This is a genomic window from Acidimicrobiales bacterium (assembly GCA_035536915.1).
Taxonomy (GTDB): domain Bacteria; phylum Actinomycetota; class Acidimicrobiia; order Acidimicrobiales; family JAHWLA01; genus JAHWLA01.
Genome location: DATLNE010000041.1, coordinates 1 through 56,950 on the forward strand (window position 1 = coordinate 1; position 56,950 = coordinate 56,950).

The 56,950-nt window shown below is 69.5% G+C and carries 56 protein-coding genes; 20 read left to right on the forward strand and 36 right to left on the reverse strand.

The features are described from left to right. Positions 1-28 precede the first annotated feature (28 nt). From VM938_11400 to VM938_11425, 6 genes are read right to left on the reverse strand one after another with little or no spacing between them, the layout of a single operon-like run. Positions 29-910, reverse strand: coding sequence for a DUF58 domain-containing protein (locus tag VM938_11400; protein ID HVF75644.1), 882 nt, complete (start codon positions 908-910; stop codon positions 29-31). Further along, entirely contained in the window at positions 907-1,926 is a 1,020-nt protein-coding gene (locus tag VM938_11405; protein HVF75645.1) for an AAA family ATPase, read from the reverse strand. Before VM938_11405 ends, VM938_11400 begins: the two co-directional genes overlap by 4 nt. Before the next feature lies 1 nt (position 1,927). Next, entirely contained in the window at positions 1,928-2,428 is a 501-nt protein-coding gene (locus VM938_11410; protein HVF75646.1) for a hypothetical protein, read from the reverse strand. Between the two features lie 34 nt (positions 2,429-2,462). Then, complete coding sequence (locus VM938_11415; protein HVF75647.1) at positions 2,463-3,623, reverse strand: trypsin-like peptidase domain-containing protein; 1,161 nt, start codon at positions 3,621-3,623, stop codon at positions 2,463-2,465. Positions 3,624-3,668: 45 nt separating this feature from the next. After that, positions 3,669-5,060 (reverse strand): ATP-binding protein, encoded by a 1,392-nt coding sequence (locus VM938_11420; GenBank protein ID HVF75648.1) that lies wholly within the window; start codon positions 5,058-5,060, stop codon positions 3,669-3,671. Then, entirely contained in the window at positions 5,060-5,737 is a 678-nt protein-coding gene (locus VM938_11425) for a response regulator transcription factor (GenBank protein HVF75649.1), read from the reverse strand. Before VM938_11425 ends, VM938_11420 begins: the two co-directional genes overlap by 1 nt. Positions 5,738-5,814: 77 nt before the next feature. On the opposite strand from VM938_11425, the gene VM938_11430 reads away from it, so the two are divergent. The 4 genes from VM938_11430 to VM938_11445 are packed head-to-tail and all read left to right on the forward strand — an operon-like array spanning position 5,815 to position 7,801. Next, positions 5,815-6,234, forward strand: coding sequence for an organic hydroperoxide resistance protein (locus VM938_11430; protein HVF75650.1), 420 nt, complete (start codon positions 5,815-5,817; stop codon positions 6,232-6,234). A 10-nt stretch (positions 6,235-6,244) separates the two neighbouring features. Then, a complete protein-coding gene (locus VM938_11435) occupies positions 6,245-6,697 on the forward strand; it encodes a hypothetical protein (protein HVF75651.1) in 453 nt (150 codons plus the stop codon). Positions 6,698-6,725: 28 nt separating this feature from the next. Then, positions 6,726-7,286, forward strand: coding sequence for a helix-turn-helix domain-containing protein (locus VM938_11440; protein HVF75652.1), 561 nt, complete (start codon positions 6,726-6,728; stop codon positions 7,284-7,286). Further along, positions 7,286-7,801 (forward strand): DUF6036 family nucleotidyltransferase, encoded by a 516-nt coding sequence (locus VM938_11445; GenBank protein ID HVF75653.1) that lies wholly within the window; start codon positions 7,286-7,288, stop codon positions 7,799-7,801. The genes VM938_11440 and VM938_11445 overlap by 1 nt, the downstream gene beginning before the upstream one ends. 4 nt (positions 7,802-7,805) lie before the next feature. On the opposite strand, the gene VM938_11450 is transcribed toward VM938_11445, so the two are convergent. Continuing rightward, the gene (locus VM938_11450) at positions 7,806-8,075 is read right to left on the reverse strand and encodes a hypothetical protein (GenBank protein HVF75654.1); all 270 of its coding nucleotides are present in this window, start codon (positions 8,073-8,075) and stop codon (positions 7,806-7,808) included. A 133-nt stretch (positions 8,076-8,208) separates the two neighbouring features. Between VM938_11450 and VM938_11455 the strand changes: the two genes are divergently transcribed. After that, positions 8,209-8,445, forward strand: coding sequence for a hypothetical protein (locus VM938_11455; protein HVF75655.1), 237 nt, complete (start codon positions 8,209-8,211; stop codon positions 8,443-8,445). Between the two features lie 749 nt (positions 8,446-9,194). Here the strand turns inward: VM938_11455 and VM938_11460 are convergent. The 5 genes from VM938_11460 to VM938_11480 all read right to left on the reverse strand — a co-directional run bounded on the left by VM938_11460 (position 9,195) and on the right by VM938_11480 (position 17,789). After that, positions 9,195-10,202 carry a hypothetical protein gene (locus VM938_11460; GenBank protein HVF75656.1) on the reverse strand — a complete coding sequence of 336 codons (1,008 nt, stop codon included), beginning with the start codon at positions 10,200-10,202 and terminating at the stop codon, positions 9,195-9,197. Further along, the gene (locus tag VM938_11465) at positions 10,199-13,126 is read right to left on the reverse strand and encodes an MFS transporter (protein HVF75657.1); all 2,928 of its coding nucleotides are present in this window, start codon (positions 13,124-13,126) and stop codon (positions 10,199-10,201) included. Before VM938_11465 ends, VM938_11460 begins: the two co-directional genes overlap by 4 nt. After that, positions 13,123-15,486, reverse strand: coding sequence for an ABC transporter permease (locus VM938_11470; GenBank protein HVF75658.1), 2,364 nt, complete (start codon positions 15,484-15,486; stop codon positions 13,123-13,125). Before VM938_11470 ends, VM938_11465 begins: the two co-directional genes overlap by 4 nt. Next, a complete protein-coding gene (locus VM938_11475) occupies positions 15,483-17,195 on the reverse strand; it encodes a hypothetical protein (GenBank protein HVF75659.1) in 1,713 nt (570 codons plus the stop codon). The genes VM938_11470 and VM938_11475 overlap by 4 nt, the downstream gene beginning before the upstream one ends. A gap of 90 nt (positions 17,196-17,285) precedes the next feature. Beyond that, the gene (locus VM938_11480; GenBank protein HVF75660.1) at positions 17,286-17,789 is read right to left on the reverse strand and encodes a GNAT family N-acetyltransferase; all 504 of its coding nucleotides are present in this window, start codon (positions 17,787-17,789) and stop codon (positions 17,286-17,288) included. A 134-nt stretch (positions 17,790-17,923) separates the two neighbouring features. Between VM938_11480 and VM938_11485 the strand changes: the two genes are divergently transcribed. Beyond that, positions 17,924-18,817 carry a patatin-like phospholipase family protein gene (locus VM938_11485; protein ID HVF75661.1) on the forward strand — a complete coding sequence of 298 codons (894 nt, stop codon included), beginning with the start codon at positions 17,924-17,926 and terminating at the stop codon, positions 18,815-18,817. A gap of 116 nt (positions 18,818-18,933) precedes the next feature. Here VM938_11485 and rsfS read toward each other — a convergent pair whose 3' ends face one another. The 5 genes from rsfS to VM938_11510 all read right to left on the reverse strand — a co-directional run bounded on the left by rsfS (position 18,934) and on the right by VM938_11510 (position 24,103). Next, positions 18,934-19,311, reverse strand: coding sequence for a ribosome silencing factor (gene rsfS, locus VM938_11490; protein HVF75662.1), 378 nt, complete (start codon positions 19,309-19,311; stop codon positions 18,934-18,936). Between the two features lie 5 nt (positions 19,312-19,316). Continuing rightward, positions 19,317-20,522 carry a LytR C-terminal domain-containing protein gene (locus VM938_11495; GenBank protein HVF75663.1) on the reverse strand — a complete coding sequence of 402 codons (1,206 nt, stop codon included), beginning with the start codon at positions 20,520-20,522 and terminating at the stop codon, positions 19,317-19,319. Positions 20,523-20,526: 4 nt separating this feature from the next. Continuing rightward, a complete protein-coding gene (gene nadD / locus VM938_11500) occupies positions 20,527-21,078 on the reverse strand; it encodes a nicotinate-nucleotide adenylyltransferase (GenBank protein ID HVF75664.1) in 552 nt (183 codons plus the stop codon). A 2-nt stretch (positions 21,079-21,080) separates the two neighbouring features. Beyond that, the gene (locus VM938_11505) at positions 21,081-22,013 is read right to left on the reverse strand and encodes a TIGR03621 family F420-dependent LLM class oxidoreductase (GenBank protein HVF75665.1); all 933 of its coding nucleotides are present in this window, start codon (positions 22,011-22,013) and stop codon (positions 21,081-21,083) included. Positions 22,014-22,087: 74 nt separating this feature from the next. Continuing rightward, the gene (locus VM938_11510; GenBank protein HVF75666.1) at positions 22,088-24,103 is read right to left on the reverse strand and encodes an SPFH domain-containing protein; all 2,016 of its coding nucleotides are present in this window, start codon (positions 24,101-24,103) and stop codon (positions 22,088-22,090) included. Between the two features lie 101 nt (positions 24,104-24,204). Here VM938_11510 and VM938_11515 point away from each other — a divergent pair, with 101 nt between their 5' ends. Together VM938_11515 and VM938_11520 are read left to right on the forward strand one after the other, a co-directional pair. Further along, on the forward strand, positions 24,205-24,678 hold the full coding sequence (locus tag VM938_11515; protein ID HVF75667.1) for a hypothetical protein: 474 nt from the start codon (positions 24,205-24,207) through the stop codon (positions 24,676-24,678). 42 nt (positions 24,679-24,720) lie between these two features. Further along, entirely contained in the window at positions 24,721-26,061 is a 1,341-nt protein-coding gene (locus VM938_11520) for a 3-deoxy-7-phosphoheptulonate synthase class II (GenBank protein HVF75668.1), read from the forward strand. A 33-nt stretch (positions 26,062-26,094) separates the two neighbouring features. On the opposite strand, the gene VM938_11525 is transcribed toward VM938_11520, so the two are convergent. Further along, the gene (locus tag VM938_11525) at positions 26,095-27,903 is read right to left on the reverse strand and encodes a hypothetical protein (protein HVF75669.1); all 1,809 of its coding nucleotides are present in this window, start codon (positions 27,901-27,903) and stop codon (positions 26,095-26,097) included. 233 nt (positions 27,904-28,136) lie between these two features. Between VM938_11525 and VM938_11530 the strand changes: the two genes are divergently transcribed. Genes VM938_11530 through VM938_11555 form a run of 6 tightly spaced genes read left to right on the forward strand, consistent with a single transcriptional unit; the run spans position 28,137 to position 34,002 of the window. Then, a complete protein-coding gene (locus tag VM938_11530) occupies positions 28,137-28,913 on the forward strand; it encodes a sulfite exporter TauE/SafE family protein (protein HVF75670.1) in 777 nt (258 codons plus the stop codon). Positions 28,914-28,923: 10 nt separating this feature from the next. Then, a complete protein-coding gene (locus VM938_11535; protein ID HVF75671.1) occupies positions 28,924-30,696 on the forward strand; it encodes a nitrite/sulfite reductase in 1,773 nt (590 codons plus the stop codon). Beyond that, on the forward strand, positions 30,684-31,376 hold the full coding sequence (locus tag VM938_11540; GenBank protein ID HVF75672.1) for a phosphoadenylyl-sulfate reductase: 693 nt from the start codon (positions 30,684-30,686) through the stop codon (positions 31,374-31,376). Before VM938_11535 ends, VM938_11540 begins: the two co-directional genes overlap by 13 nt. Beyond that, positions 31,373-32,299, forward strand: a complete 927-nt coding sequence (gene cysD, locus VM938_11545; GenBank protein HVF75673.1) for a sulfate adenylyltransferase subunit CysD — start codon at positions 31,373-31,375, stop codon at positions 32,297-32,299. The genes VM938_11540 and cysD overlap by 4 nt, the downstream gene beginning before the upstream one ends. 5 nt (positions 32,300-32,304) lie before the next feature. Then, positions 32,305-33,549, forward strand: a complete 1,245-nt coding sequence (gene cysN / locus VM938_11550) for a sulfate adenylyltransferase subunit CysN (protein ID HVF75674.1) — start codon at positions 32,305-32,307, stop codon at positions 33,547-33,549. 15 nt (positions 33,550-33,564) lie between these two features. Further along, the gene (locus VM938_11555) at positions 33,565-34,002 is read left to right on the forward strand and encodes a hypothetical protein (protein ID HVF75675.1); all 438 of its coding nucleotides are present in this window, start codon (positions 33,565-33,567) and stop codon (positions 34,000-34,002) included. Here the strand turns inward: VM938_11555 and VM938_11560 are convergent. From VM938_11560 to VM938_11570, 3 genes are read right to left on the reverse strand one after another with little or no spacing between them, the layout of a single operon-like run. After that, positions 33,992-34,429 carry an SRPBCC family protein gene (locus tag VM938_11560; GenBank protein HVF75676.1) on the reverse strand — a complete coding sequence of 146 codons (438 nt, stop codon included), beginning with the start codon at positions 34,427-34,429 and terminating at the stop codon, positions 33,992-33,994. The two genes, VM938_11555 and VM938_11560, sit on opposite strands and share 11 nt — an antisense overlap. Continuing rightward, on the reverse strand, positions 34,429-35,199 hold the full coding sequence (locus VM938_11565; GenBank protein HVF75677.1) for a thioesterase family protein: 771 nt from the start codon (positions 35,197-35,199) through the stop codon (positions 34,429-34,431). The genes VM938_11560 and VM938_11565 overlap by 1 nt, the downstream gene beginning before the upstream one ends. A 28-nt stretch (positions 35,200-35,227) precedes the next feature. Beyond that, complete coding sequence (locus tag VM938_11570; protein ID HVF75678.1) at positions 35,228-35,866, reverse strand: histidine phosphatase family protein; 639 nt, start codon at positions 35,864-35,866, stop codon at positions 35,228-35,230. An 88-nt stretch (positions 35,867-35,954) separates the two neighbouring features. Here VM938_11570 and VM938_11575 point away from each other — a divergent pair, with 88 nt between their 5' ends. Then, a complete protein-coding gene (locus VM938_11575) occupies positions 35,955-36,410 on the forward strand; it encodes a DUF4383 domain-containing protein (protein ID HVF75679.1) in 456 nt (151 codons plus the stop codon). 46 nt (positions 36,411-36,456) lie between these two features. Here VM938_11575 and VM938_11580 read toward each other — a convergent pair whose 3' ends face one another. From VM938_11580 to VM938_11600, 5 genes are all read right to left on the reverse strand, one after another. Further along, entirely contained in the window at positions 36,457-37,887 is a 1,431-nt protein-coding gene (locus VM938_11580; protein HVF75680.1) for a VWA domain-containing protein, read from the reverse strand. A gap of 3 nt (positions 37,888-37,890) precedes the next feature. Then, complete coding sequence (locus VM938_11585) at positions 37,891-38,760, reverse strand: MoxR family ATPase (GenBank protein HVF75681.1); 870 nt, start codon at positions 38,758-38,760, stop codon at positions 37,891-37,893. 50 nt (positions 38,761-38,810) lie between these two features. Then, positions 38,811-40,025, reverse strand: coding sequence for a Fic family protein (locus tag VM938_11590; GenBank protein HVF75682.1), 1,215 nt, complete (start codon positions 40,023-40,025; stop codon positions 38,811-38,813). Positions 40,026-40,167: 142 nt separating this feature from the next. Further along, entirely contained in the window at positions 40,168-42,453 is a 2,286-nt protein-coding gene (locus tag VM938_11595; GenBank protein HVF75683.1) for an AMP-binding protein, read from the reverse strand. Positions 42,454-42,486: 33 nt separating this feature from the next. Further along, positions 42,487-43,734, reverse strand: coding sequence for a glutamate-5-semialdehyde dehydrogenase (locus tag VM938_11600; protein HVF75684.1), 1,248 nt, complete (start codon positions 43,732-43,734; stop codon positions 42,487-42,489). A 28-nt stretch (positions 43,735-43,762) separates the two neighbouring features. On the opposite strand from VM938_11600, the gene VM938_11605 reads away from it, so the two are divergent. Continuing rightward, positions 43,763-44,365 carry a GNAT family N-acetyltransferase gene (locus VM938_11605; protein HVF75685.1) on the forward strand — a complete coding sequence of 201 codons (603 nt, stop codon included), beginning with the start codon at positions 43,763-43,765 and terminating at the stop codon, positions 44,363-44,365. On the opposite strand, the gene VM938_11610 is transcribed toward VM938_11605, so the two are convergent. Continuing rightward, on the reverse strand, positions 44,350-45,117 hold the full coding sequence (locus VM938_11610; protein HVF75686.1) for a slipin family protein: 768 nt from the start codon (positions 45,115-45,117) through the stop codon (positions 44,350-44,352). The two genes, VM938_11605 and VM938_11610, sit on opposite strands and share 16 nt — an antisense overlap. Continuing rightward, positions 45,114-46,385 (reverse strand): NfeD family protein, encoded by a 1,272-nt coding sequence (locus VM938_11615; GenBank protein ID HVF75687.1) that lies wholly within the window; start codon positions 46,383-46,385, stop codon positions 45,114-45,116. Before VM938_11615 ends, VM938_11610 begins: the two co-directional genes overlap by 4 nt. Before the next feature lie 68 nt (positions 46,386-46,453). On the opposite strand from VM938_11615, the gene VM938_11620 reads away from it, so the two are divergent. Beyond that, complete coding sequence (locus VM938_11620; protein HVF75688.1) at positions 46,454-47,125, forward strand: PspA/IM30 family protein; 672 nt, start codon at positions 46,454-46,456, stop codon at positions 47,123-47,125. A 12-nt stretch (positions 47,126-47,137) separates the two neighbouring features. On the opposite strand, the gene VM938_11625 is transcribed toward VM938_11620, so the two are convergent. Continuing rightward, a complete protein-coding gene (locus VM938_11625; protein HVF75689.1) occupies positions 47,138-47,938 on the reverse strand; it encodes a DUF222 domain-containing protein in 801 nt (266 codons plus the stop codon). Between the two features lie 66 nt (positions 47,939-48,004). On the opposite strand from VM938_11625, the gene VM938_11630 reads away from it, so the two are divergent. Beyond that, positions 48,005-48,301 carry a hypothetical protein gene (locus VM938_11630; protein HVF75690.1) on the forward strand — a complete coding sequence of 99 codons (297 nt, stop codon included), beginning with the start codon at positions 48,005-48,007 and terminating at the stop codon, positions 48,299-48,301. Positions 48,302-48,361: 60 nt separating this feature from the next. Here the strand turns inward: VM938_11630 and proB are convergent, their stop codons facing one another. The 4 genes from proB to rplU form a co-directional block, all read right to left on the reverse strand. Next, positions 48,362-49,453 (reverse strand): glutamate 5-kinase, encoded by a 1,092-nt coding sequence (proB, locus tag VM938_11635; protein HVF75691.1) that lies wholly within the window; start codon positions 49,451-49,453, stop codon positions 48,362-48,364. A 124-nt stretch (positions 49,454-49,577) separates the two neighbouring features. Further along, complete coding sequence (gene obgE, locus VM938_11640; protein HVF75692.1) at positions 49,578-50,804, reverse strand: GTPase ObgE; 1,227 nt, start codon at positions 50,802-50,804, stop codon at positions 49,578-49,580. Between the two features lie 133 nt (positions 50,805-50,937). Then, on the reverse strand, positions 50,938-51,195 hold the full coding sequence (rpmA, locus tag VM938_11645) for a 50S ribosomal protein L27 (protein HVF75693.1): 258 nt from the start codon (positions 51,193-51,195) through the stop codon (positions 50,938-50,940). Positions 51,196-51,201: 6 nt separating this feature from the next. Further along, positions 51,202-51,510, reverse strand: a complete 309-nt coding sequence (gene rplU / locus VM938_11650; GenBank protein ID HVF75694.1) for a 50S ribosomal protein L21 — start codon at positions 51,508-51,510, stop codon at positions 51,202-51,204. 138 nt (positions 51,511-51,648) lie between these two features. On the opposite strand from rplU, the gene VM938_11655 reads away from it, so the two are divergent. Both VM938_11655 and VM938_11660 read left to right on the forward strand, forming a co-directional pair. Next, positions 51,649-51,903 (forward strand): type II toxin-antitoxin system prevent-host-death family antitoxin, encoded by a 255-nt coding sequence (locus VM938_11655; protein HVF75695.1) that lies wholly within the window; start codon positions 51,649-51,651, stop codon positions 51,901-51,903. Then, positions 51,900-52,319, forward strand: a complete 420-nt coding sequence (locus VM938_11660) for a type II toxin-antitoxin system VapC family toxin (GenBank protein ID HVF75696.1) — start codon at positions 51,900-51,902, stop codon at positions 52,317-52,319. The genes VM938_11655 and VM938_11660 overlap by 4 nt, the downstream gene beginning before the upstream one ends. A 7-nt stretch (positions 52,320-52,326) precedes the next feature. Here the strand turns inward: VM938_11660 and VM938_11665 are convergent, their stop codons facing one another. From VM938_11665 to VM938_11675, 3 genes are read right to left on the reverse strand one after another with little or no spacing between them, the layout of a single operon-like run. Then, positions 52,327-54,174, reverse strand: a complete 1,848-nt coding sequence (locus VM938_11665) for an Rne/Rng family ribonuclease (GenBank protein ID HVF75697.1) — start codon at positions 54,172-54,174, stop codon at positions 52,327-52,329. 15 nt (positions 54,175-54,189) lie between these two features. Beyond that, complete coding sequence (locus tag VM938_11670; protein ID HVF75698.1) at positions 54,190-54,912, reverse strand: TIGR03936 family radical SAM-associated protein; 723 nt, start codon at positions 54,910-54,912, stop codon at positions 54,190-54,192. 2 nt (positions 54,913-54,914) lie between these two features. After that, on the reverse strand, positions 54,915-56,855 hold the full coding sequence (locus VM938_11675) for a TIGR03960 family B12-binding radical SAM protein (GenBank protein ID HVF75699.1): 1,941 nt from the start codon (positions 56,853-56,855) through the stop codon (positions 54,915-54,917). Positions 56,856-56,950 lie beyond the last annotated feature (95 nt).

The following is a 56,950-nucleotide window of genomic DNA, read 5'->3' on the forward strand; positions in this document are numbered from 1 at the left end:
ACCCACGGCCCAGAACGAGGGGAGGCGGTCATCGGCGGCGGCGCCTTCGGTCGGCGACGAAGCGCACCACGTCGAGCAGCCAGTCGCGGTCGGTGGCGAGCACGAGGTGCGACGCGCCCGCCGCCCGCACGGCCCGGCCGCGCTGGGCCAACTGGTCGGCCGCGGCGGCGGCGAAGCGTTCGCGGGTGCGGCGGTTGGCCGTCTGCACCTCCACCCGTCGCCCGGTCTCCGGGTCGACGAGCATGAGCACGCCGACCTCGGGCAACTCAGCCTCGCGGGGGTCGCGCACCTCGGCCACCACCACGGCGTGGCGGGCCGACAGCGCCCGCAGCTCGCGCTCCCACGGGCTGCTGTCGAGCAGGTCGGTGACCACGACGACCAGCCCGCGTCGGCGGGCGGTGAGGCGCAACCGACGCAGCGCGTCGGCCAACGAGGCTTCCCCTTCGGCGGCCCGTTCGCGTCGCTCCAGCCGGTGCAACGTGGCGATCACCGCGGCCCGGCCACCACGGGGCGGCACGATGGAGAAGCCCGCGGGGCCGAAGAGCACAGCACCTAACCGGTTGCCTGCACGAGCGGTGAGGAAGCCGAAGGCGGCCGCGGCGGCCAAAGCCACGTCGCGTTTCTCGCATGAAGCGGTGCCGAAGTCGAGGCTGGCCGAGCAGTCCATCACCAACCACGTCTCCAACTCGCGGTCGGCGATGGGATTGCGCACGTGCGGCGAGCCCGCCCGGGCCGTGAGGTTCCAGTCCATGCGGCGCACGTCGTCGCCCGGTTCGTAGAGGCGGCCGTCACCGGGCTCGCTGCCGCCGCCGGGCACCAGCCCTTGGTAGTCACCCTGCAGGAGCCCGTCGAGCTTGCGCGTCACCAACAGCTCCAAGTGGCGCAGGCGCGACTCGGCCGAGGCGATCACGACGCCTCGGCCTCCTCTACCTGCGGCCTGCCGTCCTGCCCGGGCGAGATGCGGGGGGCGATCACGGTGCGCACCACTCGTTCCACCACGTGTTCGGCGTCGACGCCGTCGGCCAGCGCCTCGTACGACAGCAGCACCCGGTGGCGCAGGATGTCGCGGCTGACGTCGTAGACGTCCTGGGGCAACAGGTAGTCGCGGCGGCGCAGCAGTGCCAAAGCTCGGCCCGCGGCAACGAGCCCGAGGGTGGCGCGGGGGCTGGCGCCGTGGGCAATCAGTGGGGCGATGTCGTCGAGCTTGTGCTTGGCGGGCTCCCGCGTGGCGAGCACCAGGCGCACGGCGTAGTCGAGCACGGCGTCGTGCACGAACACCTGCGAGGCGACGGCCTGCAGCTCGCGCAGCTGGTCGGCGTCGAGCACGGCGACCGGTGTGGGCGGGTCGACGCTCATGCGCCGCACGATCTCGGTCTCCTCGCGGGCGTTGGGGTACTCCACGAGCACCTTCATGAGGAAGCGGTCGCGTTGGGCCTCAGGCAGCGGGTAGACGCCCTCGCTCTCGATGGGGTTTTGGGTGGCGAGCACGAGGAAGGGATCGGGCACGTTGTGGGTGATGCCGCCGATCGACACATGCCGTTCGGCCATCACCTCCAACAGGGCCGACTGCACCTTGGCGGGCGCCCGGTTGATCTCGTCGGCCAGCACCACGTTGGCGAACACCGGGCCGAGCTCGACGTCGAACGCTTCCTGCGACGGCCGGTAGATGCGGGTGCCCACAAGGTCGGCGGGCACCAGGTCGGGGGTGAACTGGAGGCGGGCGAACGACCCGCCCACCACCCGGGCCATGGTCTCGGCGGCCAAGGTCTTGGCCAGCCCGGGCGCACCCTCCAACAAGCAGTGCCCCCGGGCCAGCAGGCAGACGAAGAGCCGCTCGATCATGCGGTCCTGGCCCACGACGATGCGCTTGACCTCGAACAGCGCCTGCTCCAGGACCTCGCCCGGCGGGCGGCTCTCCGTCTTCACGTCAGTTGGTTCCTCTCTTTTCACGCGGCGGCGCCCAGCGCCCTCGCAACTCCTTGGCCTGCGTGCCGTCGTGGACGTCGACGGCGCGGGCCTTGCCGTCGGCCACGATGGCCTTTACGTGTACTCGGTCCCCCACCTTCACGTCGGCGATGCCGTTGTTGCCTGCGTTCACCATGGTGCCGTCGTCGACGGCATACGTGCGGCTGAAGCCGTCCTCGCTCTTGACGATGATCGAGGTGGCACTCACCTCGGTGGCTTCACCGACCTGGGTGGCAAGCGTCTGGTAGCCGCCCGCCGGTGCCTTGGTGGTGAACTCGCCGTGCAGTGCCCCCATGCCCATCCCCTTGTGCCCACCTCGGCCTTGCTTCATAGCGGCGGCGGGCGGGTCGTCGGCCGGCGCCTGTTCGGTCTGGGCGCCCGCCACGCCGAGCCCGGCCAGGGTAAGCCCGACAGCGGCTCCGGTGGCCACCAGGCCTGCCTTCCAGTTACGGGGGGTCTGCATTGCTTTCTCCTTTGTTCAGCGGGTGCGGTTTTGTTCAGCGGGGTGCGGTGGTGAGGGTGACGGTGACCGTGCGTTCGGCGCCGTCGCGCACGACGACGACGGGAACCTGTTCGCCTGGGCGATGGGAGCGGACGGCAGAGCCCAAGGCAGCGGCGCCGTCGACGGCCTTGTCGCCGACCTTGACGATGAGGTCGCCCTGCTGGAGCCCGGCTTGGGCGGCGGGCGAACCGGGCTCGACGCTGACCACCACGGCGCCCCGGCTGCCGTCGGTGGGGTCGCCGCTGCTGATGCCCATGTAGCCGCGTTCGGCGGCGGGCTGGTTGCCCCGCAGCCGTTCGACCACGGGCATGGCCTGGTCGACGGCGATGGCGAAGCCGATGTTCTCGGCGGCCGTGCCGCCGCCGCCGCTGGCCACTGCGGTGTTAATGCCGATGACCTGTCCGAGGGCGTTGACCAGCGGCCCGCCCGAGTTGCCCGAGCTGATCGAGGCGTCGGTCTGGATGAGGCCGGTCATGCTGCCGTTTTCGGTCTCGAGCGTACGGTCGAGGGCGGAGACGATGCCCCGGGTGACGGTGGGGCCGCCGCGCAGGGCGAGGGCGTTGCCGATGGCGACCACGTCGTCGCCCACTCGCACGTCGGCCGAACGGCCGAGCTCCGCCACCGGCAGCCCTCCTGCGCCTGGGATACGCAGGAGGGCCAGGTCGGCGGCGGCGTCGAGGCCCACCACTTCGGCGTCGCGGGCTTGGGACTCGCCGGCGAGGGTGACCCGCACCGTGCTCGCGGTACCGACCACGTGGGCGTTGGTGAGGATCTCGCCCTCGGCGGTGAGCACGACGCCGGTGCCCGCACCGGTGCGACGACCGCCCATCGACGAGGTCGACACGCTGACCACCGCGGGGCCTGCCTTGGCCACCACCCCGGCCACGTCGAGGGCGGTGCCACCCAGTTGCAGCGGGCGAGACGCTGTCGTCGGCCCGACGGCCGCCGCAAGGGCGCCGCCGTCGTCGTCGAAGGCCCGGGTCACCGCCGCCCCGGTCACGCCGGACAGTAGGGCGACGGCGACAAGGGCGGCAGCCACGCGACTGCGGGGGGAACGAGCCGCCGGAGGCGGGGGGACCTCCCGCGGCTCGTGGGTGGGGGGAACCTCGTCGGCCGCGGTGGGCGGCCTGTCGAGCAGGGCGAGCGGCGTCTCCATGCCCCTCAGGATGCGACACCAACCTGGGAATCGGCTGTGGATCGCCTACGGAGTTGTTGGGTGTCCGTTCCGGCCGAGCGGCAGGTCCACCACGAAGCGGCTGCCCTGGCCGGCCTCGGACTCCACCCGCACCGAGCCAGAGTGGGCCTCCACCACGGCAGCCACGATGGCCAGCCCCAGTCCGGTGCCGCCCGCGGCGCGAGAGCGCGACGCGTCTGCGCGGTAGAACCGCTCGAACACCCGGTCCGCCACCTCGGGCGCCATGCCCGGGCCTTGGTCGGCCACTTGGAGGCGGGCCACGCCGTCGCGGGCGGCGAGCGAGACGGCCACCGGCGTGCCCGGCGGCGTGTGCACACGGGCGTTGGCCAAGAGGTTGCCGACCACCTGGCGCAGGCGCTGTTCGTCGCCTTCGACCACCACGGGGGCGATGTCGAAGGTGACGGGGCGGTCGGGTTCGACGGCCTGCGCGTCGCGCACGCTGTCGGCCACCACGGCGTCGAGTTGCACCGGTGCGCGCTCCAACGGTCGGCGCTGGTCGATGCGGGCCAGCAGCAGCAGGTCTTCGACCAAGGCGCCCATGCGCTTGGCCTCGTCCTCCATTCGGCGCATGGCGTCGGCCAACTCGTCCTTCGACTGCAAGCCGCCCGCCCGCCACAACTCGGTGTAGCCCTGGATCGACGTGAGCGGCGTGCGCAGTTCGTGCGAGGCGTCGGCGGCGAAACGACGCACGCGTGCCTCCGATTCCTCCCGCTCCTGGAAGGCCTCCTCGATGCGGCCGAGCATGGCGTTGAGGGCCGCGCCCAGGCGGCCCGCCTCGGTGCGTTCGTCGACGTGATCGATCCGTCGCGACAGTTCGCCTTCGGCGATCTCGTCGGCCGTCTTGGCCATCGACACCAGGGGGTCGATGCCGAGGCGGAGCATCCACCACGCCACCGTGGCCAAGGCCGCGAGCACGGCCAGGGTGCCCACTGCCTGCACCCACCGCACCTGGGCCAGGGTGGCCTCCAATTCGCTGAGGCTCAGGCCCACCACCGCGGTGCGGCCGTCGGGCCCGGCTACGCCGACTAAGCGCCACTTGCCGTCGCCCGACGCGGCGGGGACGGTGAAGGGCCGGCGTGCTTGGCCGGCGCCGGTGACGTTGGCCGCCAGTTGCGACAGGTCGATCACCGGCGGCGGGCGTTCGTCGGCCTGGAGGACGGAGGCCACTGTGAAGATGCCGCCGCCTTCGATGACGGCGATGTAGTACTCGGTGAGCGCCTCGTTAGGGCGGCCGAGCAACCCGCGGCGCCCCTGCACGGTCTCGCTGGCGGCGATGAGCTGCTTGTCGAGGCGGTCGTGGAGGAACGACGAGAACGTGCTGGAGATCGCCACGTTGGTGGCCACCAGCACGAGGGCGATGGCAGCCACGCCGATGATCACCCGGCGGCGGAGCGACATCAGGAGACCCGCAAGGAGTAGCCGACGCCGCGGACCGTGTGGATCAACGGCGGGCCCAGGCGGTCGACCTTCTTGCGCAGGTAGCTGATGTAGGTCTCGACCACCGTGGCGTGGCCGTCGAAGTCGTACTGCCACACGTGGTCGAGGATCTGGTTGCGCGACAGCACGCGGCCTGCGTTCACCAACAGGAAGCGGAGCAGCTTGTACTCGGTCGGAGACAGGTCGACGACGTGGCCCGCGCGGCGCACCACGTGGGCGTCGTCGTCCATCTCCAGGTCGGCAAGGGCGAGCTTGGCGCTGCCCGCGCTGACGCCTTGGCGGCGCAACAGCACGTGGATGCGGGCCACCACCTCTTCCAGGCTGAACGGCTTGGTGACGTAGTCGTCTCCGCCCAGAGTGAGGCCCCGCACCTTGTCGTCGACCGCGTCGCGGGCGGTGAGGAAGAGGACGGGAACCTGGACGCCGTCGAGGCGGAGGCGGCGGAGGATCTCGAAGCCGTCGAGGTCGGGCAGCATGACGTCGAGGAGGAGGACGTCGGGGGCGAACTGGGCCACCTCTTTGAGGGCGCCGCGCCCGTCTGAGGCCACCCGCACCTCGAAGCCGAAGTGGCGCAGTGCGGTGTCGAGGAGGAAGGTGATGTTGTCTTCGTCGTCGACCACGAGGACGCGGGCGGCCATCGCTGTCGATTCTGGCACCGGTTCCTGTGAACTTCCTGGGAACGCGGTGGGAGGTACCCGTGGGCTAAGACAGGGGGATGGACATCCTCTACACCGCCGACGCCACGGCATGGGGCGGCCGCGACGGGCGCGTGGCGTCCTCCGACGGCGTGCTCGACGTACAACTGGCAGTGCCCAAGGCGCTGGGCGGGCCGGGCGGCGAGGCCACCAACCCCGAGCAGTTGTTCGCCGCCGGGTATGCCGCCTGCTTCCACAGCGCGCTGAAGCTGGTGGCGTCGAAGGCGGGCATCGACGTGAGCGAGTCGGCCATCACCGCACGGGTGGGGATCGGCGCCACCGAGGGCGGGGCGTTCGGGCTGCAGGTCCACCTCGACGCCGAGTTGCCCGACGTGGAACGTGAGACCGCCGAGAAGCTGGTGGCCCGGGCGCACGAGGTGTGCCCATACTCCAACGCCACCCGCAACAACGTCGAGGTTGTGCTGAGCGTCGTGGGGTAGCACGAGGCCGATGGCCGCCGTCCCCGACCCGGATCACCAGCGTCCCGAGGGGGTCGACGACGTGGTGGTCGAGGCGGCAGGCAAGGTGTCGGAGGCCTTCGAGTGGCTGGAACGGGCACGAGGGCGGCTCTACGACTTCCATCACCTGATCGGCCGGGCCGACTTCGTCATGGAGGACGCCGCCGAACTGCTCGAACGGTGCGGTGCATGCGAGCTCGCCACCCTCTTGCGAGAAGAGGTGATCGGCCGCAACGTGCTCGACGGGCGGTGGACGTTCCAGGTGGTCGAGGAGTTCGACGCCGTCTACTTCCAAGCGGCCGCCGACGCCGAGCGCCGGGTGCGCGACGAACTCCTGGGCGGACGACGGCACGTGTTCGAGGCGGAGCTGAAGGAAAAGCGCCGCACGCCGAAGCGGCCAGGCCACGAGAGCCTGCCGCCGTCCCGCCACCTCGACGACGGGTAGATCGGTGTAAGCGTATACGCTTACACCGATGCGGACCGATGCGCTTGTCGTCTCGCTGCGGCGCGACAGTCGGCTCTCCGTGCGCGCGCTGGCCGCCGCTGCGGGCGTGGCCGCCAGCACCGTCCACCGGATCGAACGAGGCGACCTGCACCCCACGGTGGAGCTGCTGGAGCGGATCACCAAAGCGGCCGGCATGCGCCTTCGCCTCGACACCGAGGTCGATTACGCAGCCAGCCTTGTCGGGCTGGCTCGATGCCTGGGTGACGGCGAGCCCATCCGCATGGCTGCCGAGCTCGCGCACCGCTACCGGGCCGCCGACAGCATCACCCGAGCGCGCATGATCACCGCGGAGCCTGCACCCACGGGTGACGAGCGGTGGGACGCCTTCCTGGGTGGGCTGGCCGAATGGTTGGCCGTGACCACCGACGAGGCTGCGCCGGGCTGGGTGCACGACGACAGCCGCTTCCTGGCTCGCGGGTGGTGGGTGACGCCGATGAGGTCGATGCGGGCGTGGGAGTACGCGGGGACGCCTGCGGCGTTCAAGATTCGCGGCGTCTTCCTCCACCGCGACTCGTTGAGGAACGTGTAGTGCTCAGTCGGGAGCGGATACTCCGGCTGTTCGCCGAGCTCGACCAAGAGCTTCGACGCATCGACGTGCGCGGCGACGTGTTCGTCGTCGGGGGCGCGGCCATGACCGTGGCCTACGACGCCCGCCCCGCCACCCGTGACGTCGATGCCATCTGGCACCCGTCGACCGAGGTTCGGGAGGCAGCGGCCGCTATTGCGGGGCGCCATGACGACCTCGAACCGGACTGGCTCAACGATGCCGTGAAGGGCTTCCTGCCCGGGCCCGACCCTGCGCCGCGGGTGGTCTACGACGGGGACTTCTTGAGCGTGTCGGCCGCGTCGCCCGAGTACCTCCTGGCCACCAAGCTCTTGGCCAGCCGGGTGAGTCGTGACGAGGCCGACATCGTGCTGCTCTACGACGTGTGCGGCCTGACATCGGTCGACGAAGGGCTCGAGGTCGTCGAGCGCTACTACCCCGGGCGCCCGATCGAAGCCAAGGTGCGCTTCTTCCTCGAAGAACTCATCGGCGACGAGTGACGCCTTACAACTTGGGCGCGGGGCCGAGGCGGGGGCGGGCGAAGCGGCCGATGCCTCGCGGCAGGTCGCCGGTGACGGTTGGCGCGGGGACCGACGGCGCCACCGGCGCGCGCCGGAACGGGCCGAGCAGTTGCGGCACGTGGCCGGGCGCCTGGAGCAGCCCGAGGTACATGAGGATCAGCCCGACCAGCACCATCGCCGAGACCACCTGCGGCGTGCGCTCGGTCGAGGCCCGTCGGCCCCCGGGCGGCAGTGTCGACGGCGGTGCCCACATCGAAGCTTTCGAAGTCCTCGAGCCCGGTGGGCGGCTCGTACGACCTCCATCACCTGATCGGCCGGGCCGACTTCGTCATGGAGGACGCCGCCGAACTGCTCGAACGATCGGTGCATGCGAGCTCGCCACCCTCTTGCGAGAAGAGGTGATCGGCCGCAACGTGCTCGACGGCCGGTGGACGTTCCAGGTGGTCGAGGAGTTCGACGCCGTCTACTTCCAAGCCGCCGCCGACGCCGAGCGCCGGGTGCGCGACGAACTCCTGGGCGGACGACGGCACGGGTTCGAGGCGGAGCTGAAACAGAAGCGCCGTACCCCGAGGCGGCCAGGCCACGAAAGCCTGCCGCCGTCCCGCCACCTCGACGACGGGTAGGACTCGCCGCTACCGCATGGCTCGTGGTGGTGGTCAAGGCGGCCCACCGCGACACTTCCAGGTCTCATGCCGCTGGGGCTGTCCCCCCATGCGGAGTTGCGTGTCGCGGTTCAATGGCCTCACGGACGGTCACGGCGACAGCAAGGGTTCCCGGAAGGTAAGCCAAGCTGTCGGCACCTAGCGCCCCCATCACAGTGAAGGTTCCTGTCAGCGCCAAGGCAGCAACCAACAGGACACGCTCCCGACGCCGTAGATAACGCTGCAGACAGAGGGCCATTGCTTCGGGCGGCAGCACCAGGAGCGCCGCCACCAGAGGACCATGCTTCGTCGTCAGCGACACTCGATGCGGCGCTGGCGTCACCTGTGAGCTTCGTCCGTTCTCGATCTTGGCTGTCGCTATGGCAAGGCGGGGCGACGAGTGCACTGACTGCGTAGGAAACGATGCGAGATAGGCCGATGCTCCCAGGGTCAAGAGAACGCTCGCGATGACGAATCGACGCAACTCCACGCGCTCAGGGTAGTCCGTAGTCCGCCCGGCACACTTGGCTAGCTTCGGTGATCTATAACGTCCGCCTTGACGACGACCGAGAGAGCGTCGACTGCTTCTCTGGTATGCGTATAGAGGTTCTCTGATATGCGTATAGAGGCCTTTGCTCGGGTTCGATTGGGAGGCGCCAAAGCACCCGCTAACAATGCCTACTGCTGGTACGGATAGAGCTTGCGTACCGCAATAGCTTCGTGGGGCAACGTCAGAGCTTGGGCGCAGGTCCGAGCCGGGGACGGGCGAAGCGGCCGATGCCTCGCGGCAGGTCGCCGGTGACGGTGGGCGCGGGGACCGACGGCGCCACCGGGGCGCGCCGAAATGGGCCGAGCAGTTGCGGCACGTGACCGGGCGCCTGGAGCAGCCCGAGGTACATGAGGATGAGCCCTACCAGCACCATGGCGGAGACCACCTGCGGCGTGCGCTCGGTCGAGGCCCGTCGGCCCCCGGGCGGCAGTGTCGACGCGGGCACTGCGGCCGACGGCCCGCTGGCCGGCCCGCTGGGTGCCACCGTCGCCTGGGTCGTCGGCAACGGCACCCCGTCCACCAGCAACGGCGGTGAGAACGTCTCGGTCGGCACCCCGAAGGCGGTGCCCGCATCGAAGCCCTCGAAGTCCTCGAACCCGGCGGGCGGCTCGTCGCCGTCGGACTGGCCCGGATACGTCGTCACGGTGATGGCGTCGGCGCCCGGCTTTTCGAACGCCACCTGGAACACCTTGCCCGCCGTGGGTTGGAGCACGATGTTCAGCATTCCGTTGCGCACCAGTCCGCCTACGGGAAAGCGGACCTTGCCCGCGATCACCGAGCCGTAGGCCAACGCGCCGACCTCGCACGCGGGTGCCCGGTTCAGCGGCCCGCCCTCCTCGGGCGCCCACACCCGATTGGCGATGCACGCTTCCACGGCGATGTCGCCCTGCGCCTTGGGCTGGCCGGTCGTCTCGTCGGTGTCGATTGCCAGCACCAATTCGCCCACCGCTTGGTTGTCGTCGACCGGCAACCGCAGCGCGGACTTGCCGGCCGGCGCTGTGGGCTCGCCCGCCACGTAGAGCCCGCCCGGGTCGACGGGGCTGGGCGGCGAGGCGGGCAGGCCCAACGCTTCGCCCGACGCCGCCCACCACCACGCCGTCGCCTCCGGCGCATCGGCACCCACCGGCAGCGGGCCGACGACCATGACGAACCCCGCCACCAACGCCACGACGCCCAGCAGCCGCCTCACGTGGCCACCCGCCGCCGGCGGCGTCCGCCGTGCCCGTTGCCGTTGCCGTTGACCGTGCCCGACCGGTTGACGGCAGCCACGTCGCCGCCCAGGTACGACTCCACCACCCGCGGGTTGCTGATGACCTCGGCGGGCGTGCCCTCGGCGATCACCGCGCCCAGCTCCAGGGCCAGCATGCGGTCGGAGATCTCGGTGATGAGGGGCATGTCGTGCTCGATGACGAGCATGGCGCACCCGGTCTCGGCCCGGATGCGGCGCAGCAACGGTGCCAGCGCCTCGGTCTCCCGCTGGGCGATGCCCGACGACGGCTCGTCGAGGATCAGCACCGAGGGGTCGTGGGCGATCGCCATGGCCAGGTCGACGATGCGGCGGCTGCCGGTCGACAGTTCCCCCACGAACTTGTCGCGGAAGGCGCCGAGGTTCATCAGTTCGACCAGGTCCTCGACGGTCCACGCGATGTCGTCCTCTTGGGCCTTGGCCTCCGGCAAGCCCAGCGCCGAGGCGATGTGGTCACGCACCTCGAGGTGGCGCTCCAGCCCCATGGCCAGGTTCTCGGCCACGGTGAGGCTGGGGAAGATGCGGGCGTCCTGGAACGAGCGCCCCAGGCCGGCCCGGGCCCTTCGGTCGGGCGACCATGAACTGACCTCGACGCCTTCGAAATAGATGCGGCCGCCGTCGGGAGCCGTGAAGCCCGACACCAGGTCGAACACCGACGTCTTGCCCGCGCCGTTGGGGCCGATGAGGCCGAGGATCTCCCCGCGCCACAAGTCGAAGGTCACGTCGTCGACGGCACGGATGCCGCCGAAGCGCTTGGAGATGCCGTTCACGGCCAGGATGGGCTCGTCGGCGCGGTCGATGTCGCCCTCGGTCGGCGCCGCACGGCGCGCCACCCGGCCGCCCGCCCCTTCGAGGAACACCGAGCGCAGGATGTCGCCCCGCTCGAGCAGTTCTTCGGTCGGCCCCGAGAAACGCACCTCGCCTTTCTCCAGGAAGTACGCCCGCTGGGCCAGCGTCAACGCCACGTTCACCGACTGCTCCACCACGATCACCGTGGCGCCCTGCTGGTTGATGTGGCGCACCATGTCGAGTAGCTGTTCGACGATGGTGGGCGCCAAGCCCAACGACAGCTCGTCGATCATCAGCAGCTTGGGCCGGGCGATGAACGACATGCCCAACGCCAGCATCTGCTGCTCCCCGCCCGACAAGTTGCCGGCGAGCTGGTCCCACCGCTCGCGCAGGCGCGGGAACCGTTCGAGCACCTCGTCGGTCGCCTGCCGCACCCGCTCCTGCTCGTCGGCGAACAACCACGCCGCCACCCGGAAGTGCTCGGCCACGCTCAGCGTGGGGAACACGCCGCGGCCGCCCGGCATCTGGACGATGCCGAGCTTGGTCGACTGCACGGCGTCGGCGTGGGTGATGTCGCGCCCCGCGAAGAAGACGGCCCCGCCGATGGGGTCGACGACGCCGCTGATGGCTTTCAGCAAGGTTGACTTGCCCGCGCCGTTGGTGCCCAGCAGGGCCACGATCTCGCCCTCACGGATCTCCAGGTCGACGCCGAAGAGCACTTGGACGGAGTCGTAGGCGACATCGACGCCCCGGCACGTGAGCAGCGCCTGCTGGCCGCTCTCCGCCAACTCCTCGCGCAGCCGCACCGCCGTGGCCAAGGTGGCGGCTGCTTGCGCGGCGTCGCGGGCGACGAAGCGGTAGGCGGAGTAGGCCAGCGCGCCACCCAGCACCAGCAGGGCCGACAAGACGCTGACGGCGACCCGGTAGCCCGCGTCGGAGTCGCCGATGGAGGCGATCAGCGGCGACAGCAAGCCGCCGAGGCCGAGGTAGAGGATGGCCCAGGCAAAGCCCTGCGAGCGCACCCGCGGCGGCGACACCAGGCCGACCAGCGGGAAGTAGTTGGGCTGGTACGCCCCGATGCCGATGCCCGCCACGAAGTTGAAGAACAACGACAGGCCCGACCAAGGCGAGACCGCCATGGCCAGCAACCCGCCGCCGATGAGCATGTACGACAGGCCGTTGTAGCGGGCCAGCTTGGGCAGGTCGCCCGCGGTCAACGCCCGGCCTGCCAACCGCTGTCCGTACAACAGGCCGACGACGGTGCCGAGGCCGGAGGCGAACACCACCATGCCCCGTCCCTGGGCCTCGAAGCCGTACTCCTGCTCGAAGAACAGCACCACGAGCTGCGTGAGGGTCAGCGCCCCGATGCCGAGTAGGAAGATGCCCGCCCACAACCGGCGCAGGGTGCGCACGGCGAACAGTTGGCGGCGGGCTTCACCGAACGGGACGGGCTCCAGCAGCGCGGCCTCGGCCGCCACGCCCGCGTCGACGCTCTCGCCCCGTAAGGGTTCGCGCAGCTTCACCAACATGGCGACGAGCACGAACGTGGGCACCGCCAGGACGACGAACACGAAGCGCCAGTCCCACATCGAACCCAGCGCGCCGATGACGACGGCCGAGCCGAGCCCGATGGGGTTGGCCATGCGGTGGAAGGCGAAGACCTGCGGGTGGGTCGACGGGGCGTAGTAGTCGGAGAGCAGGCTGGCGTGCACCGGCTCGTTGATGATGCGCCCGACGGCGGCACCCATGCGGGCCACGATGAGCACGCCGATCACCGGGGCCAAGCCGGTGAGGATGGCCATGGTGCCCCACAGGAAGGCGGCGATGGCCGACAGGCGCACGCGCTTCACCCGGTCGGCGGTGAACCCGATGGGCAGGGCGGCCAACAGCGCCGTCACCGCGGCCAGCGAACCGACGGCGACGATGCCTTCGTCGGACAGGTTGAAGGCGTCGCGGATTTCCGGGGTCAGCACGCCGAAGGCGACCCGGTCGAACTCGTCGACCAGGTTGAGCCCGAAGAGGACGAGCAGCGGCAGCGCCGAGCCGCCGCCGGTAATGCGGTCGAGGCGCTCCTTCACCGGCGCACCTCCTCGATCACCAAGTCGTCCTCGGCGGCCACCGCCCGCACCCGATGCCGAGACCGACGAGCCCGGAGGCGAGCCGCTTCAGGGCGGAAGTGCTCGTGCGTCGCCACCCGTTCGACGGGCACGTGCTCCTCGCACGCCGGGCAGATGATCACCGAGTCGGGCAGTTCCAACAGTGCACGGCCCGCGCCCACTTCTTCGCCGACCTCGGTGAGCAAGTCGGGATCGGTGCCCGACACCGGCCGGCCCTGTTCTTCCAGCGAGTCGGCCACCAGGCTGGGCACGTGGATGCCGCGACGAGCCGCCACCCAGCGCAGGAAGCTGTCGCGCGCCCGGTAGCCAAGTTCGGCCAGGCCCCCGGGGAAGAACAGCAACAGGACCATCAAGCCGACGCCGGTCGTCAGCAGGTCGAAGAACTCGATGGTGCGGAAGAACGGGAAGCGCTGGAACACGATCAAGTAGGCCGCCCCAGCGACCGCGCCACCGACCGAGGTGAGCCCGCCCACCACGGTCATGGCGAAGACCTTGATGGAGTCGACGGGCGGATAGGCGTTCACGTCCAACGCCCCCTGCTGGTACACGAACAACGCGCCCGCCACCGCGGCCATGAAGCCGGAGATGGCGAAGGCGGCCAGACGGGTGCGTGACAGGTTCACGCCGTACGACTGCGCGGCACGGGGGTTGGCCCGCACGGCGATCATCACCCGCCCCGAGCGACTCGACCTGATCTGCCGGGCCATCACGATCATCAGCACCAGGAAGACAAGGCACACGTAGTAGAAGACCAAGTCGTTGCCGGTGTCGATGCGGCCGTAGATCTTGGGGCGGTAGACAATGCCGCCCTCCGGCGGGAGCATCCAGCCGAAGAAACGCCGGTCGAGCAGGAAGGCCTGCGTGGTCCCGGCAAACGCCAAGGTGGTGACGGCCAAGAACAAGCCCTGCACGCGCAGCGCAGGCAGGCCCACCAGCACAGCGACGACGGCGCCCACCATGCCCGCCACGATGATGGTGACGAAGAAGTCGGCCTGGTGGTTGGCCGCCAGGCCCCCTGCCACCCCGGCGCCGACGCCGACGAAGGCGAATTGGCCGAGGCTGATCTGCCCTGCCCATCCCGTCAGTACCACCAGCGACACGCCGACCATCGCGTAGATCAACAACAGCGAGGCGTCGTTGCGATAGAGGCGTCCCACCAGGAACGGCAGGCCCACTGCGAGTCCGGCGGCCAGCGCCAGAACGAGCGTCCGCGCGCCCAGTACCTCGCGCACGTTGCGCAACTCCGAGGGGATGGGACGGAACTCTTTCACCGTGCGCCACGTCGTCACGCCCGTGTCGTGCGCCCGCCCCGCGCTCTGCCGCTGCAGCAACAGGGCCACGAGGATGATCGGCAGCATCATCGCCTGGCTCAGCACCGAGTTGCGGGTGCTGTAGTACATGGCGAAGTCCATGCCGCCGATGGCCATGCCCGCCACGAAGGCCACGGGCAGGCTCTGCATGCGGGCGACCATGGCGGCGGCCAGTGCATAGAGCAGCACGCTCGGCCCGATGATGGTGCCGAACGACAGCCCGACGAGCGGCGCCCGCAGGAAGATGCCGACTGCCGACAGCAGCGCCGCGAGCATCCACACCAGCGTCGACACTCGACGCACAGGGACGCCCAGCAACGACGCTCGCTCGGCGTTTTCCGCCGACGCTCGCACGGCGATGCCGATGCGGGTGAGGCGGAAGAACAACCCGAGGGCCACCACGATCACGCCGACGACGAGCAAGGCCACGACGTGGTCGCCCTTGAGCACGGTCCCGCCGAAGGTGAACCGCCAACTGCTGAACGGGGTCGGGAAGTCGGCGGGCGGCAGCGCGTCACCGGTGATCCACCCGGGGATGTTGAACTCCACGTAGGCGAGCAGTTGCCCGATGCCGATGGTGACGACAGCGAGGATCAGGCGGGGCGCTTGCGTGAAGCGGCGCACGACGAGGAAGTCGACCAACCCGCCGAGCACCAGCGACCCCACCACCACGAGCAAGAGCGCGGCCCAATACGGCCACCCCTTGGTGGTGACCAGGACGACGCCGAGGGTGGCAGGTGCGGCACCGAGTCCGGCCTGGGCGAAGTTCACCACCTGGTTGGCCCGGTACACCAGGATCAGGCCCATGGCGATGAGGCCGTAGAGAGCACCGATCACGACGCCGTACGCCACGATGCCGGTCGGCATGCGGCCGGGCAGGGCCAGGTTCAACAGGTTCGGGTAGACGACGATGGCGGCGAGCCAGATGAAGACCCACGCCGCGGCCGCGCTCGCCCCGCCGCCGCGCAGGAAGCGCGTGGTCGCCGCGCCCGCGTCGCGGACGGCTGTCACTCGGGTGCCCGAGGCTCGCCCGCCCCCCAGCTACCGAGCTCCCAGCGACGGCCCCCCTCGACGGCGATGTACGCACCGGTCCCGCCGTCGATCTTCGACTTGGCTGCCGGGTCCCAGTAGGTGTGCCGAGAGTCCTGGATGGCCGTGTAATCGCCTGGGCCGAACTTCACCATGACCGACGCCGGGTCGCGCGTGCGCTCCCACCCGCCGCTCGACGGCAGGCTGAGCATGCCCCGCTCCACGTTCGTCGGGGTCAGGTTCGGCCCCGCCATCTGGATCTGGCTCGACACCAGCGACATGTAGGCGTACAGGAGGTTGGCGCCGGAGTAGAGGCCGGTGACGCCCACGTCGGCGGCGGCTCGGGCGGCATCGCTGTCGTTGAACGGGATGGGGTCGGCCAAGTGTCCTGGCCCGAAGGCATTGCGCCACTGCGACGTCTCGTACAGCCGCCCCAGCACGTCGTAGTCGATGAGCCCGGACCCGGCGAGCAGGTGCTCGGGGTACCAGCCTTGAGCCGTCGCTGCGTTGGTGAAGAACCGGGGGCCGATGGGGTCGGACAGGAAGACGACGGTCGTCGCCCCGTCGTCCTTCAGCTTCTGCATGGCTGTGGCCGCCGTCTCCTGTGCCTTGGTGATGTCGGAGGGCGTGGTAACGGGCTCGACGGCATCGCCTGGGCGACCGCACATGCCTCCTGTCACCAGGTTCACCAGGTCGACGGCGTTCTTCTGGGTGTACTCGTACCTTTGGGTTACGACGCCGAGCACCCGCCGCTTGGCCCGGATGTCGGGGGTGCCCGCCAAGGTGGCGTTCTTGCCAGACATCTTCTTGCACCAGTAGCTGGCCAGGTGCTGCACGGTGCGGGTGCCGTCGACGAACACGTCCCAGTGGTAGGGCCGGTTCCGTGTGACGAAGTCGTTGTGGAAGTGCCAGCCCCCGATGTTGACGACGCCCAGCGCCGTCCACTGCTCGAAGACTTCGCCCTGCACCGTCGAGTTCGTCCAGAACACGGCGAACGGTGTGTGCTCCTGGTTGAGGCGCTTTGCCTCATCCCGGAAGCAGGCGACATCTGGAGGCGTGATCTCGCACTTCCCCTGGACGAAGATCCAGTTGATCTTGCGGCCGTAGAACTCGTAGTGCTTGTCGAAGAACTTGGCGAAGGCCTCGCGGGCCTTCTTCTCTTCTTCGGGGGACGACGCCAGGCCCTGGGTGCGCAGGATGGCGTCGACCTGCTCGTTCGACTTGGGCCGGTAGTGGATGACCTTGACGGCCTCGGCGGACACGCCGCGGTAGGTGGCGCCGCCGTTGTCGCCTGTCCACCGGGGGACGCAGGGCGGCGATGTGCGGGTCACGTCCTGCTGGCGCACGCCGTCCTTGGCGCACTTGCTCTTGTCGGTGGAGAGCTTGCCGGTGGCAGTGCCGGAGCGCGTGCCCCCTCCCGTCGCGCCTGACCCGGTGCCGCCCGTGGCGCTCGTACCGCCTGGCCCGCCGCCCGCAGCACCGCCGCCCGCGGCGACATCGTCAGCCGTGCCTGCGATGCCGTCGGCGCCGAGGCCTGCCTCCGGGTCGAAGGCGCCGGGGCCGGCCGTCAGTTCGTCGCCACGGGAGCCGGGGCCGCCCGTCGACGGCACGAGCGCCACCAACAGGACTTGGACCCCCGCCAGGATCAGGAATGGCGCATACCGCCGCGCCAGGGAGCCGGGAACCGCCAACGTACTGCCCCTTCCCATAAAGGTTCAGTGACAGTGCAAATAATATGACGTCGGTCACATCTATACCTGTCGCGAGGGGCGGTTCAATCCTCAGGCAGGCGTCAGCGGCGTCTCCAACTCCCACTCGCCGTGGTCCAGGCGGGTCGAGGTCTCGGGTGCGAGGCGGCGGGCGATGGCCATCATGCGGCGGTTCTCGCCCATCACGGTGGCGGTGAGGGCCTTGACGCCGTGGCGCTTGGCGTCGCCGGCCAAAGTGTTGAGCAGCACCTTGCCCAGGCCGCGACCCTGCCAGGCGTCCTCCACCACAATCGCCACCTCGGCCCGGTCGGGGGCGTCGCGGAAGCGGTCGTAGCGGGCCACGCCGACGATCTCGCCGTCGACCTCGGCGGCCAGGGCCTGGCGCTTGTCGTGGTCGACGTCGGCCAGGTAGTGCAGCACCCGGGGCGAGGGCTCGCTCACCGACTGCAGGAAGCGGAGCCGCACGGTCTCGGGCGAGAGGCGGAAGAACAGGCGCCGGAGGCCGTCCACGTCGGAAGCGTCGAGCTCACGGAGGACGACCGCCGTGCCGTCGGGGAGGGTGCGGTTCTTTTGCACGACCGGTTCAACCCCGGCGCGCCCCCGAACCTGCCGTGTCGTTGGTCACTGGCCCGAGCGGCCGGCGTCCGGGCTGCGGACTAGTCCCGTGGCTACGGGCAAATGACGCGTTCGCGCCATTCTTCCTACCTCCCGTGGCGCCGAAGATGATGGAGGAGGGCCGAAAGGAGGCCGAGGTGTCGATCCTGCACATGCGGCGAGCGAGGCGGCACAAGCCGCGCACGGTGTTCGTCTTGGGGGGCGGCGGGAACCTGGGCGCCATCCAGGTCGGCATGCTCCAAGCCGTCTTCGAACGAGGCATCCTGCCCGACGCCCTGGTGGGCTGCTCGGTGGGGGCCATCAACGCCGCCGCCGTGGCTGCCGACCCCACCGTCGAGGGCGTGCGCCGCATGTCGGAGGTCTGGGCCTCGCTCAACGACGACGCCATCTGCCCGGCCGGGCGCCTGTCGTCGATCCGCCTGCTGGCCACACGTAGCCGGTCGCTCCAACCCAACGACGGCCTGCGCCGCCTGCTGGAGACGTGGCTGCCGTTCCGCACCTTCGAAGAAGCCGAACTCCCCTTCCACGTAGTGGCCGCCTCGCTGGAGACCGGCGACGCCCGGTGGTTCTCGTCAGGACCTGTCATCGAGCCGATCCTCGCCTCGGCCGCCCTGCCCGGCGTGTTCCCGCCGGTGCCGATCGCCGACGAGCTGTTCATCGACGGCGGCGTCATCGACAACGTGCCGATCTCCCGAGCCGTCGAGCTGGGCGCCGAGCGCATCGTCGTGCTCCACGTCGGCAACTTCGAACGCAAGCGGCCTGCCCCTAAGCGGCCCATCGACGTGTTGGTGCAGTCGTTCTCCATCGCCCGCAGCCACCGCTTCCTCAGGGAGATAGCGACACCGCCCGAAGGCGTGGAGCTCATCGTGGTGCCGAGCATCGACCCGGGGCAGCTGCGCTACGACGACTTCCGCCACTCCCGCCGCCTCATCGCCGGCGGCCACGCCGCCGCGGCAGCCCACCTCGACCGGGTGGCGGCCACGGCTTAGGAGCCGAGCCGATAGGCGAGGCGACCAATGAGCACAGTGCCTGTCTCGGCGGCCTCAGGCCGCCGAGAAGCCCTACGGCGCGTGGCGGGTGACCTGTCCGCGCAACTCCTCAGGCGCTACGCGGCGCCCGTCGTCTCCCACTCGACGCGGGGGGCGTCGGACCACAGGCGCTCGAGGTCGTAGTAGCGGCGCACCTCGTCGAGGAACACGTGGACGACGAAGTCGCCGTAGTCCATGAGCACCCAACGGGCGTCGTCGAGGCCTTCCACCCGCAGCGGTTTGTGGCCGCCCGCCTCGTCGACCTTGCGCTCGACCTCCTCGGCGATGGTGCGCACCTGCCGGGCGTTGGCGCCGCTGGTGATGACGAAGGCGTCGGTGATGGCGAGCACCGCCCCCACTTCGAGGACGACCGTGTCCTCGCCCTTCTTGTCGGATGCGGCCTTGGCCGCAGTCACCAACAGTTCTCGAATGTCGTCCCGGCTGGTTGCTGCCACGTCGCCTACTTGAAGTCCTTTCCGACGATGATCGTCACGTCCACCACATCCAGCGGATTGCGGCTGAACACAAGCTTGCCCACGCCCAGCGCGTCGCGAACCCGTTGCGCATCCGCCTGCTTGGCCCGGTCGTAGAAGACCACCTGGGTCTCGGTGTAGTCGAACCGGGCGGCGTTGCCGGTCAGCTTGACCTCCACGGCCGTGCCCAACTTGTCGGCCACCCGCTGCGCCAACTGCACGGCGCCGGTGCCGTTGAGGATCTGCACGATCGGACGGCCGCCCGTCGCCGCCTGGCCGCCCGGGAACAACGCGCTTCGCAGCTGGGCGAGTTCGGCCCGGTCGACTTGGTAGAGCTGGCCGTCAGCACCCGTGCCCAGGGGGTCGACGGGCAGGCTGCGGGTGCGGACGGGGCCCGCGGCCAGGTCGCGCAGCAGCTTGGCCAGCGCCGGGGGCTGCTCGGGCACGGCTTTGGGGTCCTTGAGCTTGGCCAGCCAGGCGTCCCAGAAGGCTTGGTGGCGAGCCAGGCGACTGAGGTCGGTGGACCGGCCCCGCTCGGCCAGGAGGCGGGGGACGTCGGCGGCGGCCACATCGTTGGGCCCCGACTCGAACAGCACCTTGACCGTGCCCCGGGCGTCGACCTGTTCGACCCGCTCGGGGATGTCGACCTTGATCGGCGCCGCCGGGGTGACGAGGGCGGTGATCGCCGCATCGTCGAGCACGTGGACCTCGCCGATGGTGGCGCCCAGCAGGTTCTGCACCGTGGCCTGGAGGCGGGCGGGGCCGCCCAGGCTCAGCACTTGGCCCAGAGGCTGGAGGTCGAGGGAGGCCACTTCGGCCATGGCGCCCGGCGGGAGCAGGACGATGGTGCCGCCCTTGCCGCCGGCATCGGGGGCGACGACGAACAACGAGATCGCCTGGCCCGCGGCGTCGCGCTGGGCCAAGAGGACGGCGGGGGGCGGCGGCGCGGCCGCGGCCGCTCCGGGCTTGGTGTCGTCGCCCTTGTCGGAGGTGGCGTCGGAGACGAAGAGGCCGACGGCGGCCAGCACCACGAGGACGGCGACGGCCACCGCGGCGGTGAAGCGCAGGCTGCGCGTGCGGCGCTGCTTGCGGCGGCGCAGGTCCCGACGCGACCGGCCGGTACGGCGGGTCTCGGGCAGCGGGATGGTGGCGACGTCGTCGTGCAGGTCGGGCGGGGCCACCGGGCTGTTCATCCGACTAGTCAGCGTACAGACCGCGCTCCCTGATCACGCGGAGCGCGGCGGGCGGCACGAGCACGTCGACGGGGCGCCCTTCGGCCATGCGGGCCCGCAGCTCGGTGCTGGTGACGTCGAGGCGGGGCACGTCGAGGGTGCGCAGGCCCGGCGGGTTGGCGACACCCGGGCGGGGCACCACAACAAGTTCGGCCAACGTGGGCACCTCGTCGGCCCGCACCCAGGTGTGCAGGTTGGCCGCCGCCTCGGCGCCGAGCACGAGGAACACGTCATTGCCCGCCAGGGCCTCCAGCGTCTCCACCGTGTAGGAGGGGCCCCCGCGGTCGATCTCCATGCGGCTGGCCTCGACGCCGTCGATGTCGGCCGCCGCTGCAGCGACCATGGCGAACCGGTCCTCCGCCGGCGTGATGGCGCGGGTGTCCGCCTTCTGCCACGGGATGTTGGCCACCATCAGCAGCACGCGGTCGAGCGCCAACTCGTGGCGGGCGGCCACCGCCACGGCAAGGTGGCCGATGTGGACGGGGTCGAACGTCCCGCCGACGACGCCGACTCTCATCCTCAGGTGCCGGCGAGGCGAGCCACGACCTCGCCGAAGGCTTCCATCTCGGCCTCGTGCACCACGACGTAGCTGAGGCCGTACTCCTCGCGCCGGCGCTGCAACGTCTCGCAGATTGTGTCGACGCTGCCCACGAGGGCGAGGGGGATCTCCAACGCTGCTTCGGGCTCGATGCCGAACAGCGGGGCGATGTTGGCGGCGGCCTCGTTGGGGTCGACGCCGATCTGGACGAGGAAGGTGAGCACTTGCAGTTCGATGTCGTCGATGCGGTCGCCCGCCGCCTCGCGCACCCAGCCGATGCGCTCCCGATAGCGGTCGGCCAGCGCCGAGGCCGCCGTCTCCGGGCCGACGTAGCCCGACTTGAGGTTGGGGTTGACGCCCACGATGTCGGCCTCGCGAGCAGCGATCGACAGCACCTTCTTGCCGCCGCCGCCGATGACGATCTTGGGGTGCGGCTGCGAATACGGTCGGGGCAGCCCCTGGGCGTTGGTGATCGTGTAGTGCTCGCCCGAGAACGAGAATGTGGGCTGCGACCACAGCCCCTTCATGACGGCCAGCCCTTCGACCATGCGGTCGATGCGGGTGCCCGGCGAGTCGTAGGGCATGCCCGACTCGTCGTAGTCGGTCTTCATCCACCCGGCGCCGAGTCCCGCCTCCAGGCGGCCTTCGCAGAAGAGGTCGAGGGTGGCCAGCTCCTTGGCCAGCACCAGCGGGTGGCGATAGTCGTTGTCGAGCACCAGCGCCCCCACGTTGAGCCGCTCGGTCGCTTCGGCTGCCGCCGTCAGCGCCACCAGCGGCCCGAACTGCTCGCCGAAGTGGTCGGGGATGTAGAGGGTCGAATAACCCAACGCCTCGACCTGCCGGGCCCGTTCCCGCCACGACTTGCCGTCAGGAGCGAACGCCGTCTGCACCGCGAAGCGAAAGGGCTTGGTCATGCCCGGAACTCTACGGCGGACGACACGAGTACGGGCTGCCCGGAATCCGGGCAGCCCGTACTCGAACTACGACGTCAGGCCGCTTCGACCTCCACCTCCACCTCCGGCTCCACCTCCGGCGCCGGCTCCAACGCCGGAACGGGCACTGGCTCCCCGCCCGAAGGCTGGAGGTAGCGCATCAGCGTCGCCGCCAGGCCGTCGAGGCTGGAGCCGCCGCCCGTCACCAGCACCTCGGGCATGATGTCGACGCCGCCCTCGGCCACCGCGTTGGCCACCGCCACCAAGGCCGTGGCACCGCCGCCGATGGCGTCGCGCTGGGCCTCGAAGCCCGCAGCCCGCGCCAAGCCCAACGCCTCGGTCGCCGCTGCTTCGGCCACGCCGATGGCCCGGGTGCGGTCAGCCTCGGCCTCACCGGTCAGCCGCACGTAGGCGGCCTCGCCTTCGGCTTCGGCCCGCCGTGCCTCGGCCTGGTTGCGCTGGATGTCGACCGACACCTGGGCGACGGCCAGGTCGGCCTGCATATCGGCCGTGCCTCGGGCCCGCTCCACTTCGATGCGAGCGGTCTCGGCCCGCTGCTGCTCCTGGTACGTGGCCCGCTCCTGGTTGGCGATCTCCCGGCGGGTCAGTACCTCGACCAAGGCGGCGGGGAAGATCACGTCCTGGATGTAGACGCCCCGCGTCTCCACCTCGTAGGTCGAGAGGTACTCGCGCACCGCCTCGTAGGCAGCCCGCTGTACCTCCTCGCGGGTCTCGATGAACCGCACCGCTTCGAGGTTCTGCAGCGTGTTGCGGAAGTGGTTGCCCACCGCGCTCTGCAGCACCTCGTTGACCAGGTTGACCATGGTGCCGACCATCGAGATCACCTTGGGCGCCCGCGTGTCGCTCACGTGGATCTGCACTTGCAGGTCGATGGTGAACACGAAGCCCTCGCGGCTCTTGCCGATGATCGGCTCGAGGCGGGCGTCGAGGTTGTGGGCCATCGACGTGGCGTTGGCCCAGTTCAAGGTGAGGATGAACGTCGGCACGATCTCGGCCGCGTAGATGCGCGGGTTGATGGCGTACTTGCCGGTGCGCAGCGGCTCCTGCCAGATGCCGCGGTGGCCGGGTCGCACGATCGACCCGAACTTGAACTCCACCCCCGACGTGTCGAGCGTGGGCAGCCCGACGAAGCCCTTGATGACCGCCACCTCGCCCTGGTTCACGACGAGCATGGGAACGAGTTGCACCTGCACCAGGAACGGGTTGAGCAGGTAGGCGCCGTAGAGCAACGGGTCGTGCTGCAAACCGATGCGCCCGCCGTTGTCGAGGAACGCCTGGAAGTCCTGGTAGTTGTTGTGGAGGTCGTTCTTCGAGCCCAGCAGCGTGTCGATGAGCTCGGCGTCGGTGGTCTCCGGCGACTGCTCCATGGCAGCCACATCGGCGAAGCCGCCCAGCCTGCTGGCGATGTCGCCCGAGTCGAGCGGACCGCCTTCCAGGGTGGTCACCAGCCCCACCACGTCGACGTCGCCCTGCGGCGCGATCACCACTACCCGCAGCTGCTCAGGGCGTAGCCCGAAGGAGTGCGGGGCGAGCCCGTCGTCGGCCAGGAAGGCAAGCTCCGGCGCCACCGGCAGGCCGAACACCTCGCGGGCGGTGATGACGATGAACCCGACCGGGTGGATGGGAACGGTGGTGCCCGGCGGCAGGACGGGGCGCTGCACGCCCTTCTGGCCGCCCGCCCGCAAGAACGTCTCCAGGTCGGAGAAGTTGCCCGCCCGCGGGAAGTAGTGCGCGCTCTTGGCGCCGATGGGCAACGGCGCGCCGACCTGGGCGATGACGACGCCGATCTCCCCCGCAGGCACCTGCACCCACGGGAACTTCGACACCGAGAACACCGGCCAGAACTTGAAGCGCAACCCCGGCATGAGCAGCTCGGCCTGGTAACCCGCCTCGCCGCCGAAGGCGATGGGGTCGTCGCCCTCAAGCTTCTTGAAGCCGAGCTTCTTGTTGACCAGGCCCACCTCGGCGGCGCCGATGAAGTGGACCGACTTGAGCAGGAGGACGACCGCGAGCAACGCCACCGGCGCTCCCGCGATCAGCGTGGTGTTCATCTCTTCCTTTCGACCCGAGCGACACGCCGGGTCTCGTCGGTATAAGCGTATCAAGACGTCTCGATGAGCGGAAGAGGTTTTCTGGCGATATCCTGGCGGCTGTGCCTCCCCCTCCCCTGGTCCCTGCCGACGACGGCTGGTTCGAGTGGACCGCCGCCCCGGCCAGCGCAGGACGGGTGCTCGTGCGCGTCGACCGCGCCGACGACGGACGCCACCAGATCACCGCTATCCGCATCGAGGGCGCGGTCTCGGCCGACCTGCTGCGGTCGATCCCGGTGGGGCGCATCGAGGCCGCGGCCAACGCCGTCCTCCACCCCGGCCCGGCCGCACCGCCCCGCCGCCGGGCCTCGGCTCGCATCGCCGACGCACTGCGGGCCAACGCCGTGCAGGGGTACCCCGACACCTTCTACGACGCCGTAGCTGCGGCCTACCGCATGCTCGTGGGCACCAGCTCCCGGCCCATCGGCGACCTGGCCGAAGCCAACGACGTGCCCGTCACCACCGCGCAGCGATGGGTGAAGGAGGCGCGCCGTCGGGGCAAGCTCCCGCCGGGCCGCAGCGGCAAAGCAGGCTGAAGGCCTTTGCGCAACACCACAGGAGCCGCGACGCTGGTGGACATGTCGCAGTGGACGCCGAGCAGCTGGCGCGACCTTCCCGCCGACCAGCAGCCCGACTGGCCCGACGAGGCCGCGCTCGACCGCGCCCTCAAGCAGTTGGCGTCGCTGCCCCCGCTCGTCTTCGCAGGCGAGGCCCGCCAGCTCACCGACGCCTTGGCCGACGTGGCTGCGGGCAAGGCGTTCCTGCTGCAGGCGGGCGACTGCGCCGAGTCGTTCGCCGACTTCACCGCCGACGCCATCCGCGACAAGTTGAAGGTCGTCCTCCAGATGGCCGTCGTCCTCACCTACGGCTCGGGCGTGCCCACGGTGAAGGTCGGACGGATCGCCGGGCAGTTCGCCAAGCCCCGCTCCTCCCCCACGGAAATGGTGGGCGGCCTGGAACTGCCGTCGTTCCGAGGCCACATGGTCAACGACGACGCCCCCACCGTGGCCGCCCGCACCCCCGACCCCGAGCGGCTGGTGGCGGCGTACCACCAGGCGGCGTCCACCCTGAACCTGCTGCGGGCCTTCACCAAGGGCGGCTTTGCCGACCTGAGCCAGGTCCACGTCTGGAACCAGCAGTTCGTGGCCACCTCCAACGAGGGCCGGCGTTACGAAGCCATCGCCGGCGAGATCGACCGAGCCATGCGGTTCATGCGGGCCTGCGGCATCGACCTGGCCCGCGAGGCCAACCTCCACCAGGTCGACTTCTTCACCAGCCACGAGGCCCTCCTGCTCGGCTACGAGGAAGCGCTGACCCGCAAGGACTCGCTGACCGGCGATTGGTACGACTGCTCCGCCCACATGCTCTGGATCGGCGAGCGCACCCGACGCCTCGACGGCGCCCACGTGGAGTTCTTGGCCGGGGTGCGCAACCCCCTCGGCTGCAAGGTCGGCCCCACGGCGACGGCCGACGAGGTGCTGGCCCTGTGCGAGCGGCTCAACCCGGAGCGGGTGCCGGGCCGGCTCACCCTCATCTCCCGCATGGGCGTCGACAAGGTGGCCGCCGCCCTGCCGCCGCTGCTGGCTGCCGTGCGGGAGGCGGGCCACCCTGTGGTGTGGGCGTGCGACCCCATGCACGGCAACACCTATACGAGCCCGGGCGGGCGCAAGACCCGGCACTTCGACGCGGTGATCGACGAGGTGCGCCGGTTCTTCATCGCCTGCCACGACGAGGGCGTGTGGCCCGGCGGCCTCCACATCGAGCTCACCGGCGACGACGTCACCGAGTGCCTGGGCGGCGCCGAGGAGATCCTCGAGGACCACCTGGAGTCGCGCTACACCACCACCTGCGACCCCCGGCTCAACGCCCGCCAGTCGCTCGACCTGGCCTACCTCGTCGCGGAACGCCTCCGCGCCTGACCTCTGGAGTACATAGCCGGCGAAAATCGCCGGCTATGTACTCGGGACCGAGCGGCGGCGGCGGGTTGTGGCGAGGCGGACGCCGACGGCCGACAGCAGCAGCACGGCGCCCAGTTCCATCGGCGTGTCCTCACCGGTGGCGGCCAGCGATCCGACCGACCGTTCTTGCTCGGCGCCTGCCACCCGCGTGCGGGCATTGGCGTTGGCGTTGTCGTTCGGGCCACCGGCCCGGCCCGTCGGCATCCAGTTGGGCTCGGCCGTGAACGACACCACGTCGATGCCCCGCCCGATGTCGGACGACATCAGGAAGTAGGTCCGCGTGCCGTCGTCGTTGTCGGCGATCTTGAACGGCTCGATCGTCCACGTCTGCGCACCGGGGAGGGTCAGCGCACCCACCTCGGTGAACGACCAGCGGCCCTCGGCGTCGATCTCGTAGTCGATGACCTTGAACCCCTGGCTGTACCAGGCGGCGATGATCCGCTGCTCGTCGGGGATGTGCTCGATGACGTGGATGTTGCAGAACGTCGGCGCGGGCAGCAGGTTCTTCGAAATGAAGACGGCCTTCTTGCCGTCATTGGTCTGGGCGTACGTGGGGTTGGCGGGGTCCGAGATGTCGAACACGTGCATGCCGCCGTTGCCCACCGGGTTGGCCACCGTCGGCGCACACGTCGACCCCGGCGGCACCACGCCGCCGCCGCGCTCGTCGGTGACCAGCAGCCACTTGCCGTCGGGCGTGGGGTCGGCCTCGTGCGAGATCGACACGCCTTCGTTCGACGGCACCGCGGTGTTGCCGTTGGTGGCGTCACGCCCGGGGTGGTTGACGTGGCCCACGTGCGAGAACCCGGTGGCCGCGGGCTTGCCCGCCGCCGCCCACTGCGCGGCAGTGACGCGGCAGTCGCTGACCTTGGCCGCCGTGTTGGTGCCGTCGACGACCGTGCACGACAGCGGCGTGCCCCGCACGTCGCCGTTGCCCGCCGTCAGCCCGCTGACATCGATGATCGCCGTGCCGTTGATGCCGGCGCAGTACAGGCGTCCGGGTCGGGCCGTGATGTCGTGACAGCCGTGGGGCGCCGTTCCCTTGTCGTTCGTCGTCCACGACGGATCGAACGGCATTCGGTACACGGCCGGGCGGCAGGCGGCGCGCTTGGCCTCCAGCGACCCCGTCAGCCCGAGGCACGAGCGGATGTCGACCACGTCGATCCACGGACGGTCCTGGTCGGAGTTGGAGTTGTAGACGATCCACGGGCGGGTGGCGTCGAGGGTGGCGGTGTGCGAGGTGCCGTCGAAGCGCAGAAGGTGCACCTCCTTCACCGGCGCCCCGCCCTCGCGGCCGACGCCCGAGATGTCGAGGATCTCCATGCCGCCTGCCCCCGGGTCGTGGCAGCGGTCGTTGGCGTCGGTGGTGTCGACGGCCAGCTCGGCGTCGTCGGGCGGCGTCACCACTGTGTCGTGCTGCAGGCCGGTCACGCCCCGCGACGGGTTGCAATGGGCCGAGCCGTGGTCGGCCACCCACTCGGGGGCGACGGCGCCGTCGGCGCCGGTCAGGCGTACCACCCGCTGGCCTGCGTACTGGCCGTTGCCCTGGCCCAGGCTGCCGGCGATGCCGTAGATCGCCTCGCCCCGGGAGAAGAACTTGAGGTCGGTGCCCGGGTTGGGCGGGAAGTTCTTGAGAAACTCCCACTGCCCGACCTGCTGGATCGGTGTGCTCGGCAAGGCGGGTGACAGGACCGCCAAGGGCTCGTTGGACTCGGTGTGATCAGCGGCCGCCGGGACGGCGGTGAGGCCGAGAACGGCCGCCGCCGTGAGCGCCGGCAGGCCGAGCAATGCTCGGTGCGCGCGCATGTCCGGTACGTACCACTTGCACGGTCTGCGCAACCATTGAACTAAAACTTGATCGGTTTACTCATATTTCGTACTCTTGACTTCATGCAGGGGTTGACGACCACCGTGTTGCGCCGCCGTGGCGCCCCGTCGGTCGCCATGGGCCGCACCCCCCACCAGGCCCACGACACCCGCTGTATGCCCCTCCGCTGACCCGACCCTGACCTCGTCCGCGTCGTCCCGGAGGCTCCTCCTTGCAGCTTGACCTTGCCATCGCCCTCGCCGGATTGCTCGTCGGTTTCACCGTCGGCCTCACCGGCATGGGCGGCGGCGCACTCATGACCCCGATCATGGTGCTGTTCTTCAAGGTCTCTCCCCTCGCAGCCGTCTCCAGCGACCTCGTCGTGTCCCTGATCATGAAGCCCGTCGGCGGCGGCGTGCACCTGAAGCGGGGCACCGTCCGCAAGGACATCGCCCTGTGGCTGTGCGTCGGCTCCGTCCCCGCTGCCTTCGCCGGCGTCCTCATCCTCAACGCCCTCGGCGCCCACAACGTCGACGACCTGCTGAAGCGGGCACTCGGCCTGGCCCTGCTCGCCTCCGCGGGCTCTATCCTCCTGCGCCGCATGATCGACCGCCGTCGGGCCGAGGGCTACGAGCCCCGCCCCGCCGTGCTCAACCGCCCCCTCACCGTGCTCGTCGGCGTCATCGGCGGCCTCGTCGTCGGCCTCACCAGCGTGGGCTCGGGCTCGCTCATCATCGTGATGCTGCTGTTCCTGTACCCGGGCCTGAAGTCCAACGAGCTGGTCGGCACCGACTTGGTGCAGGCCATCCCCTTGGTCGGCGCCGCCGCCATCGGCCACATGTTCTTCGGCGCCGTGCAACTGGCCCTCACCGCCAGCCTGCTGGTGGGCGCCCTCCCCGGCGTCTACATCGGCGCCCGCCTCTCGGCCCACGCCCCCGACAAGGTCGTGCGCCCCGCTCTGTTCGTTGTGCTCCTGACGTCGGGCCTCAAGCTCGTCCAGGTCATCTGAGGAGGATTCGATGGCCATCACCCATGAGATCGACCCCGCTGCCCTTCGGGACATCGAGAAGTTCGAGACGCAGCTCGCCCTGTACCTGAAGGGCGAGCTCGACGAGGACGTCTTCCGTGTCTTCCGACTGAACAACGGGATCTACGGCCAGCGCCAAGGCGGCCACAACCAGATGGTGCGGGTGAAGCTGCCGTACGGCTCGGCCACGCCCGAGCAACTGGAGATGATGGCCCACGTGGCCGACACCTACTCCCGCGGCTGGGGCCACATCACCACCCGGCAGAACATCCAGTTCCACTTCGTGCAGTTGGAGCAGATCCCCGACGTCATGCGCGACCTGGCCTCGGTGGGGCTGACCACCCGCGAGGCGTGCGGCGACACCGTGCGCAACGTCACCGGCTGCCACCTGGCGGGCGCTTGCCCGTTCGAGGTGCTCGACATCAGCCCCTGGGCCGAGGCCGCCTTCCGCCACTTCCTGCGCTCGCCCATCGCCCAGCGCCTGCCCCGCAAGTTCAAGATCAACTTCTCGGGCTGCTCCACCGACTGCGGCCAGGCCATGTTCAACGACGTGGGCGTGATCGGCGTCGGCCGCCCCCGGCCCGACGGCACCATCGAGCCCGGCTTCCGGGTGTTCTTCGCCGGCGGCCTGGGCGCCAACCCGCACCCGGCCGCCGCGCTCGAGGAGTTCACCGCCCGCGAAGACCTCATGCCCACCATCGAAGCGATCCTGCGGGTCTTCGACCACTACGGCAACCGCGACAACAAGCTGCGCGCCCGCATGAAGTGGCTGCTCGACACCATGGGCGTCGACGAGCTGCGAGAGCGGATCATCAAGGAGCGCAAGTTCCTGCGGGCGTCGGCCACCTGGCCCGGCGGCATCCCCGAGTACGTGGCCGAACACGGCGACGCCCCCGCGGGCGTGTCGACGGCCATCACCCCCACCCCCGTCGGCGTGCCCGTGACCCTCAAGCTGCCCGAGCGCGACGCCTACACCAAGTGGGAGACCGCCAACGTGGTGCGGGGCGTGGCCAAGGGCACGGTCAGCGCCTACGCCTTCGCCAAGCTGGGCGACATCACGTCCGACCAGTTCCGGGCGCTGGCGTCGATCCAGCGGGAACTGCGGGCCGAGGTGCGGGTCACCAACCGCCAGAACCTGGTGTTCCGGGAACTGACCGAGGAGCAGGTCAAGACCCTCTACGACCGCCTCGCCGTTCTCGGCATGGCCGAGCCGGGGGCCGAGCTGGCCCGCGACGTGGTGAGCTGCCCGGGCGCCGATACCTGCAACCTGGCCGTCACCCAGAGCCGCGGCCTGGCCGACGAGATCGGCCGTGCCCTGGAGGAAGCGGGCCTGGCCGAGGTCGGTGGCATCCGGGTCAACATCTCCGGCTGCACCAACTCGTGCGGCCAGCACCACATCAGCGACATCGGCTTCATGGGTGTCGAGCGCCGCGCGCACGGCAAGGCAGCGCCCGGGTACCAGATGCTGCTGGGCGGCTACGTGGGCCAGACACAGATCGAGTTCGGCGAGAAGGCACTGCGCCTGCCGGCCAAGCGGGCGGGCGAGGCGACGGTGCGAGTGGTGGCCAAGTTCGTGGCCGAACGAGACGGCGGCGAGTCGTTCCAGTCGTGGCTGTCGCGCACCGGCGGCGCCGTGGCCGTGGCCCCTCTGCTCAAGGACCTCGACGAGTTCCCCACGCCGGAAGAGGCGCCCGACTTCTACGTCGACTACGGCGAGACCGGTCCGTACGTAAAGGAGATCGGGGAGTCAGAGTGCGCAACGTAGTGGAGCACTCCAAAGAAGCAGTGCGCGACAGGACGGCACTCACCGAGGTCTCGCAGAAGCTTGAGACTTTGCCGCCTAGTGCTGCAATCAAGTGGGCGGTCGAGGAGTTCGGCGACAGCGTGATCGTCGCCGCGTCGTTCGAGGACGCCGTGCTGATCGACATCGCCGTCAATGTGAAGCCCGACATCGAGTTCCTGTTCCTCGACACCCAGTACCACTTCGCCGAGACCCTCTGGTACGTCGAGCAACTGCGGGCTCGCTACGGGCTCAACATCACCACCGTGCACCCCGAGGTCGGGCCCGACAGCCTGTGGGCCACCGGCGACCTGCAGGGCTGCTGCGCCGTGCGCAAAGTCGAGCCGCTGGCTCGGGGCTTGAAGGGCAAGCAGGCGTGGGTCACCGGCCTGCGCCGGGTCGATGCGCCCACCCGGGCCAACGCGCCCGTCGTCGACTGGGACGCGGCGCGCGACATGGTCAAGGTCAACCCGCTGGCGACCTGGACCGACCTCGACATGGCCGGCTACATCGCCGACCACGACCTGCCCCAGCACCCGTTGTGGGAGCGGGGCTTCGCATCCATCGGGTGCTGGCCGTGCACGCGGCCGGTGGCCGAGGGCGAAGACCGACGAGCCGGCCGCTGGTCCGGCGCCGACAAGATCGAATGCGGGCTCCACCAATGACGCTGACCCTTGATCCGCCCCGGTACGAGCTGTCCGACCTCGACGCCCTCGAGGCCGAGGCCATCTTCATCATGCGAGAGGTGGCCGCCGAGCTGGAACGGCCCGTGCTGCTGTTCAGCGGCGGCAAGGACTCCATCGTCCTGCTGCGGCTGGCCGAGAAGGCGTTCCGCCCCGGGCGGTTCCCCTTCCCGATCATGCACATCGACACCGGCCACAACTTCTCCGAGGCCGTCGAGTTCCGCGACCGGCGGGTGGCCGAGCTGGGCGAGCGGTTGATCGTCGGCTACGTGCAGGACGACATCGATGCGGGCCGCTCCCGCGAGGAGACCGGGCCGCGGGCGTCGCGCAACCGACTGCAGACCACGACGCTCCTGCGCATGATCGACGAGCACGGCTTCGACGCCGCCTTCGGTGGCGCCCGGCGCGACGAGGAGAAGGCTCGCGCCAAGGAGCGGGTCCTCTCGTTCCGCGACGACTTCGGCCAGTGGGACCCCAAGAACCAGCGGCCCGAGCTGTGGTCGCTCTACAACGGGCGCATCCGCAAGGGCGAGCACATCCGCGCCTTCCCCATCTCCAACTGGACCGAGATGGACGTGTGGCAGTACATCCAGCGCGAGGAGCTCGAAGTCCCGTCGATCTACTTCGCCCACCACCGCAAGGTGTTCCGGCGCGACGGCATGCTGCTCGGCGTCGGTCCCGTCACCGAGCCGAAGGACGGCGAAGAGGTGTTCGAGGAACTGGTGCGCTACCGCACCGTCGGTGACATGAGCTGCACCGGTGCCGTGGTGTCGTCGGCGGCCACCATCGACGAGATCATCACCGAGGTGGCGGCCACCCGGATCACCGAGCGGGGCGCCACCCGGGCCGACGACAAGTTCTCCGAGGCCGCCATGGAGGACCGCAAGCGCGAGGGCTACTTCTAGATCCCATGGAGCTCCTGCGGTTTGCCACGGCCGGGTCCGTGGACGACGGAAAATCAACGCTCATCGGGCGGCTCCTCCACGACTCGAAGTCGATCTTCGAGGACCAGTTGGAGGCGGTCGAACGCTCGTCGCAACAGCGCGGCCACGACTACGTGAACCTGGCGCTGCTGACCGACGGCCTGCGGGCCGAGCGGGAGCAGGGCATCACCATCGACGTCGCCTACCGGTACTTCGCCACGCCCCAGCGAAAGTTCATCATCGCCGACACCCCCGGGCATGTGCAGTACACGCGCAACATGGTCACCGGTGCGTCGACGGCCGACCTGGCCATCGTGCTGGTGGATGCACGAAAGGGGCTGCTCGAACAGTCGCGGCGCCATGCCTACATCGCCACCCTGCTCGGCATCCCCCACTTGGTGGTAGCGATCAACAAGATGGACCTGGTCGAGTGGGACGAGGTGGTCTTCAAGGACATCGCCTCGCACTTCGAAGGCTTCGCCGCCGGGCTGCACCCGCACGAGGTCACGTTCATCCCCCTCTCCGCGCTGGAGGGCGACAACGTCGTCGACCGGTCCACCAACATGGCGTGGTACGACGGGCCGACGTTGCTGGAGCACCTGGAGACCGTCGAGGTGGCCTCCAGCTTCAACCACGACAAGGGCCGTTTCCCGGTGCAGTACGTGATCCGGCCGCTGACCGCCGAGCACCACGACTACCGGGGTTATGCGGGCACGGTGGCGGGTGGCGTCTTCCGTCCCGGCGACGAGGTCGTCGTGTTGCCCTCGGGGCGACGTTCGACCGTTGCGGGCATCGACACGCTCGACGGCGAGGTGCCCGAGGCGTTCGCGCCGATGTCGGTCACCGTGCGCCTGGCCGACGAGATCGACATCTCACGCGGCGACATGCTGGTGCGGGCCGACGACCCCGAGCCTCGGGTGACCCAAGAGCTCGACGCCATGTTGTGCTGGTTTTCCGAGCAGCCCATGCACGTGGGCACCAAGTACGCCATCAAGCACACCACCCGATCGGCCAAGGCCGTCGTGCGTGAGTTGCAGCACCGGGTCGACATCGACTCGCTGCAGCCCGAGACCCGGGCCAGCGAGCTCGACATCAACGACATCGGTCGAGTCTCGATCAAGGTCAGCGCCCCGCTGATGGTCGACCCCTACTCGGTGAACCGCCTGACCGGCAGCTTCATCCTCATCGACGAGGCAACCAACGCCACCGTGGCCGCCGGAATGGTGCTCTGACTATCGTCCGCGGCTGTGGGTGATCACAACGGGGCAATCGCGGCGGCGGCCATCACGACGGTCGGCGGGATCATCGTCGCCCTGATCACGACCGGCGCCATCGGCGGCGACGACAAGGACAGCGGCCCGCCCTCCCAGTCGCAACCCACCATGACGTTCCCGTCGATCCCGGTCGGCACCCGCACATCGTTGTTCTCCAACCGAGACAGCGGGCCGGGCGGCACCCGGGTGGTGCTCAGCGGCGAGGGGTTCGCACCCAACGAGAAGGTCACGTTCCGGCTGCACGTCCAGGAGATCGGCCGCACCACCGCCAACGCCGAGGGCCGCTTCTCCAACGTCACCGTCAGCATTCCCACCACCTACTCCAAATTCGCCCCGCAGCAATTCGACTTGGTGGCCGATGGCGAAAGCCCGGCCAACCACGCCACCACGCCGTTCACCGTCACCGGCTGAGCAGTACCCGCAACGCCGCCAGCGACTTCTTCTGCATGGCCGCAACACGCCGCCGCATGACCCAGCGCTCCAGCCGGCTGAGCGGGCCGCCGGGGAAGTCGACCGTCATGCAGTGCCGCACCACCGTGCCGCCGTCGGCAGCGGGCACCAGTTCCCACTCGCTCAAGAACCGCGCGCCCACGTGGATCTCCTCGGCCAAGGCGTGGCCGGGCTCGGCCCGCACCACCTCGCTGTGGCCCACCAAGTGGTGGAGCAGCATCGACGGCTGGGCCGAAAAGCGGGTGCCCACCTCGACCGGCCCCGGCGGCGGTTCAACCTTGCGCAGCTCTGTCAGCCACTCCGGCCTGCGGGCGATGTCGGCGATGACGGCGTAGACCTCCTCCGGCGACGCCGCCACCGCGGCGGACTGCTCGATGCGGTCGCTCATCAACGGTGGTCGAGCAGCAGCGACTGGGCGCTGCGGCCCACGTGGCCCTCACAGTCGTACAGCGCCGACTCGGCCAACCCTGTGCCCGTCGGGCCGTGGTGGGTGCGGCTCTGCAGGCACATCCACTCCCCCACGGGCTGGCGGTAGGCGTACACCGTCAGGTCGGGGTTGATGAAGAGGAACCGGTTCATGGGCAGCACATGGCTGATGCCGTTGCCGAAGTCGGCGGCCGCCACCAGCCGTTGGATGCCCGACGGCTCCTCCCCTTCTACCACCGGAACCCGCAGGCGGATCCACGACGTGCAGGGGCCGGGCGCGTCGAAGCTGCCCTCGACGTAGCGCATCTCCACCCCTTCGTTGTGGAACGCCTGCCACGGCCATTCGGCGTCCATCTTCGATGTTGTGCTGGGCAAGGCCGGAGCACCGATCTGCTCCACGTCGTCGGTCAGTTCCACCTCCGCCTCGCGGATGCGCCACGCCGTGGCCCGGCACAATTCGTGCTCGTCGTCGGACAGCACCGCCTCCAACTGCTCCACCCGCTTGCCCGGTCGCACCGTGCGCACCGCCACCTGCAACGGCGCCACCGGCACGGGTCGCAGGATTTCCACGGTCACCCGGGCGACGAGCTTGGGGTCACCGACCTCGTGCTGCTCGAAGGCGCGGGCCAGCAGGGCGGCGGGTGGCCCGCCGTGGAGGGAGTCGGGGCTCCACGGTCCGCGGGCGTAATCGGTGGGCACGAAACGGTCGCCGTCGGCGATGAAGAGGGCCACGGATCGACCGTAGTTCGTGCTGTTGCCTTCAGCGCTCGACGCCGACGAGGTGCGCGGTGTCGTTGTGGCGCACCAGCCGCCAGCGCCGGTCGTCCTGGCGCGACCACTCGGTCAGCGCCGTGTTCTCCGTCCAGATGCTGACGGGAATGGCCGATTCGAGCGGCAGCCCGAAGAAGGTGTGGAACGACCCCGCCACCACGCCGCCGTGGCACACCAGCACCACGGTGCGGCCCGCGTGCTCGTCGGCGATACGCAGCAGCGTCTTCGACACCCGCCCGTGGAAGTCGGCCAGGCTTTCACCGCCCGGGGCGATGGGGGCCAGCGGGTCGGCGGCCATGTCGACGTTGTAGCGGCGGCCGTACTCCTCCCACGACAGCCCGTCGCTCTCGCCGGGATGGATCTCGCACAGGTCGCAGTCCTGGGCCACGGCGAGCCCGCCCAAGGCGGGGGCGACGATCTCAGCGGTCTCGACTGCTCGGGGCAGGATGCTGGTGAGCACCAAGTCGGCCGCCACCTCGCCGGTGGCCGCCAGCCGGTCACGCAGCGCCTCAGCCTGGCGACGGCCCAGCGGCGACAGGCCGGTACAGCCGTCGTGGCCGCCCACAACCTGGTCGACCGTCGCCATCGACTCGCCGTGACGGACCAAAACCAGTCGGGTAACGCTCATCCGCCCATCCTGCCCGCTCCGAAACGTTTGAACGGACACGTCCGCCGGCAATCACGGCAGACACGACCTGCCCAAGGAGGCAACGAAAATGGCGGCTGACACACGGAGGAACGACTACCACTGGGTCCAATGGCTCGCACTTGCCGTAGGCGCCACCTACACCCTCGTCGGGCTTGTGGGCTTTGCCATCACGGGCTTCGACCGCTTCGCCGAGCACACCGGCGACACACTGGTCGGCTTCGAGATCAACCCGCTGCACAACATCGTGCACCTGGTCATCGGTCTCCTCGGGCTTGCCATGTGGCGGCGCTTCGACACTGCCCGCACCTACGGGTGGATGCTGGCCGTCGGCTACGGCGCGGCGTTCGTGCTCGGCTTGGTCATCATCGGCGACGAGGACAAGAACTTCCTGTCGCTGAACGTGGCCGACCAGTTCCTGCACATCGGCAGCGCCCTTGTCGGCCTCGCCATGGCCTTGGCCAAGCCGGGACAAGGCGCCGGCCGCACCAGCGACAGCCCTCGTCGCACCCGCGCCGCCCGGTGACGTTCGAAGGGTGCGGAGCCCGCCGGCTCCGCACCCTTCGCCGTACTCAGCTCAGGTGCTCGACGAAGCGTTCGAGCTGCTTGAGGTTGCGGCACTCGAACACGCCGTCGCAGTGGGTGCCGTACTCGCTCACGATCGAGTCGCCGGTGTCCCAGTACGACTTGGGCTCGGGGTTCAGCCAGAAGACGTGGCGGGCCCGCTTGCGCATCTCCTGCACCACCCACGCTTGTGAGGCGTGGTAGTTGTTCCGGGCGTCGCCCAACAGGATCACGCTCGTCTTCGTGGTGATCTCCTTGCCCCACCGCTCCCAGAACACGTCGAAGGCGTGGCCGTAGTCGGAGTGGCCGTCGACCCACACCACGTCGGCTTCGGTGTTGACCCGGTGCACCGCCTCGGTGATGTCCTCCACGCCTTCGAAGTAGCGGGTCACCTCGTCGATGCCGTCGATGAAGACGAACGAGCGGACCTTGGAGAACTGCGACGAGATGGCATACACCAGGTGCAAGGTGAACCGGGCGAAGGCAGCCACCGAGCCTGAGATGTCGGCGATGACCATGATCTCGGGCTTCGACGGGCGCGGGTAGCGGAACTTGGGCTCGGCGGGCACGCCGCCGTAGCTCAGCGAGTGGCGCACGGTATTGCGGAAGTCGAGCGGCCCCTTACGGCCGTGGCGGCGCTTGCGGGCCAGCCGCACCGCCAGCTTGCGGGTCAGCGGGTAGATGGCCCGGCGCAGGGCGGCCAACTCATCCTTGGACGCGTGCATGAAGTCGATGTCTTCAGGCAACGGCTTGCGCAGCGTCTTGGCCATGGCCTCGGCGCCCCGGTCGGCCACCAGCCGCCGGCGGATCTCCGCTTCGATCTCCTTGCGCAGCTTGTCGATGCGGGACTCGAACTCGTCCTTGGCCAACCGCTCTTCCAGCGGCGTGATGGCGTCGGCCTGCTCCCGCTCGGCCTCCATGAGGCGGTCGAGCACCCCGTCGAGGTCGAGGTTCCGCAGGGTGCGGTAGAGGTAGTAGGTGCCGCCCACGGGCCGGCCCGGCTCCATGCCGCTGAAGCGCTGCACTGCTTGGCGGGCCAGCGCCTTGAGCATGGCCTCGTCGCCTTCCATCAGCGCCTTGTAGAGCATCTCGGCCAGCTCTTCAGGCGTCATGGCCTCCATGCCGCCGCCCTTGCCCGCCTCGCGGTCGGCCATCATCGACTGGAGCAACTCGGCCAGGTCGGCACCCGAGTCGTCGCCGTCCTCGCTGATGCGGTACTCCGAGCCCCGCATGGAGAAGTACACCTCGAAGACGGTCTCGAACGCCTTCCAGTGGGCGTTCGACTTCACCAGGGTGGCGGCCAGCGCGTACTTGAAGGCGTCGCGATCCTCCAGCGGGATGTGCTTGACCGCCTCCATGGCGTCGAGGTTCTCGGTCAGGCTGACCGGCAGCCCGGCGGCCCGAAGTTCCTGGATGAACCCGGCGAGGAGGTCGAGCATCCCTTAGGCCCCGTTGACTGACAGTTCCTTGGACGCCTTGGCGATGTCGCTCTGGTACTTGAGCAGGATGTGCAGCGTCTCTTTGGCCTGCTCGGCGTCGACGTTCTCGATGCCCAGCAGCACCAGCGTGCGGGCCCAGTCGAGGGTCTCGCTCACCGACGGGTGCTTCTTCAGCTCCAACTGCCGGATCGAGCGCACGATGCGCACGACCTGGTCGGCCAGGTGCTCGGAGATGTCGGGCACGCGGGTGAGGACGATCTCCTTCTCGCGGTCGAGGTGCGGGTAGTCAACGTGCAGGTACAGGCAGCGCCGCTTCAACGCCTCCGACAGCTCACGGGTGTTGTTGGAGGTGAGGAACACCAGCGGGATCTGCTTGGCCACCACCGTGCCCAGCTCCGGCACCGACACCTGGTAGTCGGAGAGGATCTCCAGCAAGAGGGCCTCGGTCTCGACCTCGACCCGGTCGACCTCGTCGATGAGGAGGACGACGGGTTCGTCGGCCCGGATGGCCTCGAGCAGCGGGCGGGTGAGGAGGAAGTCCTCGGTGAAGATGTCGTCCTCGATCTCCTGCCACGTGGCCGAGTTGCGCTCGACCTGGATGCGCAGGAGCTGCTTCTTGTAGTTCCACTCGTACAGGGCCTTGGACTCGTCGAGCCCCTCGTAGCACTGGAGGCGGATGAGGCGGGCGCCCGTCATCTCGGCCACCGACTTGGCCAGCTGGGTCTTGCCGGTGCCGGCCGGGCCCTCGACGAGCACGGGCTTGCCGAGGCGGTCGGCCAGGTAGACGACGCCGGCGATGCCCTCGTCGGCCAGGTAGGCGACGTCACGCAGCCCCTCGCGCACTGCGCCTACGGATTCGAAGCGTTCACCCATTGGTGCAGCGTACTCCCGTACTTGACCGTGCGGTCTAGTTGATACGCTGCTCAACTCTGATCCGCTGTCGCAGAAGGTCCAAATGGCAGCTGGGGCTCGCTGGTCAAGTCGGGGGTCTTTGAAGAAGGCGTGAAGAGGTCAGAGGTGTCGATGGGCTGACGGCCGTGGCGAAGTCGAGCACGAATTTCGAGCAAAGGCCCTGTGGCGACATAGAAGGTTCCCCGTTTCTTCCCTCGTTGCTCCAAAAGCCCGGCGTTCACCATCGACCGTAAGTCCGTCGTGGCTACCTGGTTGGAGATCTCTTCGCCCCAACTCTTCATAACCGCTCGGTAGCCCGAGTTGCGTATCCGCAGGCCGAGAGTCGCGTCGAACAGCCCTCCAATCGAGCGCTGGGGTAGGCCGCGGGCGCCGATCAACTCCTCCAGTTCGCCCCAGATTCGTTCAGACTCACGTACGCGACGGAGGACACTGCGGGCTTGCACGTAATGAGCCTGGAGACAGAAGCGCACCCACGGCCGGGCATCGTTCTGCGGATTCCACCGGCCCATCCCGACCTGCGCTAACACGCCGTAGTAGGCGTCGGTATTGGCGCCGAGATACTCCTCGATGCTGCAGAACTCGGGGACGAGGATGCCTTCTCGGGCTAGTACCAGCGTTTGGAGGCAACGAGCCATTCGGCCGTTGCCGTCGCGGAACGGGTGGATCATCGCAAGGTTCAGATGCGCCATGGCGCCACGGATGGTCGCTGGTACCTCAGCATGAATCGTCAGCTGCTTCACGAGTTCTTCCATCAAGCCCGGGACGAGGTCAGGGTCTGGGCCCTCGTACACGACGTCGCCCGACGCGTTGTTCCTGATCCAGATCGCTCCTGGTCGCCACAGTCCCGGACCTGCCGCCAGTGCGTACTCCGTCATCATGAAATGCAAGCTGCGGATGATGGCGGCGGTGTACTCGAAGTGTCGGTCCTGCGCGAGTTGGAGGACGTAGGTCATGGCGCGGCGGTAACCCATGACGGCATGCCAGTCCTCGTCGCGCGCCTCCGCGGGGTCGTCACCTTCGATGGCTGCGACGGCATCCTCAACGGAGACGTTGTAACCCTCGATGCTGTTCGAGCCTTGAATGGCACGAGCGGACAGGACACGCCGAACAGAGCCAACCCACCGCCGGGGTTCGGCGACGTAGTAGCGCAACTCTCGACGTACTGCTTCGATACGGTCGAGCGCCGCCTGCTCCTCGGGACCGATGGTCGGAATCTCGTAGATCACGTGGCAACCTCCGCCCTTGCGAAATTACACTGTGTGCAACCTTTCTACGCATTGATAGTATCAGTTTAAGCAATTGATTCAAACAAAAATCACCGCGCTGCAGCCGCCAGCGTTCGGGCGGGCGACCTCAAGGGCGTGCGATCTAGTTGAAACGGCGGCGTGCGGTCCGCAGTGCCACGCCTACCGCGACCGCCGCGCTGGTGGCGACAAGCGGGCCGAAGGTGCGGCCCAGCGGCGGGTACACCACCCAGTGCGTGAGGTAGATGGCCAGCGACGCGCCGGCCACGGCGGCGACCGCCCGGTTGAGCGGCGCAGGCACCGGAATCGACGCCACCCAGATGAGCACCAGCAGGAAGGCAAGGACGACGACCTCGCGGCGCAGGGTGAAGAAGAACCCCGCCGTGCCCGCCACCGCCACGGCCGACAGCGCCAGCCGCTGGCGCCACGTGGTGGCGACCGCCGCCACCCACCCCAAGGCGAACAGCCAGGCCACGTAATGCGGACGGTAGATGCGCATCCCCATGTGCGGCAGCAGGCGTGCCGCCAGCGTGACGGCCAGCACCACCCACGCCACCTCGACCGGCCGGGCCCGCGCCAGGGCTCGCACCCGGGGCACGGCGAACACGGCGGCGGCGACCAGCAGGATCTGCACCAGCGCCTCGATGTACCAGAAGGCCCAATGCACCCTCGGGTTGCCGAAGTAGCCGTTGACGAGCAGCACATCGGGCAGGTCGAACTTGTCGCTGGCGCTCGCCAGGACGGCGATCCACGCCACGCTGGGCACAACGATGCGGACGATGCTGCGCAGCATGCGGCCGGACTCGAGCTGGAAGCGGGCAAAGTTGAAGCCCGCCACCGCCAACAGGGCGTGCGCGCCCCCCTCCAGCGAGAACAGGCGGGCGTGGCTCCCCACGATGAAGACGATGGCCACGGCCCGCACCACCACGTTGGCTTCGACCCTCGGCGTGCGGCGGGGAGGGCCGGCCCGCAGCCGGTTCACAGGCGTGATGTGCCAGTGAGGCGGCAACCCGCCGAGCAGCTCCTCCAAGGCCACGCTGGCCTCGACGTACGACAGCGAGTCACCCCCCAACGACACGAAGGTGTCGTCTTCGTGCACCTCGTCGCAGCCGAGCACGGCGGCGAACAAGTCGGCCACCGTCGTCGGCCGGGCCGCGGCGACCGAGGTCGCCAGCATGGCGGCGTAGTCGGGCTTGCCGTTGGCCAGCCGGGGCACGTCGTCGACCACGTGCACGGCCGACAGCGGCAGCCCCGTGCGCTCGCACACCGCGGCGGCGTCACCCGCAAGGACCAAGCGCTCGTCGTTGCCTGCGCACACGACACCGAGCGTCCGCTCCAAGTGGTCGAGGTCGATGCGCAGCCCGAACAGCTTCACGAACCGGCCTCGTCGGCCCACGACTTGGTACAGCCCCTCAGGAGTGCGCCGGGCCAGGTCGCCGGTGTGCAACGCATCGACGGTGGCGCCCAGCGCCAAGTCAGCGGGCTGCGACGCGTAACCCATCATCACGTTGGGGCCGCGGTAGACGAGCTCGCCGTCGGCCGCGATCTCGAAGCTCCCGCCGGGGACGGGCACGCCGATGCAGTCGGGGTACGACGTCGCCAGCTCGGGCGGCAAGTAGGCCATACGCGCCGTCGCCTCCGCCTGGCCGTACATGACGAAGAACCGCCAGCCCTTGCGCTCGCCCAAGGCGGCGAAACGCTGCACCCGTTCGGGGGCCAGTCGCCCGCCCGCTTGCGTCACCACCCGTAGGGAAGGCAGGTGCATGCCGTCGAAGCCCACCCGGTCGAGCATCTCGAACGTGTACGGCACGCCCGCCAACGAGGTCGCCTCGTGCGCACGGAAGGTGTCCCAGAAGCAGCGGTCGACCACCGACAGGCCGGTGAGCACCAGCCCGGCCCCCGCGGCAAGGTGGCTGTTGATGACCGACAGCCCGTAGCAGTAGTGCATGGGCAGCGAGGTGATCGCTCGATCGTCGGCACCCAACTCGAGGTACTCCGCGATGGCCGCGGCATTGGCGTCGAGGTTGCGGTGCGAGAGCCGCACCAGCTTGGGCGAACCCGTCGACCCCGACGTCGACAGCAGCAGTGCCAAGTCGGGGTGCAGGTCGTGCGCAGTGCCGGAGCGACGCTCGGCGATATGGCCGCCGTCGATCACCACGTCCGGGTCGTACTGCTCGTCGTCGCCCACCAGCACCACGTGGCCTGCCCGCAGCGCGCCCAGGTAGGCGACCAGCGAGTCAACATCGTTGCGAGCCCGCAAGAGGACCAGCCGTCGCTCGGTGCCGAGGGCGGCGCCGACGTCGTCGGCCCGTTGTGCAAGCTGGCGGTAGGTGAGCTGCCCCGCCACCGCGACCCGATCCCCGTGCGAGTCGAGCCCGGCGGCGAACCCGGCATGTAAGGCTGACCGCACCCTTAAAAGTTAGGCGTACCTAATACAGAGGCGTCAAGCCCGAACGTGGCCCTCGCCTTCGACGATGTACTTCACCGTCGTGAGCTCGCGCAGGCCCATGGGGCCGCGGGCGTGCAGCTTCTGGGTGGAGATGCCGATCTCGGCGCCGAAGCCGAACTGCTCGCCGTCGGTGAAACGGGTGGAGGCGTTGACCACCACGGCGGCGGCGTCGACCTGCTGGGTGAAGCGGGTGGCCGCAGCCATGTCGCGGGTGAGGATGGCCTCGGTGTGGCCCGACCCGAACCGGCTGATGTGCTCCATGGCGGCGTCGAGCGACGGCACCACGGCCACCGACATCTTGAGGTCGAGGAACTCGCGGCCGTAGTCATCGTCGGTGGCGGCGCCGATGCGGTCGACGAGGGCGCGGCTGGCTTTGTCGCCGACCAGCTCCACATCGGCCAACGCTTCGGCGGCCCGGGGCAGGAACTCGGCGGCCACCGACTCGTGCACGAGCAGCGACTCCGCCGCGTTACACACGGACGGCCGCTGCGTCTTGGCGTTCACCACGATGTCGACGGCGGCATCGAGATCCGCCGTCGCATCGACATAGATGTGGCAGTTGCCGTCGCCGTCGATGACGTAGGGGACGGTGGCGTTCTCGAGGATCGACTGGATGAGCGACGGCCCACCGCGCGGGATGAGGCAGTCGACGTAGTCGCGCAGCCGCATGAACTCGACGGCCGCTTCCCGCGAGGTGTCCTCCACCAGGATCAGCGAGTCCTCGGGCAGGCCTGCCTTGGCGAAGGCTTCACGCAAGACAGCCGCGATGGCCGTGTTGGAGCTGATGGCGGCCGACGAGCCCCGCAGGAAGGCAGCGTTGCCCGACTTGAGGCACAGGCCCGCGGCGTCGCTGGTGACGTTGGGCCGGTTCTCGTAGATGATCGCAACGACGCCGAGGGGCACGCGCACCCGGCGGATGCGCAAGCCGTTGGGCCGCACCCAACCGTCGACCACTTCGCCCACGGGGTCGGCCAACGCTGCTACTTGGCGCAGCCCGTCGGCCATGCCTTCGACGCGTCGGGGGTCGAGGCGGAGGCGGTCGACCACCGTGGCCGTGGTGCCCGCCGCCTCGGCCCGGGCCACGTCGTCGGCGTTGGCCCGCAGGATGTCGTCGGTGCGTTCCACCAACAGGTCGGCCCCGGTGCGCAGCGCCTCGTCCTTGGCCGCCGTGGAGGTCGTCGCCAGGACGCGCGAGGCCGCTTTGGCGCGTTGTCCCAGTTCGGTCAAAGGCGTCGAGGCCACGCACGAAAGTCTACGGCAGACTGGCCCGATGACGGCCGTGCGCAAAGCCACCTATGCCGACGTCCCCGCCTTGAGCGCAGCGCTGGCGCGGGCCTTCGAGGACGACCCCATCTTCGAGTGGCTGCTGCCGCCGGGGCGCACCAAGCGGCGCATGGACCGGCTCACCAAGTCGATGGAGGTCGCACTCCGAGTCCTGCACCTGTCGCACGACTCGACGTGGACCACGCCCGACCTCGCAGGCGCGGCAGTGTGGGACCCGCCCGACAAGTGGAAGACAGGGCCACGCGACATGCTGCGCGGCGTGCCCGCCATGGCGTGGGTGCTGCGGGGCCGGTTGCTGCCCGGCATACGCGCCCTGTCGGCCGTGGAGCGCAAGCACCCGCCGGGCTCACACTGGTACCTCGCCATCCTGGGCACCGAGCCCGCCGCGCAGGGCAAAGGGGTGGGCACCGCCCTGCTGGAGCCGGTGCTCCGGCAGTGCGACGAGCGCGGCGAGGAGGCGTTCCTCGAGTCGTCGAAGGAGCGCAACGTGCCGTACTACGCCCGCTTCGGCTTCGAGGTGGTCGGTGAGGTGCAGTTCCCCGACGGGGGGCCGACCGTGTGGCAGATGCTGCGTCAGCCGCGGTCCTGAGCCTGGCTGTCGAAGAACCGCAGCAACTCGATCGGCACCGGGAACACCAGCGTGGAGTTTCGTTCGGACGCCACTTCGACCATGGTCGACAGCACGCGGAGCTGCATGGCCGCCGGTGACGCGTGGAGGATGGCGGCGGCTTCGCCCAACGACACGGCCGCTTCCTTTTCGCCCTCGGCGTGGATGATCTTGGCTCGCCGCTCGCGCTCGGCTTCGGCCTGGCGGGCCATGGCGCGGCGCATCGACTCGGGCAGCTCCACGTCCTTGAGCTCGACCAGGGTGACCTTGATGCCCCAGGGGTCGGTGAGCTGGTCGATGATCTGCTGGAGGTCCTGGTTGATGCGGTCGCGTTCGATGAGCAGGTCGTCGAGGTCGACCTGGCCGAGCACGCTGCGCAAGGTGGTCTGGGCCACCTGCGAGGTGGCGTAGAGGTAGTCCTGCACGGCGACGATGGCCCGCACCGGGTCGACCACCTGGAAGTAGGTGACGGCGTTGACCCGCACCGTCACGTTGTCCTTGGTGATGACGTCCTGGGGCGGGATGTCGTAGGTGACCGTCTGCAGGTTCACCTTCACCATGCGGTCGATGATCGGGATGATGAAGAACAGGCCCGGGCCTTTGGCACCCATGACCCGGCCCAGCCGGAAGATCACGCCGCGCTCGTACTCGGCCACGATGCGCACGGCCGAGGCGACGATCACCACGACAAGGAACAGCAGGAACCCGAGCCCGATCAGCACGCCTTCGTTCATGTCTCGCTCTCCTGTTCTACGACGAGCACCAGCCCGTCGACGTCGACCACTCGCGCCGTGGCGCCTTCGTGGAGTTCGGTGGTGCTGCGAAGTTGCCACCAGGCGCCGTCCACGAAGGCCTGCCCTCGCGGCCCGACGGTCACCTGCTGGCCGAGGAAGCGCTCGGCGCCGGTCATGGTCGACGGCGCGGTGATGGAGCGGCGGGCGAAGCGGCCCGCGACGACCACGCCGCCGCCGACGACGGCGGCCACGGGCACGAACACGGCAGCGCTCAGTTCCAAGCCGGGCGCGTCGTCGAACAAGAAGACGCCGCTGAGGGCGAGCGCGACGGAACCACCGGCGGCGGCTACGCCTATGCCCGGGGCAAACAGTTCGAGGGCGAACAGCACGACGGCGGCCAGCAGGAGCAGCAGGCCCACGACGTTGACGGGCAGCACGGCCACGCCGAAGAAGCCCAGCAGCATGAAGATGACCCCGACGGTGCCTGCTCCCATGATCCCGGGCGAGGCCAGTTCGTACATGAGGGCGAGGGTGCCGATCGACAGGAAGAGGAAGGTGAGGTTGGGGTCGGCCAGCCGTTGCTGGATGCGGCGGAACAGGCCCATCTCGCGCTCGTCGGTCGTTGCTCCGGCGGTGCGCGCGGTCACGGTCGACTGGTCGCCCAGTTTCACCTGGCGGCCGTCGGCTTGGCGCAGCACGTCGTCAAGGGTCGCCGCCAGAAAGTCGACGGCCCGGATGCGCACGGCGTCATCGGCCGAGACCGAGCGGCCTTCCAGCACGATGTCGCGGGCGAAGCCGATATCGCGACCACGCAAGCGGGCCAGCGACTCGGTGTAGGCGGCGGCGTCGTTCACCACCTTGCGCTCGAGGTCGCCGCCTTCCAGGTCGATGGGCGTGGCGGCGCCGATGGCCGTGCCGGGCGCCACGGCGGAGACGTGGGCGGCGAGGGCGATCACCGCACCTGCCGAGGCCGCTCGCGCGCCCTGGGGGCTGACGTAGACGACCACGGGGACGCTGGCAGAAAGGATGCGCTGCACGATCTTGCGCATCGAACTGTCGAGCCCGCCCGGGGTGTCGAGGTGCACGAGGTAGGCGGCATAGCCGCCCCGCTCGGCCCGCCCGATGCCGTCGGCGATGTGGTCGGCGATGACGGGGGTGATGGCGTCGTCGACGGTGGTGACGAGCACCTTGGGAGCGGGCTGCGCCGCGGCCGCGGGCCAGGCTCCGAGGACCAGCGTCATCATCAGCCCAGCGATCACCCGCGCCACTGCCGCGGACTGTAACTGAGACGCATGACACATTCCCTTCAGGGCAGTGCGTCCGTACCATCGGCCTCATGCTCGGACTTCTGCGGCGGATGGGTCGGTACAGCTCGGCAGCGTTGTCGGAAGCCTTCGACGAACGAGCCGACCCGAAGGTGCAACTGGAGCAGGCCATGGCCGAGGCACAGGCCCAACACCGGCGTTTGCGGGAGCAGGCGGCCACGGTCGTGGCCAACCAGAAGCACACCGAGATCCGGCTCAACCGTGCCATGGAGGAGTTGGCGGAGGTGAGCGACTCGGCCCGCCACGCCCTTCGCATCGGCGACGAACGAGCCGCCTTGTCGTACGCGGCCCGCATGGTCACCATCGAGGCGGATGTCGACGGGTTGAAGGCGTTCCACCTACACGCCAGCGGCGCTGCCGAGCAGGCCAAACGAGCCGTCGACGAGAACGCTTTAGCGCTGCAGAAGACCTTGGGCGAGCGGCAGAAGCTGCTGAGCCAGCTTGACCAAGCGCGCATGCAGGAGCAGATCAACGGCGCGCTGGCGATGCTGTCGGAGTCGGTGGGCGCCGACGTGCCCACGTTGGCCGAGGTGCGCGACAAGATCGAGCGTCGCTACGCCCGGGCGCTCGGGGTGGCCGAGTTACAAGGGCGGCTGCCCGCAGCATCGACCGGGGACTTCGAGCAGTCGCAGTTGGAGCGTCGAGCCGCCGAACGACTCGACCGCCTCCGCCTCACCCCCTGACGCAACCGACGATCACGCCGCCGACGCTGATCGCGAGTGCGCGCCACTGCACGCTGCGAGTGCGCCAGGTGGTCGGGTCGTGCGGGTGCGGCCGCGTGGATCGGTGATGACCAGGGTGCCGTCGGGCTTCAGCTTCTCCGACCAGCCCGGTTGATGGCCGAGGTGGTGGTGGCGGCTGCACTTGAGCACCAGGTTGTCGAGGCTCGTGGTACCGCCGTCGTGCCACGGCATCACGTGATGCGCCTCGCACCAGTGCGACGGCCGGTCGCAGCCCTCGAACCGGCAGTGCCGGTCGCGCAGCACCAGCGCCGACCACAATGGGGCCGGGATGGTCCGGGTGGAGGTGCCGTAGTCGAGGATCGTGCTGCGGCCATCGGTGACCACCCGGTGGATCGCCGCATCGCACGCCAGCGCCTGCACCGACGCACCGTCGAGCAGCCCGCCGCCCACGAAGCTGCCGCCCTTGCCGGCACGTAGGGCTTCGTAGTCGACCACCACGTTCAGGTGCGGGCGATGCCGTCCGCCACGACGACCGCTCTGGTGGTCGAGGAAGAACCTGCAGACATCGACCAGTGCATCGGCCCTGCGCTGCGACGGCAGCACGTCGGGGTCGTCGACCATCGCCAACCGCAACGCGGTGGCCACGGTCTCGCCGCCCAGCGGGTCGAGCGAGCCGGTCAGTTCCCATTGGCCGTCCAAGGTCTGCGACAGGTGGACGCCCCTCTCGAGCTTCGGCTCGATGTCGAGCATCGCCTTCCACTGCTGCATGGCCAACGCGGTGTCGGCCACCGATAGGTCGACCAGCGCGGGCACGACCGCCGCTTCGTGTTCCGCGAACTCGGCGTCGCATTGCGCACGATGGCCTGCACCTGTCCGCCCGTGAGGCTTCCCGACAACCAACACGCCGCCGTCATCGGCAGGGTGCGCAGCTTCTTCGCCGTGGACGCCACCGTCTTCGCGGTGCTCGCCGTCATGCCTGCGTGGTGCCGCAGCCAGGCCGTCATCGACGTCGCCCCGTCGAGCTCCCACAGGGCCTCGGCGTCGAACTCGCCGACCGCCGCCGCCAGCTTGGCGTTGAGCAGGTCCGCCACCTTCAAGACCTCTGCCAGGGCGTCGCCGTCGAGCGGAACTTCCAGCTTTTCGACGACGTCCCGCAGTTCTCCAACCACGCTCTAATCGTACACATGTTCGATCCGAAGATCAAGCAAAAACCCTTGTATTTAAAGGGCTTTTGGCTTATGGAAGCACGACGAGGTCGTCGCGGTGGACGACTTCGTGGGGCAGGTCGGGAGGCAGGTCGGCCGTGCGCCGGCCCGCCCACTCCTTGACCCGCGCCGCCGAGTGACGCACGAGGCCCTTGGCGAACACCCGGCCCGCAGCATCCGCGATCTCAACGGCGTCTTCGGCCTCGAAGCTGCCCTGCACCCCGACGACCCCAGCGGGCAACAACGACGTGCCCCGCTCCGTCAGCGCTCGCCTCGCGCCGTCGTCGACGACGACCGTGCCCGACGCGCCGACGGCGAAGGCGATCCACAGCTTCCGTGCAGGGAGGCGCCGGTCGTGCGGTCGCACCACCGTGCCGATGCCGACATCGCCCGCCACCGCACCGGCCACCACGCCGGGACGGTCGGCAGCCGCGATCACGGCCCGCACGCCCGACCACGCGGCGATCTTGGCGGCCGCCAACTTCGACGCCATGCCGCCGCTCCCCCGCACCGAGCCCGCGCCGCCCGCCACCCGTTCGAGTTCGTGGTCGACCTCCACGATTTCCTCGATGAGCGAGGCGTCCTCGTGGAACCGGGGATCCGCGGTCAACACGCCGGGCATGTCGGTGAGGATCACCAGCACGTCGGCCGTCACCAGATGGGCGACCAGCGCGGCCAGTCGGTCGTTGTCGCCGAAGCGGATCTCGTCGTCGGCCACCGCGTCGTTCTCGTTGACGATGGGCACGACGCCGAGCTCCAGCAGGCGGATGAGGGTCTGGCGGGCGTGCAGGTACTGCTGGCGGTGCACGAAGTCGAGCGGAGCCAGGAGAACCTGGCCCGCCACCAGGTTGTGGCGTGCGAGCACGTCGTCGTAGACGCGGATGAGCCTGCCCTGCCCGACTGCTGAGACGGCTTGGAGGGTCGGCAGGTCGGTGGGCCGGGCGCCGCCGAGGCCGAGGGGCGGCAGCCCGGCGGCGATGGCGCCCGAGGTCACGACGATGACCTTGTGACCCTGGCCCCGCAGGCCCGCCACCTCCGAGCACAGCTTCTCGATGGCGAGCAGCTCGATCTCACCGTGCTCGTCGGTGAGCGACGACGTCCCGATCTTGACGACGACCTTCATTACGGCAGCACCGGCCGAAGGCCGGTTCCTCTCTGCGCTCCAGCGACGGGTGGCAGGCGCGGAGGGGTCCCCGCCCGAGGGACGAGGGCGGGGAGGTGCCGAGCCTGACGGAACCCGGAGCGCATTACGGCTCGTACTCGAAGCTGAAGCCGCCGATGTGCACGATGTCGCCCTCGCGCGCGCCCGCCCGCGCCAGCGCCCGGTCGACGCCGAGGCGCTTGAGCCGGCCCTGCACGTAGGCGAGGGCTTGGGCATTGGTGATGTCGGACACCGCCACGGCCCGCTCGGCCGCCTTGCCCCGCACAACGAACGCGCCGTCGTCGCCCCGTTCGATGAGCAGCCCTTCGGCCTCGGGCCGGTGCACCACGAAGCCCACCGCCTCGGGCAGTTCCTTGCGCGCCTCTTCGACGAGCACGGCCAATTGGCCCAGCAGTGCGGGGATGCCCGCCCCCGTCACGGATGAGATGAGATTCCCATCCCACATGCTGAACGCGACATCGGCCTTGGTCCCGACGGTGACGCGAGGGCGCTCCAGCAGCTCAGGGCGGTACTGGCCCAGCTCCTGCAGAAGGATGCGCTCCTGTTCTTCCGGCGGCGTGCCGTCGGCGGCGGCCAGGTCGAGCAGCACCACGAGCACGCGCGCCCGCTCGACGTGACGAAGGAACCGGTGCCCCAGCCCCTTGCCCTCGCTGGCCCCTTCGATGAGCCCGGGGATGTCGGCCACCACGAACTCGTGCTCGTCGTAACGCACGACGCCGAGGTTGGGCACCAGGGTGGTGAACGGGTAGTCGGCGATCTTGGGCTTGGCCGCCGAGATGCGGGAGATGAGCGTCGACTTGCCGGCGTTGGGGAAGCCGACGAGGGCGACGTCGGCCATGAGCTTGAGCTCGAGGTTGTACCAATGCTCCTCACCGACCTCGCCCTGCTCGGCGAAGCTCGGCGCCCGGCGGCTGTTGGAGAGGAAGGTGGCGTTGCCTCGCCCGCCCCGTCCGCCGGCCCCGGCCATCCAGCGGTCGCCGTCGTTGGAGAGGTCGGCCGCCACGTTGCCTTCGAGGTCCTTGACCACCGTGCCGATGGGGACTTTGACGATGGTGTCGGCGCCGTTGGCACCGTGCTTGGCGCGGCCCGCGCCGTGCCCGCCGTTGCCCGCCCGCCGGTGCGGGTGGTCACGGAACTGGAGGAGCGAGGCCACGTCGTGGTCGGCCACCAGCCACACGTCGCCGCCCTTGCCGCCGCTGCCGCCGTCGGGCCCGCCCTTGGGCGTGTGGGCCTCACGACGGAACGACACCGAGCCCGCGCCGCCGTCGCCCGCCTTCACGTGCAGCTGGGCCTCGTCGACGAACCCGGCCATCAGGCGGCCCCCATGGCGCGGGACATTACGCTGGCGCAGGCCTGCAGCGGGGAGTGGAGGAAGGGGGACATAAGGGGAGACGCGTCAGCGCCGGGCCTCGAAGGCCCGGCGCCGCAGAAATCGTGAGGGCAGATCAGCCGTCGGCAGGGAGGATGTCGACCAGCTTCCGGCCCTTGCGGGCGCCGAACTTCACCTTGCCCGGAGCGAGGGCGAACAGCGTGTCGTCGCCGCCGCGGCCCACGTTGATGCCCGGGTGGAACTTGGTGCCGCGCTGGCGGACGATGATGGCGCCGGCGTTGACGGCCGTGCCGTCGAACACCTTGACGCCGAGGCGCTGGGCGGCTGAATCACGCCCGTTCCTGGTGGAACCTCCACCTTTGGTCTTCGACATGGCTCGTTAACCCCTGGAGATCCCGGTGATCTCGATCATGGTGTACTTCTGGCGGTGACCCCAGCGCTTCCGCTGGTTGGTCTTGTTCTTGTAGGTGAAGCCCCGGACCTTCGGGCCCTTCTCCTCGCCGACCACTCGGGCCGACACGGTGGCCGCAGCCAGGTCGCCACCGGTCACGACGTTCTCGCCGTCGACCAGGAGCAGGGGTGTGAACGTGACGTCGTCACCCTCGTCCTTGCCGAGCAGCTCGACGAGGACGCGCTCGCCTTCGGCTACGCGCTCCTGCTTGCCACCGGTCTTGATCACTGCGTACATAGGCGGTCCAGTGTAGGCGAAGCCGTGCGAAGCCGTTAATCCGGCGTAGGTCCTCCGGCGGGGCGGCGTGCCCTACCACTGGCAGGCAATGTGGCTACACTGATGTGCAGCAAGTGGCGTCATGGTGGAGGTCGAGGAATGGAAGTAGGCGTCCGAGAACTCAGGGACAACCTCAGCCGGTACCTGGACCGAGTCCGAGGAGGCGAGGAGGTCGTCGTCACTGATCGCGGGCACGCCATCGCCCGAGTGCTGCCGATGGGCGTTGAGCGGGCACTGGACAGGCTCGTTGCCGAGGGAGTCGTCACTCCTGCTCGACAGCCGAAACAGCCTCCTGGAAAGCCGATCAAGACGAAGGGGACTGTCTCGGATCTCGTTCGCGAACAGCGGCGGTGATCGCCTACTTCGACACGTCGGCACTGGTTCCGCTGCTGATCGAGGAAGCGGGCTCGGAACCAGCGGCCAGGCTTTGGGACGCCGCCAATCGTGTTGCGAGCGTACGGCTGGTCTACCCCGAGGCTCGCACAGCGCTTGCGCAGGCGCATCGGATGGAGCGCATGACGGCCGGGGAGTTGCGATCCGCGGCCGCCGCCCTCGAGGCGCGATGCGCGCAACTCGAGATGCTGGAAATCGACGAGGCGCTCACCTACCACGCCGGCGACCTCGCCGAACAGCACGCGCTGCGAGGGTACGACGCCGTGCACTTGGCGGCGGCGCACCGGGTCAGCGACGCCGAGCTCGTAGTCGTTGCCGGCGATCGTCTGTTGCTGGCCGCCGCAGCGGCAGATGGGCTCGCAACAGCCGCCATCTGAGCATCAGCTACAGGAGCGAATCGTCGAACACGATTCCGCGGCCCCCGCAGTGCGGACAGGTCTGGGAGAACGATTCCACCAGGCCCTCCGACACCCGCTTGCGGGTCATCTCCACCAAGCCCAGCTCGGAGATGTCGAACACCTGGGTGCGGGTCTTGTCGCGCGACAGGGCGCCTCGGAAGGCCTTCATCACCTCGTCACGGTTCTTGCGGATCTCCATGTCGATGAAGTCGATGACGATGATGCCACCGATGTCGCGGAGCCGAAGCTGGCGGGCGACCTCTTCAGCCGCCTCCAGGTTGTTGCGGTAGACGGTCTCCTCCAGGTTGGAGGTGCCCACGTTCTTGCCGGTGTTGACATCGATCACGGTCAGCGCCTCGGTGCGCTCGATGATGAGCGACCCACCCGACGGCAGCCACACCTTGCGGTCGAGCGCCTTGTGCAGCTGCTCGTGCACGTGGAAGCGTTCGAAGATCGGCAGCGCCTCGGCCTCGGGGTCGTAGAACTCCACCCGGTCGGCCAACTCAGGGCTGATGGAGGCCACGTAGTCGCGCACGTCTTCGTACAGCGCCCGGTCGTCGATGACCACGGCGCGGTAGTCGCGGTTGAACTCCTCGCGGATGACCCGCACCGCCATGTCGGGCTCCCGGTAGAGCAGCGACGGCGCCTTCGACCGCTTGGCCAGCCCGTCGATGTCGTTCCACTGCTTGAGCAGGCGGGCCACGTCGCGCCGCAGTTCGTCGGGCGTGGCGTCTTCCGCCGCGGTGCGCACGATGAGGCCGTGCCCCTCGGGCCGCACCTCGTCGAGGATGCGCCGCAGGCGCTTGCGCTCGTCGTCGGCCAGCCGCTTGGAGATGCCGTAGGTGTCGCTGTTGGGGATCAGGACGACGAACCGGCCGGGGAGCGACACCTCCTGGGTGAGGCGGGCGCCCTTGGTGCCGATGGGGTTCTTGGTGACCTGGCACAGGATGGTCTGGCCCGCCCGCAGCAGTTGCTCGATGCGGGCGCTGCCCTTGCTGCCGCCGCCTTCCACGTCGTCGCGGTCGTAGTGGACGTCGCCCCGGTACAACACGGCGTTCTTGGGCGTGCCGATGTCGACGAAGGCGGCCTCCATGCCGGGCAAGACGTTCTGCACCCGGCCGAGGTAGATGTTGCCGTCGATCTGGTTGACGTCGTCCTGCGGACGCGACACGTAGTGCTCGATGAGCGAACGCCCTTCCAGCACGGCGATCTGCGTGGCCCCCGGCCGCAGGTGCACGCACATCTGGTAGCGGCCCACCGGCCGCCCCTTGCGCTCCCGCCCCCGGCGCTTCTCCATCGTCTCCTCGTCGAGCTCCACGGGCTCGTCGAGCTCGGCAGCGGCGACAGCTTCCTGGCGCTTGGCACCGCTGCGACCGCGCCCACCACGGCGGCGGCGCTTCCGGCTGCTGCCGCCCTCCTTCGGCTCCGGCGCATCGGCGGCAGGGGTGTCCGGCTTGCCGGCCTCGCCGGCCACCACGGGCGGCGGCACCTTCGGCGTCAGGAAGGGCTTGGGCGGGAAGATGCCGGGCTCGCCGGGCATGATCGTGGCCTTGGCTGCGGCCTCAGGCGAGGGGCGTCCCTCGTTGGGGCGGTCGGGCAGGTCGTCGGGACGACGATCAACCTCGGCCTCGTCGCCCGCCGCGCCGTTGCCGTTGCGATCACCACCGCCCCCGCCGCCACCTGAGCGGTTGCGGTTGCGCCCGCCTCGGGAGCCCCGGCGGCGGCGCTTGGCCGCTCCGGTGCCGCCGGACGGCGTCGCCCCGCCCTCAGCGGCTGCGGGCTGTTCCTGATGCTCCTGCGGTTCTCCGGCAGGGATCGGGGTTGCGTCGGACATGGAGTACGTCCCTTCTCATGACGCACGCTCCAGGCTTGGAGCGGGCGGCGCGTCCGTCGCGTCGAGCGGGGCCGGCAAAGGCTCCGATCGCGCGCCGTCGCGCAGAATCCATTGGGCAGTTCGTCGCACGCTCGCTGCCTCGATGCTGCCGTCGGGCGACAGTGCCCGCAGCAACTCCGTAGGCCGCAAGGCACGCGGCGCGGCGGCAAGCTCGCACTCGAGCACCACCGGGTCGCCAGGGGCGACGGTGACGGACAGGAGGCCGGGTCGGATGTCGTCTTCCGACAGGCGGCCTTTGCGTTCCCGCGAGACGACGAGCGAATCGGCGGCCAGCGCGTCGGCGACAAGGCGTTCCATCTTGTCGGCCGGAGCGCCCACCACCTCGACCCGCCACGAACACGAGCTGACCTCGTGCTGGAGCGAGTCGGCCCGGTCGTCGATTGCCGCCGCGGCCGAAACGTCGACCCCGGCGGGGAGCACCGGCGTGAGCAGCGCCGGCAACGAGTCGACGTCGACGGTGGCGCCGGGCGCCAACTCGATGTCGAGGTACTCGGCCACCGACTCGGCGCCGGTGGGCAGGGCGAGCCCGAAGCTCACCTTGGGGCGAGGCGAGAACCCCTGGGTGTAGGCCAACGGCAACTGCACCCGCCGGAAGCCCCGCTCCCACATGCGGGCGAGGTCGCGGTGGCTCGTCCACCGGATCTTGCCCACCTTGGAGAAACGGAGCCGGACGCGCACGGCTAGCTCGGCCGCCCGGCGAGGAGTTGCACGGGGACGAACCCGCCCGTGCTCAGGTCTTGCCCGGTGCCCTGGCTGCCGCCCGCGGGCGGCATTGGTGATGCCACGACGTGCTCGATGCCGTAGCCCGTGCAGGCGCCGCAGTCGTAACAGGGGGTCCACCGGCAGTCCTCGACGCCCGACGCAGCCAGCGCGTCCTGCCAGTCCTGCCAGAGGAAGTCCTTGTGGAGCCCGGCCGAGATGTGGTCCCAGGGCAGGACCTCGTCCTCGTCGCGGTGGCGGTACACGTACCAGTCGACCGACAGGCCGTGCTTGGCCATGGCGTCCTCCCACAGCGAGAGGTCGAAGAACTCCGACCACTCCTGGAAGATGCCGCCGTTGCGCCACACCTCCTCGATCACCGCACCCAGCCGGCGGTCGCCGCGGCTGGCAATGCCCTCGGCCAACGTGGCCTTGGGGTCGTGCCACTTGAGCTGCACGCCTTGGACCTTACGGGCTGTGTCCTTCAAGAGGTTGACCTTGCGGCGCAGCTCGTCGACCGTGTTCTGGCCGAACCACTGGAACGGCGTCTGCGCCTTGGGCACGAAGCCGCCGACCGACGCCGAGACGGTGACCCGGCCCGAGTGCTTGCGCCCGATGGCTGCACAGTTCTTGGCCAACTCGACGATGCCGAGGGTGTCCTCGTCGGCCTCGGTGGGCAGGCCGGTGAGGAAGTACAGCTTGATGCGCTGCCACCCCTGGCTGAAGGCCGACTCCGCCGCGCCGTACAGGTCCTCTTCGCGGATGAGCTTGTTGATGACCTGGCGCATGCGCCAGGTGCCGCCTTCGGGGGCGAACGTGAGGCCGGTGCGGCGCACCTTGGCGATCTCGGTGGCGATGCCCACCGTGTAGGCGTCGACCCGCAGGCTGGGCAGGCTCACGCCGACCGAGCCTTGGCACATGGGGTCGTTGATGATGCCGCCCACCACGTCTTCGATGCCGGAGTAGTCGGCCGTCGACAACGAGGTCAGCGCCACTTCGTCGTAGCCGGTGCGCTGCAGGCCGCCGGTGACCATCGAGCGCACCTGCTCGTTGGACCGCTCGCGCACCGGGCGGGTGATCATGCCCGCCTGGCAGAAGCGGCAGCCCCGGGTGCAGCCCCGGAACACCTCGACGTTGAGGCGGTCGTGCACCACCTCGGTCATGGGCACCAGTTGCTGCTTGGGGTACGGCCAGTCGTTGAGGTCGGAGATCGTGCGCTTCTCGACAACCGCGGGGACGTCTGCGTACTTCGGGGTGACCGAGCGCAGCGCCTCGCCGTCGTAGGCCACGTCGTACATCGAGGGCACGTAGACGCCCGGCACTGTGGCCAGCTCGCGCAGCACGCCTTCACGCGACGTGCGCCCGCTGTTCTTCCAGCCCCGCACGACGGCGGTGATGTCGGACACCACCTCCTCGCCGTCGCCGATGACGAAGAAGTCGACGAAGTCGGCCAGGGGCTCGGGATTGAAGGCGCAGTGGCCGCCTGCGGCGATCAACGGGTGTTCAGGCGAGCGGTCCGCCGTGCGAACCGGCACGCCCGCCAGGTCCACGCAGTTCAACAGGTTGGTGTAGACGAGCTCGGCCGACAGGTTGAAGGCGATGAGGTCGAAGTCGCCCGCCGCCCGGTGGGTGTCGACGCTGAAGAACGGCACGCCGCGGGCTCGCATCAGCGCTTCCATGTCGACCCACGGCGCGTAGGACCGCTCGGCGACCGCATCGGGGCGCTCGTTGAGGATCTCGTAGAGGATCTGGAGCCCCTGGTTGGGCAGGCCGATCTCGTAAGCGTCGGGATAGACGAGGAGCCAGGCGACCTTGTGCGGGCTGTGCACGGGAGCCTGCGCGCCGTCTTCGCACCCGATGTAGCGAGCCGGCTTCTGCACCTTGGCCAGCAGGGGCTCGATCCGCGGCCAGAGCGACGTCATGTTCCGCGCCAGTGTAGACGGCTGCCCGCCTGCGCCCCCCTTCGGCCCGGACTATTGACACCTGGCCATGACAGTCACCGTTCGGACAAATGGCT

What these genes read in the sequence shown, in the direction of transcription:
- VM938_11610 (HVF75686.1), bottom strand. Translation starts at nt 45,117, where the DNA reads ATGAACGAAGGCGTGCTGATCGGGCTCGGGTTCCTGCTGTTCCTTGTC.
- VM938_11580 (HVF75680.1), bottom strand. Translation starts at nt 37,887, where the DNA reads ATGCTCGACCTCCTCGCCGGGTTCATCCAGGAACTTCGGGCCGCCGGG.
- VM938_11435 (HVF75651.1), top strand. Translation starts at nt 6,245, where the DNA reads ATGGCCGCCGTCCCCGACCCGGATCACCAGCGTCCCGAGGGGGTCGAC.
- VM938_11525 (HVF75669.1), bottom strand. Translation starts at nt 27,903, where the DNA reads ATGCGCGCGCACCGAGCATTGCTCGGCCTGCCGGCGCTCACGGCGGCG.
- VM938_11450 (HVF75654.1), bottom strand. Translation starts at nt 8,075, where the DNA reads ATGTGGGCACCGCCGTCGACACTGCCGCCCGGGGGCCGACGGGCCTCG.
- nadD (HVF75664.1), bottom strand. Translation starts at nt 21,078, where the DNA reads ATGAGAGTCGGCGTCGTCGGCGGGACGTTCGACCCCGTCCACATCGGC.
- rpmA (HVF75693.1), bottom strand. Translation starts at nt 51,195, where the DNA reads ATGTCGAAGACCAAAGGTGGAGGTTCCACCAGGAACGGGCGTGATTCA.
- VM938_11620 (HVF75688.1), top strand. Translation starts at nt 46,454, where the DNA reads ATGCTCGGACTTCTGCGGCGGATGGGTCGGTACAGCTCGGCAGCGTTG.
- VM938_11570 (HVF75678.1), bottom strand. Translation starts at nt 35,866, where the DNA reads ATGAGCGTTACCCGACTGGTTTTGGTCCGTCACGGCGAGTCGATGGCG.
- proB (HVF75691.1), bottom strand. Translation starts at nt 49,453, where the DNA reads ATGAAGGTCGTCGTCAAGATCGGGACGTCGTCGCTCACCGACGAGCAC.
- cysD (HVF75673.1), top strand. Translation starts at nt 31,373, where the DNA reads ATGACGCTGACCCTTGATCCGCCCCGGTACGAGCTGTCCGACCTCGAC.
- VM938_11575 (HVF75679.1), top strand. Translation starts at nt 35,955, where the DNA reads ATGGCGGCTGACACACGGAGGAACGACTACCACTGGGTCCAATGGCTC.
- VM938_11425 (HVF75649.1), bottom strand. Translation starts at nt 5,737, where the DNA reads ATGGCCGCCCGCGTCCTCGTGGTCGACGACGAAGACAACATCACCTTC.
- VM938_11495 (HVF75663.1), bottom strand. Translation starts at nt 20,522, where the DNA reads ATGAACAGCCCGGTGGCCCCGCCCGACCTGCACGACGACGTCGCCACC.
- VM938_11520 (HVF75668.1), top strand. Translation starts at nt 24,721, where the DNA reads ATGTCGCAGTGGACGCCGAGCAGCTGGCGCGACCTTCCCGCCGACCAG.
- VM938_11440 (HVF75652.1), top strand. Translation starts at nt 6,726, where the DNA reads ATGCGGACCGATGCGCTTGTCGTCTCGCTGCGGCGCGACAGTCGGCTC.
- VM938_11410 (HVF75646.1), bottom strand. Translation starts at nt 2,428, where the DNA reads ATGCAGACCCCCCGTAACTGGAAGGCAGGCCTGGTGGCCACCGGAGCC.
- VM938_11560 (HVF75676.1), bottom strand. Translation starts at nt 34,429, where the DNA reads ATGAGCGACCGCATCGAGCAGTCCGCCGCGGTGGCGGCGTCGCCGGAG.
- VM938_11655 (HVF75695.1), top strand. Translation starts at nt 51,649, where the DNA reads ATGGAAGTAGGCGTCCGAGAACTCAGGGACAACCTCAGCCGGTACCTG.
- VM938_11535 (HVF75671.1), top strand. Translation starts at nt 28,924, where the DNA reads ATGGCCATCACCCATGAGATCGACCCCGCTGCCCTTCGGGACATCGAG.
- VM938_11605 (HVF75685.1), top strand. Translation starts at nt 43,763, where the DNA reads ATGACGGCCGTGCGCAAAGCCACCTATGCCGACGTCCCCGCCTTGAGC.
- VM938_11505 (HVF75665.1), bottom strand. Translation starts at nt 22,013, where the DNA reads ATGACCAAGCCCTTTCGCTTCGCGGTGCAGACGGCGTTCGCTCCTGAC.
- VM938_11675 (HVF75699.1), bottom strand. Translation starts at nt 56,855, where the DNA reads ATGACGTCGCTCTGGCCGCGGATCGAGCCCCTGCTGGCCAAGGTGCAG.
- VM938_11430 (HVF75650.1), top strand. Translation starts at nt 5,815, where the DNA reads ATGGACATCCTCTACACCGCCGACGCCACGGCATGGGGCGGCCGCGAC.
- VM938_11420 (HVF75648.1), bottom strand. Translation starts at nt 5,060, where the DNA reads ATGTCGCTCCGCCGCCGGGTGATCATCGGCGTGGCTGCCATCGCCCTC.
- VM938_11415 (HVF75647.1), bottom strand. Translation starts at nt 3,623, where the DNA reads ATGGAGACGCCGCTCGCCCTGCTCGACAGGCCGCCCACCGCGGCCGAC.
- VM938_11510 (HVF75666.1), bottom strand. Translation starts at nt 24,103, where the DNA reads ATGAACACCACGCTGATCGCGGGAGCGCCGGTGGCGTTGCTCGCGGTC.
- VM938_11665 (HVF75697.1), bottom strand. Translation starts at nt 54,174, where the DNA reads ATGTCCGACGCAACCCCGATCCCTGCCGGAGAACCGCAGGAGCATCAG.
- rplU (HVF75694.1), bottom strand. Translation starts at nt 51,510, where the DNA reads ATGTACGCAGTGATCAAGACCGGTGGCAAGCAGGAGCGCGTAGCCGAA.
- obgE (HVF75692.1), bottom strand. Translation starts at nt 50,804, where the DNA reads ATGGCCGGGTTCGTCGACGAGGCCCAGCTGCACGTGAAGGCGGGCGAC.
- VM938_11585 (HVF75681.1), bottom strand. Translation starts at nt 38,760, where the DNA reads ATGGGTGAACGCTTCGAATCCGTAGGCGCAGTGCGCGAGGGGCTGCGT.
- cysN (HVF75674.1), top strand. Translation starts at nt 32,305, where the DNA reads ATGGAGCTCCTGCGGTTTGCCACGGCCGGGTCCGTGGACGACGGAAAA.